This window comes from Aliiglaciecola sp. CAU 1673, assembly GCF_029223185.1.
GTDB lineage: Bacteria > Pseudomonadota > Gammaproteobacteria > Enterobacterales > Alteromonadaceae > Bowmanella.
In genome coordinates, this window is sequence record NZ_JARHUG010000007.1 from 57170 (window position 1) to 114840 (window position 57671).

The following is a 57671-nucleotide window of genomic DNA, read 5'->3' on the forward strand; positions in this document are numbered from 1 at the left end:
ACAGCGAGGGCGCATTCTACACGTCATTTAGGTAAATGCAATACTATTTTACTCGTCTGCATGGGTCAATTTCTTCAAACCTGTTGCCCGGGGAACAAATAGTCAAGGATGAACAGGGAGTAACAACTGAGCGCATGCTAGTTTTGTTTCGCACAACAATGATCGTTTAAACACTGGTGACGTAGTAAATCTGTGAACTTCAATCTTGGCTTATGCAGTTCGGCCACTAAGCAGTATCAGGTAGCAGAATTGATGCAAAAACCGAAACTCCCCACCAATGAAACCATGCGCCTGTGTGCACTTTATCGCCTGGAAATATTAGATACCCCGGCAGATGAAAGGTTTGACAAAATAACCGCCAAAGCAAAGGACTACTTTGATGTGGACCTGGCCTTGGTCAGTTTGATAGATGCTGACCGACAGTGGTTTAAATCCAAGCAGGGATTGGATGCAGAGGAAACATCGAGAGACATCTCTTTTTGTGGCCACGCCATCAATCAAGATGACATCTTTTATGTTAAAGATGCCCGAAACGACGAGCGCTTTTCCGACAATCCTTTGGTAACCGGTGCCCCGCATATTCGCTTCTATGCGGGCGCGCCGATTATTAGTCCAGATGGATATAAAGTAGGAACGCTATGTATTATTGATTCTGCTCCTAAAGAGCTGCTTCCTGCGGATTTGGTGATGCTAAGGCAGATGGCGGATATGGTTGAGCAGTTGTTGGTTGAGGTGGCGCTAACAACTTAAAAATTTCTTGAGAACGACTGGTGCGTGAAGTGGAAGGATTACGCTGGACTGTCCTGTCCAGCGCCCTGCGGGCCGTCGTCAAAAAGCAACGATGTCCTAAAACGCTCCAAGCGTTTTAGTCGAACCTGGGAGTTCTTACCCATCCCGGGACGATATAAAGAAAAAGGCCCTGCTGCAAAGCAGGGCCTTTTTCTTTATATGGCGCGTGTGGAAGGATTCGAACCTCCGACCGCCTGGTTCGTAGCCAGGTACTCTATCCAACTGAGCTACACACGCGTGATCTGTTTCGCCAATCCTTCAAGTTAAGGAATGGCGGAGAGAGAGGGATTCGAACCCTCGATAGGGGTTAACCTATACACCCTTAGCAGGGGTGCGCCTTCAGCCACTCGGCCATCTCTCCTAAATGTGGGGCGCAAGTTTACTGATCCAATGAAGGAAGTCAAACCTTTTCTCCCTTTCAAAAAACCATGTGTTGGCATTTTGCACTATTAGTTCAAAATGCCTGCAATAAGGTCTGTTTTGTAAGCTGTTCTGAGAGGAAATTAGCCCTGATGGCCAATAGAAACTACATAAAAACAAAAAGCGGGATGGGAAATTTGGGCCATTAAAAAAGGCTGGTTACCCAGCCTTTTTGCGATTATGCATCGTCATCTTTTCGTGAGTTGCCTGGCTCATGAGAACCATATTGGGCATTTTTCTCAGCCTGTATACGCATATAGATTTCTTCGCGATGTACAGACACTTCTTTAGGCGCATTCACGCCAATACGTACCTGGTTTCCTTTTACACCCAACACAGTGACGGTCACTTCGTCACCAATCATCAGGGTTTCACCTACACGACGGGTCAAAATCAGCATTCTATTGCTCCTGTTCCGTTATTCCAAAAAATGTCCATCACTAAAAAACTAGCGTAAATTTCTGATCTCACCAGCAATTTTACGCATCAGGCCATTCCTTGTTTTTGTGTCACGGCAAAAACAAACCTGAGAAACGGCGCGGATTATAGCTTATCTTGTAACCATGTCGACACGCTGGCCAGCGCTTTGTCGAGATTTTCCGGCTGTGTACCGCCTGCCTGCGCCATGTCCGGACGGCCACCGCCTTTTCCCCCAACTTGCTGAGCAACAAAGTTTACCAACTCACCTGCCTTCACTTTATCGGTCAGATCTTTGGTCACCCCAGCAATCAGGCTGACTTTTTCACCTTCGGCCACGGCCAACATCAAGATACCGGAGCCCAGCTTATTCTTGAGGGTATCCATCAAGTCGCGTAATGACTTACTCTCTACTCCTTCCAACTTAGCAGACAGGCACTTAACCCCATTAATTTCACTGGCCTGAGACAACAGATCGCTACCCGCCTGGCTGGCCATCTTCTGCTTAAGCTGTTGCAATTCTTTTTCGAGTCCTTTTGACTGCTCCAGCAACTGTGCAATGCGGTCCGGCAAACTGTTGGTATCGGATTTCACCAATGCGGCAAGTGAAGATAGCTGCAAAGCTTGCTGTTGACTAAAGGCCAAGGCTGCCTCACCGGTCACTGCTTCGATACGGCGCACACCAGAAGCGATGCCGCCTTCACTGGTAATACGAAATAAACCGATATCACCGGTGCGCTTAACGTGGGTACCACCGCAGAGTTCCATGGAGAATCTGCCCATGGATACCACTCGCACTTCGTCATCGTATTTTTCGCCAAACAGTGCTTGAGCGCCTGCAGCTTTAGCTGCTTCCAGGCCCATCAGACGTGTGGCCAGGTCATGGTTGGCGCGAACTTGTTCGTTAACCAGGTTTTCAATTTGCAGCAGTTGATCTTTGCTTACCGCTTCGAAATGAGCGAAGTCAAAACGCAGGCGTTCCGGATCAACCAAAGAGCCTTTCTGGTTAACATGCTCACCCAACACCTGTTTGAGTGCAGCATGTAGCAGGTGAGTTGCGCTGTGATTCAGTTTGATGGCCTGACGACGTTTGGCGTCAATCTCGGCATCAACCAAATCGCCTACTTTAATATCAGCCTGGGCAATGCCTTTATGGGCGATGGCGCTGCCCAGTTTGACGGTGTCTTGCACCAGGAAGCCGCCGTTAGCCACTCTAAGTAAACCGGTATCACCTACCTGACCACCTGACTCGGCATAAAACGGAGTGCTGTCCAGCACCACAATACCTTGTTCACCGGCTTTAAGTTCATTAACAGCCGCTGACTGGCTGAACAATTCAACCACTTTGGCTTTACCTTGCTCATGCTCATAGCCGGTAAAGTCAGAACGCTGTTCGCTGGTCAGCATATCGTTGTAATCGGTGCCGAACTGACTCGCCTGCTGTGCACGCTTGCGCTGCTCGGCCATAGCTGCTTCAAATCCGGCCTGGTCAATCTTAAAACCGCGCTCACGAGCCACGTCGTTGGTCAAATCAGCCGGGAAACCATAGGTGTCATAGAGCTTGAACACCACTTCCCCGGGAACAGTATCGCCTTCCAGACTTTCCAGCGCGTCGCCGAGAATTTGCATACCGCGCTCGAGAGTACGGGAGAACTGCTCTTCTTCGGCTTTGAGCACGCGTTCGATGGTGGCTTGTTGCGCTTTTAGCTCTGGATAGGCCTCTCCCATTTGCTTGACGAGCTCAGCAACCAGTCTAAAGAAGAAAATATCATTGGCGCCAAGTTTGTAGCCATGACGTACGGCACGACGAATAATACGGCGCAGCACATAGCCACGCCCTTCGTTTGATGGCAGTACGCCATCAGCAATCAGGAAACTGCATGAACGAATATGATCGGCAATAACGCGCAAAGACTTATCGGCCAAATCCTTCGCGCCAGTGATGTCGGCAGCACTGCGGATCAACGCCTGGAACAAATCGATTTCGTAGTTGCTGTGCACATGCTGAAGGATGGCGGAAATACGCTCCAAGCCCATACCGGTATCGATGGATGGCTTGGGCAGCGGCTGCATACTGCCGTCGGCCTGGCGGTTAAACTGCATAAACACCAGGTTCCAGATTTCGATAAAACGATCGCCATCTTCCTCAGGGGATCCAGGAGGGCCACCCCAGATATGTTCACCGTGATCGTAGAAAATCTCTGAGCACGGACCACAAGGACCGGTATCGCCCATTGACCAGAAGTTATCGCTGGTGCCGATACGGATAATTTTTTCCGCTGGCACGCCGATTTCCTTCTCCCAAATATCGAAGGCTTCATCATCTTCGGCGTATACCGTGACCAGCAGCTTCTCTTTTGGCAATTTGAGCTCTTCGGTCAGGAAATTCCAAGCCAAACGAATAGCTTCTTGCTTAAAATAGTCGCCAAAGCTGAAGTTACCCAGCATTTCAAAAAAGGTGTGATGACGCGCGGTGTAGCCCACATTTTCTAAATCGTTATGCTTGCCGCCGGCACGTACACAGCGCTGCGAAGATACCGCTCGGGTATAGGCGCGTTTCTCAGCACCCAGGAATACATCCTTAAACTGATTCATCCCCGCATTGGTAAACAGCAAGGTCGGATCATCTGCAGGCACCAGCGAGCTACTTGCCACTACTTGGTGGCCATGCTTGGCAAAATAGTCCAAAAATGCGCGTCTAATGTCGGCGGTGCTGATAGTCATGGTGTTCTCGAAATCCGCTAATTACTGGTTATCAGGTGGTCAGACAGAAGACTTATAAGCCACAAGGTCTGACCAATATCAATTGGCAAGCACAATAGCATGAAATATGCGCCGCTGTCAGTGGGGCTAACCGCTCCCATACAGGCGATGGCGAAGGAATGTTGAGTTTTCTGAAGGGTTGCTACAAAAATCTTGTAAACAGACTGTTAAATACCCTTTCTTGTGGGCAGATCTGGGCCTTAAAGGCCGATGAAAATGTATATTTGTATCGAGTGAAGAGATGGCCACCATCTATATTATTTGTCGTCCAGACTCTCCAGGGCATAGCGGATTTGCTCGTGGCTAAAACCTTTGTACTGTAAATATCGGGCCCGGCGTTGTTTTTCTTTGAAATCCAGTGCTCGTCCAAGATATTTTCGGTCGTGTGCACGCTTAGCTGCAGCAAACCAATCCACGTCCAGCTCGGCTAACGCCTGTTCTATCAGCGCTGAAGCGACCTGTCGTTGTTGAAGTTCGCCCCGGATACGCAGCTCGCCCTGCCCTTTCTGACTGCGCTGCCTGGCAAACAAGCAGGCAAACCTTTCATCGGACTGCCATCCTCTTTGCGTAAAATCCGCTAACACCTGTTCACATAAAGCGCTATCCAGTTCCCTTGCAGCAAGCTTGGCCCGCAGCTCTGCCAGGCTATGCTCGCGCCTCGCCAACAGACCCGCAACCAGTTGTTCGATGATCTTACGATCCGCCTCTGACATACTGCATTCCATCACTAGCATTGATTACACTTTGCAGCATGATACAGGAACTGCGATTCCAATTCTTAGACAGCCTGGACAATATCCCCGCCAGCGAATGGAACGCCCTCTCAACAGCGGGCTGTCCGTTTTTACGCCATGAATTTCTCAATGCGCTTGAGCAAACGGGCTGCGTGAGCGGGCAAACGGGCTGGCTTCCTCATCATTTATTGGTCTTCAGCAAAGAGCAGTTAGTTGCTGCGCTGCCACTGTACGTGAAACACCACAGCTATGGTGAATATGTGTTTGATTTTGCCTGGGCAGAAGCCTATCAGCGTTATGGTTTTCAATACTATCCGAAGTTGCTTAGCGCCATTCCTTTCACGCCGGTGCCGGGGCCGCGCTTATTGTTGGCCGAAGGTATATCAGCAGATGATCTTTGGCCCGCCCTTAGCCAGACTCTCGCGCAGCATTGTCAAGAACATGGGTTCTCAAGTGCGCATATCCTCTTCCCTAACGCAGAGCAGAGTCGGCAATTACAAGAACAAAACTTCATTAAAAGGCACTCCGTTCAATTTCATTGGCTAAATCGTGGATATGGCGACTTTGACGCATTTCTTAACTGCTTTGCCTCACGCAAACGGAAGAACCTGAAGAAGGAGCGTGCGAAGCTGACAGATTACGGTATTTGTTGTCGGCGTTTAACCGGCACGCAAATAGATGAGACGGCCATGGATTTTTTTGTAAAGTGCTACCAGCAAACCTATTTGAAACGCTCCGGCCATCGCGGCTATCTTTCCCCGGCATTTTTTGATCAGCTTAGGAAAGTATTGGTCCATCAAATGATGCTGGTGCTGGCATATAAAGCAGAGAAGCCCATTGCAGCATCTTTATTCTTCTATGATGACCATAGCCTGTGCGGCCGCTATTGGGGGTGTGTGCAGGAAGTCGATGGGCTGCATTTTGAAGCATGCTACTATCAGGGAATAGAGTTTTGTATTGAGCGGGGGTTAACGCTGTTCAACCCTGGCACTCAGGGAGAACACAAAATCTTGAGAGGGTTTGAGCCCACATTGTGTTATTCGAATCACTATATTGCCGATCCCGCCTTTCGACACGCCATTGCCACCTACCTTCAACAAGAAGCCGAACAAGTACTTGAGTATCAAAAAGATGCTTCCCGGTTATTGCCGTTTCGCGCAGATTTAGGGTAACTGCTATAGTCTGGAAAAGCGCTGGGGGGCAGACCATGATCACTAATAAACATCACAAACTTATTATCGGCATTGCCTTGGTGGTGGGCCTCATCTTCTTATTTGTCAGCGGTTCCCTGTCAGGATTGGTGTCTTAGGGACTGACAAGCACGGGTTGACTCACTGTGGCGGGATGTGGATTAAACCATTGTCAGACCTTACGCCACACTAGGGTAAAATTATTGGCCGGCATGGCCAGACGTTCTACCAATTGTAACTTCGAAACAGCCCAATCTTGCAGCTCGCCGATATCGCGGATACCACCATAGCCCTGATTACGCAGGCTCTCATCAAAGGAGCGGTTGCTGTCGCTGGTGTAGCGTCCATCTATATTAAACGGCCCGTATTGGCAGAAAATACCACCTTTTGGCAGGTTGTGAGCCACCAGTTCCATCATCAGGCGCGCTTCTTGTGGCTGCATGATATGGGCGGTATTAGCGCTAAAAACGCCGTCGAAGTCGCCCTTTGGCCAGGGATGTTGTCCAATAGTAAAGGCTACGGGGCGTTTGAGATTGTGTGCCGGCGCTTCATCTATCCAGGCATTGATACCGGCATGGTTGCCAGGCATATCACTGCATTGCCAGATAAGATGGGGCAACGCCGGGGCAAAATGCACCCCATGCTGACCGGTGCCCGAGCCAATCTCCAGAATATGGGAGCAGGGCCTGAAGTGCTTTTTGAGCACCTCAAGAATGGGCCCTTTGTTGTTCTCACAAGCCTGGCTAAAAGGTTTTTCCATTGGCATCCTTTTATTATCCTAAGTTAGGCGCCAGCCACTTTTCTGCCTCTTGCAAACTCCAACCTTTGCGTGTGGCGTAGTCTTCCAACTGATCAGTCTGGATCTGTGCCACGGCAAAATACTTAGCCTCTGGATGGGCAAAATACCAGCCGGATACCGAGGCCCCCGGCCACATGGCAAAACTTTCGGTCAGTTTCATGCCGGTATGCTTTTCCACCTCAAGTAAATCCCAAATTGCCTGCTTTTCGGTATGTTCGGGACAGGCTGCATACCCGGGCGCAGGACGAATACCCTGATATTGTTCGCGGATCAGCGCCTCGTTGTTTAAGGCTTCCTGTGGCGCATAGCCCCAATAGTGCTTACGTACCTGTTCGTGCAGATATTCGGCAAAGGCTTCAGCCAAACGGTCGGCCACAGCTTTGACCATAATGGCGTTATAGTCATCTCCCGCCTGTTCATAGGCGCGGGCCAGAGTGTCTTCGCCGATGCCGGCCGTTACCGCAAAAGCGCCAAGATAATCCTTAATACCCGTATCTTTGCCAGCCACATAATCGCTTAAACAATAATTGGCAAAGTCAGTCTTTTCGGTCTGCTGGCGAAGGTGATGGGCGATGTATATCCTCTTGGTCCGGCTGTCGTCGGCGTAGATCTCTATATCATCACCGATGCTTGCCGCCGCAAAGAGTCCGATCACGCCTTTGGCTTTCAGCGATTGCTTGGTAGTCAACTCATCGAGCATGGCATTGGCATCGGTAAACAGCTTTTGCGCTTCTTCACCCACCACTTCGTCCTGCAAGATCCGCGGATATTTGCCTGCTAAAGACCAGGTCAGGAAAAACGGCGTCCAATCGATGTAATGCCGTAAAGTCGTCAGATCCGCCTCAATGGCTTTTACGCCAAGGTGCTTAGGTGTGGTGGGTTGATAGTGGCTAAAATCCGGTTTAAAGGCATTGGCTCGCGCCGCTTCCAAGGTCACCGGTTTGGAACGGGGACGTTTACGGGCATGTTGGTCACGCACCACATCATATTCTGCCGAGAGCTTGTCTATAAACTCGGCCCTATGCTCCACCGAAATCAGTTTCTGACAAACGCCCACCGCCCTTGACGCATTGGGCACATAGACCACCGGGCCATGGTAGTTTTGTTCAATTTTTACTGCCGTATGGGCTTTGGACGTAGTGGCACCACCTATCAATAAGGGCAAATCGAAGCCCTGGCGCTCCATTTCCTTGGCCACATGCACCATTTCATCCAATGAAGGGGTAATCAGGCCGGAAAGACCAATCATATCCGCTCCCCTTTCGCGGGCGGTCTGCAGGATCTTCTCACAAGGCACCATCACGCCGAGGTCGATCACCTCGAAGTTATTACATTGCAGTACCACGCCGACAATATTCTTACCGATATCATGCACATCGCCTTTGACGGTGGCGAGCAGGATTTTGCCATTACTGCTGCCGGCGTTTTTCTCCCTCTCAATGTAAGGCTGTAAGTAGGCTACGGCCTTTTTCATTACCCGCGCCGATTTCACCACCTGCGGCAAAAACATCTTACCTTCGCCGAACAGGTCGCCCACCACGTTCATGCCATCCATCAACGGCCCTTCGATAACGTGCAATGGTTTGTCTGCTTGCTGGCGGGCCGCTTCGGTATCTTCCTCAATATAGTCCTGGATGCCCTTTACAAGCGCATGCTCGAGGCGCTTATTCACCGGCCAGCTGCGCCACTCCAGGGTTTCTTTGGCAACCGCTTTGCCATCGCCCTGATATTTGGGTGCAATCTCCAGCAAGCGATCGGTGGCATCCTCACGTCGGTTAAGGATCACATCTTCTACCGCTTCACGAAGCTCCAGGGGAATATCGTCATACACCGCCAGTTGACCAGCATTGACGATAGCCATGTCCATGCCTGCCTTGATGGCGTGATAAAGAAATACCGAATGCATAGCCTCGCGCACAGGGTTATTGCCGCGAAAAGAGAAGGAAATATTGGATAGCCCGCCAGACACCGACGCATGGGGCAGCTTTTGCTTAATCAGGCGGGTAGCCTCGATAAAGTCCACCGCATAGTTATTGTGCTCTTCGATACCGGTGGCTACGGCAAAGATGTTGGGGTCGAAAATAATATCTTCCGGGGCAAAACCGATTTTCCCGGTCAACAGCTGATAGCTGCGCTCACAGATCTCAAACTTACGGGCCTTGGTATCGGCCTGGCCTTTCTCGTCAAAGGCCATCACCACCGTCGCCGCACCATAACGCTTAATCAGTTTGGCCTGCTGTAAAAAAGGCCCCTCGCCCTCTTTTAAACTGATCGAGTTAACGATGGCTTTGCCCTGCACGCATTTAAGACCCGCCTCGATTACTGACCATTTGGAGGAGTCGATCATCACCGGTACTCTGGAGATATCCGGCTCCGAGGCAATCAGATTAAGGAATCGAACCATGGCCGCTTCGGAGTCGAGCATGGCCTCGTCCATATTGATATCAATAATCTGCGCGCCGTTTTCTACCTGCTGACGGGCCACATCCAATGCCGTCTCGAAATCACCTTCCAGGATCAGGCGTTTAAACACAGCCGAACCGGTGACATTAGTGCGCTCGCCGATATTGATAAAATTGCTGCTGGCTTGATTCACACCACTCTCCTAATGCACAAAGGGCTCAAGGCCGGACAACCGTAAGCGCACCGGCGCCGCCACTGGCTGACGCGGGGGAACGCCCTTTACTGCCTCGGCAATGGCTTTGATATGGACCGGCGTGGTGCCACAGCAGCCGCCGACGATATTGAGCAGACCCGATCCGGCCCACTCCTTAATGTGTTTGGCCATCTGCGTTGCATCCAAATCATATTCGCCAAATTCGTTGGGCAGACCCGCGTTAGGGTGGGCCGACACGTAACATTCACTAATCAAACTGATGGCGTCCACATACTGACGCAGCAAGTCCGGCCCCAGGGCACAGTTAAGGCCAAAAGCCAGTGGCTTAACATGGCGTAGCGAGTAATAAAAAGCCTCGGCGGTTTGCCCGGACAGGGTGCGTCCCGAGGCGTCGGTAATGGTACCGGAGATCATGACCGGCAGGCGTTTATCCAGCCGTTCAAACACATTTTCCACCGCAAAGGCTGCCGCCTTGGCATTGAGCGTATCGAAGATGGTCTCGATCAGAATGATATCGGCGCCGCCTTCCATCAGGCCTTCGGTCGCCTCCTCATAAGCCGTCACCAGCTCATCGAAAGTGACATTACGCTTACCGGGATCGTTTACATCGGGGGAAATGGAGGCGGTGCGGTTGGTGGGACCCAGCACCCCGGCAACAAAGCGGGGTTTGTCCGGCGTGGAATATTCATCGGCCGCCTGACGGGCCAGTTTGGCCGCTTCGCGGTTAATCTCAAATACCAGCGCCTGCATATCATAATCAGCCATGGCGATGGAGGTGGCGTTAAAGCTGTTAGTTTCGAGGATATCCGCACCGGCTTGCAGATACTGTCGATGAATATCCAGGATGATGTGCGGCTGAGTTAACACCAGCAGGTCATTATTGCCTTTAACATCGGTATGCCAGGTAGCAAAACGCTGCCCACGATAGTCCGCTTCCTCAAGCTTGTGGCGCTGGATCATGGTGCCCATGGCGCCATCCAAGACCAAAATGCGCGCTTGCAACGCTTGTTTTAACTTTTCACTTCGCACGCTTCTCTCCCGAGCCTAGGCAATCTGAGTCAGATCATATGGAGTAGTCTGGTAAACATAGTAATTCAGCCAGTTGCTGAACAACAGGCTACCGTGTGAGCGCCAGGTCACCAAAGGGGCCTGGTTGGGATCGTCATCAGGAAAATAGCGCAGTGGCACCTTAGGCGACAAGCCTGCACTGACGTCACGCTGATATTCCTGGGACAGGGTTTCCGGATCATACTCAGGATGGCCGGTCACAAAGACCAGACGTTTGTCTCTGGAGGCCACCAGATAGGCGCCGGTTTGCTCGCCACTGGCCAGCACATGCAATTCCGGACGGGACTGATAATCGGCCAGTGGCACCTCACCATAACGCGAGTGCGGCGCATTGAACACCGGGTCGAAGCCTCGCAGCAGCTCATCATGCTCAACATTTACCTGATGGGGATACACCCCCGACAATTTCTCATCACGCAGCTCCCGGTTGATGCCAAAATAGTGATACACCGCCGCATGCGCCGCCCAACATAAAAACAAAGTGGATTGCACATGGCGACGGGCCCAGTCCATGACCTCCTGCATTTTGTCCCAGTATTTCACCTGCTCATAGTCAAGCATGGCCAGCGGCGCACCGGTCACAATCAGGCCGTCGTATTTCTTATCAGAAATGTCATCAAACTGATGGTAAAAAGCGTCCATATGCGCCTGCGGCGTATGCTTGGGCGCTTCGTTGTCGATACGAATCAGATCCACGTTAATCTGCAGTGGGGTATTGGAGAGCAGACGCAGCAATTGGACCTCGGTTTCGATTTTATTGGGCATCAGATTGAGGATCCCGACTTCCAATGGACGGATATCCTGATGCGCGGCGCGCTCCAGATCCATCACAAAGATATTTTCCTCACCAAGCACATTTTGCGCCGGTAAGTCGCTGGGAATACGAATAGGCATGGGTCTCTCCTCAGGCTGACATAAGCGCATCTTGCCAAGACGGCTGGAAATGTCAACTTCTTTACGTCTAGACGTCTATTTATAGATAATTAGGACGAGGTGTTTTACCCTGATTTGACCTTATCCGCTGTAGTGTAGGCGCCAGAACCCAACAGAAGCGGTATTTAATCATGGCAATCAACTGGATCAGGATCATCTCCACGGGAATTTTTCTTTTAGGATTAAGCGCTTGTGGAACCGTAAATACTTTACGGTTGATGCAGGCCAACAATGATCTCCGTCCCCACTGGCAATCATCCTATGCGGGAGGTTTGGCCGCACTGGAAAGCCGGTTTATTGGCGAAAAGCCGTATATCAAGATAAGAGTGGACGATAACACCGAACTTTTAATGCTGATCGATACCGGCGCGGCTTTTACACTTTTGATGGACACACCCAAGGTCAAAGCACTGAATCTTCACAGAGGATATGAGCTGGAAATTGGCGGCTGGGGAGATGGCGAAAACTCCAAGGCTTATCAAACCGTCGTTGATTCCCTGACACTGGGGCCTGCGACATTTAGGGACGTTAAACTTGCTCAAATTCCGCTGTTAAGCAGCCCTTATTTCCTGCGTGCAGATGAAGCCATTTTCGATGGTGTGCTGGGCTATGATCTGCTTCGCCATTTCAGTTGGCATTTTGATAAATCTGCCAGTTTTGTCGCCATTTCCAACCAGCCCTATGCACCTGAGCATGATGATACCGCCATAGCCTTTGAACGCTTTATGGGCAAAATAAGAGTTCCCGTTGAAGTGCAATTCAGTGTTCAGCATAGCCGTATGGAAGAAGTGTTGATTGATACCGGCAGCAGACATTACTTCAAGCTCAGTAGTGCCTATCCAAAGAGTGAAGATATTCCCCTGCCGGCAATACAAGTTAGAGGCAGTGATTTTGGCCTGAGTGGAGAAACCCAGCACAGACGCTTCCGCTTACCGGCATTAACAGTGGCCAGCCGGCATTACCAAAACATCAGTACTCACCTTATTCCCGGCGACGATCCGGATGACTGGTGGGTGATTGGCAGTGCTTTGCTGAATCAGAGCCGATATGTGATCGACTACCACAGCGACAAACTTTACCTTGGCCCAGCCAAAAACAAAGCAATACGCTACAACCTGACAGGAGTGGAGCTACGCAAAATTCTCTCTGGTGAGTTTGTGGTGCGCGCTATCTCTCCGGACTCTCCTGCCCATGACAGAGACATTCGGGTTGGCGATCTGGTGATATCCATTGACGGTAGACATACTGCACGGATATCAGAAGATACCTGGCTGGACTTGGCCTCGGTTGCCGCCACCCGTCAACTTTGCTTCAAACGAGATGAGCATTGTATAGATGTGGAAATCAAGCATATTCAAGGCTACTCCACCGATGAACCCGACTAGGGGTTGTTATCCGGTTTTTGGATGCAAGCTGATGGGCTCTGCTTATACATTTCATTGCCAGTGCCCCTATCGCTTACCCCAGGATTTCAGTAGGTTATACCGATTCAGCGAAGGACGATGAGACGTTTATGAAACCCATAGTGAATATTAATGCAGATGACCTACCTATCCGTGAAATCAATCAGGACAACAAGTTTGTTGCCACAGTAAATCGCCTTGGCCCTTTAATCGGCGCGCAAAAATTGGGTTGTTCGGTCGTCACTGTACCAGCCGGAAAACGCGCCTGGCCTTTCCATGCTCATCAAAATAATGAAGAAATGTTTATTGTCCTGGAGGGCAACGGACTGCTGCGCTTTGGTGATGAGCAACATGCCATCAGCGCCGGTGATGTGATTGCCTGTCCCCCCGATCTTGGCAAAGCTCATCAAATAATCAACGATTCGAATAATCCCCTTAAATACCTGGCGATCAGCACCATGCTGGAGCCAGATGTTGGATATTATCCTGACTCAGACAAATATCTTGCCTACACCTTGGGTGACAAGGAGGGTAACAATCGGTTTTGGCTAATGAACCGGGTGCAGGAAAACCTGAACTATTATGAAGGTGAAGAATAAGCCTACGGAGACGGAATGTGTATTTACGGGTACTAGAGCGCTATCTCGGCCAGCTGGATATCTTGCTGCAAAAGGCCGTGCAACATATTGAACAAAGTGACTCACAAGAGCAGGCTATACTGCAAAGCCGCCTGGCAGAGGATATGTTTGCCTTTCATCAGCAAGTAAGCACCTGCGTAGGTTTTGCATTGCGGGCAGCTTACCCGTTGTACGATCTTCCAATTCCACCGCTTAAGGCCGATACCGTCAGCTTCAATGGTCTAAGGGCATTAGTGAGGCAGGGCAAAGATTTCCTGCATGCCCTGCCCGATGAGGCACAAGGGCAGCCCATGGAAGAAGATATCTGGAGTACGGCCGGCTTCGCCGAACGACATTTCTCTACCGAGGAATATATCCATCTCTATGCGCTGCCGAATTTTTTCTTCCATTTGGGCATCGTTTACGCGCTGCTGCGCCAGGCCGGTGTCGATCTAAGCAAAGGTGATTTTGACGGGTTTCATGTGTATCCCCCCGGCTTTCGCTTTGAACAACAGCAGGCAAGCCCTAGCCAATAATCTCAAAGCCTGAGAAATGATTGGCCAGGTGCATGGCATGGGCCTGCTCATATTCCTCAAAAGACAAAGCGCCAAAGGCAAAATGCGGCTGCAATTCTCCTCGATAAGATGAAAACTGCTCAATGGCGCTACGTAACCTGTCCTGCGCTTGCTTAATATCGGGCATCGTTTCGATATCAGGTGCACCGGGGATAGCTTCTGCCAGATCATGCTGCATTCGGCCTCGCCAGCTAAACAGGTTAAACGCTGCCTGGCCAAGGGTCTGTTGAAACAAAGCCGATTTTTGCTGAGGATAGCCAATCATCGAGAACTCGATGCTTTGCGCACAGTGGACAAGGGTCTTTGGCCAACTCCAGAGCGCCTGCTCGCTTAGCCTGTCAGCGCCATTTAAACGCGCAAACTCGACCAAAGCCTCCTGCAAATTCGCAAAATGCAATTGTCTGTCTAGCCCGGATTCCCTGCTACATGCCAATAGTCCCGCACTGGACAGCGCACTAAGCGCGCCTAGCTTAAGTATCTGACGACGAGAAAAGATTGCTGACATAGTGAGTTTGGGTTGCTGACCACTCCCTGAAGCATATCTTATTAGCCGACGCTCAACCTGAATTTTGCCCAAATCGCCTGAGACAATTTGCGTTCTTTCCCCCTGCCAGCCAGGCTAATTCTCATGAACACCTTTACCCGCAGACACTTTTTAAAAGCCGCTGGCGCGGCAGCGGTATTGACCTGCTGTCCTCTGATAGCAAGTACAGCAATGCCACTGATGCGAAGGATCCCCGCATCCGGCGCATTAATCCCCGCCCTTGGGATGGGCACCTGGATCACCTTTAATGTGGGCAATCACAGCGGCTTTCGTGCCATACGCGCGGGCATTCTGGAGACGTTCCTGAGCATGGGAGGACGTCTGGTAGATTCATCTCCTATGTATGGTTCATCGGAGGAGGTCGTGGGCTGGGCTTGGCAGAAATTGGGCAAGCCCGATGCGCTGATGGCGGCCACTAAAACCTGGACTCATTCGATAAATGAAGGCAAAGCGCAATTTCAGGACTCGCAACGACTTTGGCAGCGGCAACAGATCGAGTTATTGCAGGTACATAATCTGTTAAATTGGCAAGGTCATCTGCCAATACTCAGAGAGCTGAAAGAGCAAGGGCTAATTCGCTATTTGGGCGTCACTACATCTCATGGACGCCGCCACCAAGAGCTGGAACACATTATTAATACGCAGCCTTTGGATTTTATCCAGTTGACATACAACGTACTGGACAGAGAAGCTGAAGCACGTCTGTTGCCCTTAGTCATGGATAGAGGCGTGGCGGTGATTGCCAACCGCCCGTTACAAGGTGGGCGTCTATTTGACCGGGTAACGCATACTGCAATACCGCCATGGGCGAAAGAGCTGGGTATCAACTATTGGGCGCAATTTTTTCTTAAATTTATCCTCTCACACTCAGCCGTCACCTGCGCTATTCCAGCCACCAGTCAAGTAGCGCATATGCGTGAAAATATGGGCGCCTTATCCGGTCCATTTCCAGATAACACCATCAGACAGAAGATGGTGGCTTTTATGGAGGGCCTTTAAGATGGCCGATTGGCTTAGCTACTCGTTGCAAGACCTGTTGCTGTTTTCCAAAGAAATCTATCTGCAACTATTCAGCACCTTTAATGCGTCCCTATGGCCAATACAAGTCCCCCTGATATTGCTATGGCTGGCGACGCTCTGCTGCTGGTATTTCAAAGAAAAACGCTTGTTGCTGATAATCATGCTATGTTTCGCCTGGCTATTCAGCGGTCTTGGATTTGTGCAAGGTCAATATGCCCAGATTAATTGGGCGGCTGACTATTTGATGTGGGGATTTTTGCTTCAGGCATTGCTGCTACTTAGCCTGGCACCGATGTCCTCGTCACATGCAGCCAAAGGCCCACTCGCTTATCTGGGGATTGGCCTGATTTGCTATGGCCTGCTGTTACGACCCACCTTGCAGTGGCTAATTTATCAAAATATCAATGCGGCAGAGTTAGCAGGGCTTTTCCCAACCCCGACCATTATCCTGACACTCGGCGTATTAATGTTAATGTCGGCGCCTTTTTACTTGTGGCTGTTGCCATCAATACTGTTGATTATCGACAGCCTTACCTGGCATACCCTGCAAAGCCCGTGGTGGTGGGAAGGGGTAGTTATATTGGCGACGCTGGTGCCTTTGATGCTTTTTACGCAGCAAGGTCAAACGCCAGAGCAGGCCAAATCTTGCCCATAAAAAAAAGCGTCTCTGGCTAATGCCAAGAGACGCTTCTTGAAGATCAGTATGCCTTAAAGCACGTCTTCTGACACACCCTCTTCTGCTTTTACGGTTTTTTGCAACAGCAGCTTTTCACGCAACTGCTTTTCGATGGCATTGGCCATTTCAGGTTTGTCTTTCAGGTACTTCACTGCATTAGCTTTGCCCTGACCGATACGCTCACCGTTGTAGCTGTACCAGGCGCCGGCCTTTTCCACAAACTTATGCAATACGCCCAGATCTACCAGTTCTGCCTCTTTGCTGATCCCTTCGCCGTACATAATATTGAATTCGGCCTGCTTAAAGGGGGGCGCAACCTTGTTCTTGACCACCTTTACGCGGGTTTCGCTGCCCACGACTTCGTCGCCTTCCTTAACTGCCCCAATACGACGAATATCCAAGCGTACTGAGGCATAGAATTTCAGTGCGTTACCACCGGTAGTGGTTTCGGGGTTACCGAACATCACGCCAATCTTCATACGAATCTGGTTAATGAAAATGCACAGAGTGTTGGAACGCTTGATATTACCGGTCAGCTTACGCAGGGCCTGAGACATCAAACGGGCTTGCAGACCTACGTGGGAATCACCCATCTCGCCTTCGATTTCAGCTTTTGGGGTCAGTGCAGCAACCGAGTCCACCACTACTACATCTACGGCACCGGAGCGCACCAGCATATCGCAGATTTCCAAAGCCTGTTCACCGGTATCCGGCTGAGACACCAACAACTCTTCCACATTAACGCCTAGCTTACCCGCATAAACCGGATCAAGGGCATGTTCTGCATCCACGAAGGCGCAGGTTTTACCTTTCTTCTGGGCTTCGGCAATCACCTGCAGGGTCAGGGTGGTTTTACCGGAAGATTCCGGACCGTATATCTCCACCACTCGACCACAAGGCAGACCGCCAATCCCCAAGGCGATATCCACACTTAATGAGCCGGTGGAAATGGCTTCGATGTCCATGGCCTGGTTATCGCCCAGGCGCATAATGGCGCCTTTACCAAATTGCTTCTCGATTTGTCCCAATGCGGCCGACAGGGCCCTGGATTTGTTATCGTCCATTGTTCGCTCCTTCTCTGAGCTGGTTGACAGTCGTCATTCGATGGAGGCAAGTATACTGTATAGCCATACAGTTACAAGTCCTGCTCAGATTTTTTTGTGTTACCGGTTGGAAACCCAGATATTCAGGGGAAAAGTTGTACTATACCGCTTTGCCCTTGCATATCGCCCACCATCCAGATTTGCTCAAAGGGATGCTGTTTGGGTACGTCAATACAATGTTGCAGGGACTGAATTTCCTCAGCACTCCATGCCGGATGGGCGTTACGGATCACCAGCCATACTCGCTTAGTGGCATATTGCTTTACAGATTTATTGGCCAGGATCCGATTGAGCGCATTCAGCAAGCGCTCGTGCGGCTCGGTATACTTTTCCAACGCCTTTAATTCTTTTCGGGTTTTTTCGTCCAGTTCCCGCCCGAGGATTTTCATGGCTTCTTTCTCGGAACCGTACAAATGGGCAATTTCCAGATCCAGACGTTCATCCATCAGATAGCAGGACACATCAGGTTTGCGCGGTTCGTTATGCCAGATATGGCGGATTTTCTCGCCCGTGTTGCGTTCATACCAGCGCATAAACTGCTTGGCCGCGCCATGTTCCAGCTCGACTTTTTCTGATTGGCTGTTGTGGTTATTGGTCATATTTTATTAGGCTAAGATGCAGGTCTGCGAGGCTGCATCTTCAGTAAACTCGGTTGGTGACAGCAACATTCCTATCACCTCAAACGTCAGCAACCGCCTCAATCAGCAATTGCAAAGCAAATTCAATTACCTGCTCGCGAATCTGGTGCCGGTCTCCTTCAAAGCGCCGATGCACGCTTTTCACCTTGCCTTCCTGTGCCAGGCCAAACCAGACGGTACCAACAGGTTTTTCGGGGCTGCCGCCGTCGGGACCGGCGATACCACTCACAGCTATGGCCAGATTGGCAGCCGCAGCGTTCAGTGCACCTTGAGCCATTTGCTCCACGGTTTGCGCTGACACCGCGCCATTGACCAGCAGAATATCTTCGCGAACGCCTAAAAGCGCCGATTTAGCCTCATTGGAGTAGGTGATAAAGCCCCGCTCAAACCAGGCTGAACTTCCGGATATGCTGGTAATGGCGTATCCTATGCCCCCGCCGGTGCAGGACTCGGCACAGGTGATGGTCCAGCCTTTTTGTTGCAATGCCTGGCCCAGTTTTTCGGCCAACGCCAATATGTTTTTTGACTGAGTCATCCGTTTCTCCATAACAAGTAGAATAGCGTCATTATGCCTTCTGAAAATTTCGCCATGCAAGCTAAGCCCCTGGATCATCAGGATTTATCCCAGCATACACCGATGATGCAGCAATATCTGCGGATTAAGGCCGAACACCCGGAGATCCTGTTGTTTTATCGCATGGGCGATTTTTATGAGCTTTTCTATGATGATGCCAAACGGGCTGCACAGCTGTTGGATATTTCCTTAACCGCCCGCGGTAAATCCGGTGGCGATCCCATTCCCATGGCCGGTGTGCCTTACCATGCGGTGGAGGGCTATCTGGCCAAGCTGGTCAAGCTCGGCCAATCGGTGGCCATTTGTGAACAGATTGGCGATCCGGCCACCAGCAAAGGCCCGGTAGAGCGCCAGGTCACCCGTATTGTGACCCCCGGCACTATTACCGATGAAGCACTTTTAGATGACAGGCGCGACAATGTGCTGGCCGCCGTCTTTGAAGGTAAGGACGTTTCGGGTTTTGGCTATGCCACTTTGGATATCAGCAGTGGCCGCTTTATGTTGTGTGAACTGCCGACCCAGGAGGCCTTGCTCGCCGAATTGCAACGCAGCCAACCGGCGGAACTGCTTTACCCGGAAGCCATGGCCTGTGCCCATATCATCGAAAGCCGCAAGGGCATTCGCCGCCGCCCAGTCTGGGAATTTGATTTAGAGACCGCCGTTCGCGCCTTAAACCAGCAATTTGGTACCCAGCATCTGGAAGGTTTTGGCGTACAAAGTGCCAAACTTGGTCTTCGTGCGGCTGGCTGCATTATGCAGTATGTCAAAGATACCCAGCGTAGCGCCCTGCCCCATATTCGCGCCATTGGCCTTGAAACCCAATCGGATACCGTGCAACTAGATGCCGCCACCCGGCGCAATCTGGAGCTGACCCAAAACCTGGCCGGCGGCCTGGACAACACCCTGGCTTCAGTACTGGATAAAACCAGTACTGCCATGGGCAGTCGCCTGTTAAAGCGCTGGATCCACCGGCCACTGACCGATATTAATCGTTTAACCCGTCGCCAGGATGCCATTGAAGCGCTGTTGGACGCCGACCTTGAAGAGCTTAGCCATTACCTTAAAAACGTTGGCGATATGGAGCGAGTGCTCGGCCGCTTGGCCCTTCGTAGCGCCAGGCCCAGGGATTTTGCCCGTCTGCGTCAGGCCTTTGGCCAGCTACCGGCGATTAACGGCTTTTTGCGGAGTCTTGACTGCACGGCTGTGAACAGTCTGTCTGGGGATATCAGCGAATTCCCCGAATATCTGACGCTACTGGAACAGGCCGTCGTAGACAACCCACCGGTATTGATCCGCGATGGCGGCGTGATTGCCCCAGGATTTAATGCCGAATTGGATGAGCTAAGGGCCCTCTCCAAAGGCGCCACCGACTATCTGGAAAAGCTGGAAATCCGCGAGCGCGAATTAACCGGTATTCCTACCCTTAAGGTGGGCTTTAACAAAGTGCATGGCTATTTTATCGAAGTCAGCCGTGGCTATGCCGATCAGGTGCCGGTGGAATATGTGCGCCGCCAAACCCTGAAAAATAACGAGCGCTATATTATTCCTGAGCTTAAGGAATATGAAGATAAGGTGCTGACCAGTCAGGGCCGTGCCCTGGCCCTGGAAAAACAGCTTTATGAAGCCTTGTTTGACGAGATGCTGCCGCGCTTAGGCGAATTGCAGCTTTGCGCAGCCGCCCTGGCTGAGTTGGACGTGCTGGCCAATCTGGCCGAGCGCGCCAACACTCTGGATTATTATCGTCCCAGCTTTGAGAGCAGCGCAGGCATTCGCTATGACCATGGCCGCCATCCGGTAGTGGAGCAGGTGCTGGACGAGCCCTTTATCGCCAACCCGCTGGCCATGAACGCTAAGCGCCGTATGCTGATCATCACCGGCCCCAATATGGGCGGTAAATCCACCTATATGCGCCAAACCGCATTGATTGTGCTGATGGCTTATATGGGCAGTTTTGTGCCGGCGCAACATGCCCAGATTGGCCCTATCGACAGAATTTTTACCCGTATCGGCGCCTCCGACGACTTAGCCTCCGGGCGCTCCACCTTTATGGTGGAGATGACCGAAACCGCCATTATTCTCAATAACGCCACCGCCAACAGCCTGGTGTTGATGGATGAAATCGGTCGCGGCACCAGCACCTATGACGGCCTGTCGCTGGCCTGGGCCTGTGCCGGTTATCTGGCACAGAAGATCTCGGCCTTTACCTTGTTCGCCACCCATTATTTTGAGCTGACCCAGCTCGCTGAGAGCCTGCCGCAGCTTGGCAATGTGCATTTGGATGCGGTGGAATTTGAAGAAGGGATCAGCTTTATGCATGCAGTACAGGAAGGCGCAGCGGACAAAAGCTATGGCCTTCAGGTTGCCCAATTGGCCGGTGTCCCCAAACCCGTGATCCAAGCTGCCAGAGACAAACTACAGCAACTGGAAAGCGGCGAAAAGCAGATCAGGACAGTCACCAAAACCGCACCTGTTCAGATGGATTTTATTGAGCAGGACGATCCGCTTACCAAAGCCCTGTCGGCGATTAATCCCGATGAGCTTAGCCCACGTGAGGCATTGGATAAGCTGTATGAGCTAAAGCGCTTAAGTGGTCAAAAAGGTGCTTAGTGATTTCCGCATATTTTGATCAAACAGGGGTTAAAAAGAAAACAATGACGAACGGGCATGAAATAGGCAATTAGACCTCTAAGGCCATTTTTAGTAACATATTGAAACAATAATAAGAACAGTAATTTATCCAATCATGCCTGCACTAGTTAAAAACGCCATTTTTTTACTTTCGCTTTTCACTCTTCCGGTTAATGCCTCATTAATTCAATGGGATGCATTCAATCAGGGTGACAATTTTGCCGTTAAAGACGAGTCCACGGGCATTGTCTGGCTGGATACCTTTTTAACTCTAGACATGTCTTACAACCATGCTATCAAAGCCTTTGCAGGATGGCGTGCGGCAACACAGGGTGAAGTGCATTCGTTACTAAACACAGCCTTTGGCAAAGTTAACCATGTGGGCAAATATGGCTCCGAGTATAATTTTGAGCAAGGGTGTTTAAGCCATACATCTTGCTACAAGAACGCAAAATCTTGGCAAAGGCTTTTTGGAGCCGCCGCTGGAAATAGATATTACCAAACCTTCTCGAGAGGATTTTACCAAGATAAAGCAGGTCAACTTCGAGCCGGTGGTAGTTACATAAACGGTAGTTATAGTGCCAACGTATACAGCACAGAATACAGTTCAGACTACAGCCGTTTTTTCAATAACGGCAATCAACTCATAGGCACTTTCTTGGTCAAAGCAGAGGAGCCCAAGCAGCTTAATCTTTCCTTTGCACCTAAATCCCTGCAAAGCCAAAGTGTCAATGAACCCTTCAGCCTGGCCCTATTATTACTGCCGCTACTTTGGATATTAAGAGCGCACCGATAAATCGGCTGTGCTCACTAAATAGCTGATCCTATTAGTGCAATAGTAGCCGGGAACGCATGCAGAAACACCGTGAATCCGTCCCTGGAGGCTCTGCCTCGTCATCCTTGACAAGGAAGTTCTGCATCGCGCTTCCCGCCCACTGCTCAGAATGATCTACTATTCGGAACGTTTATTTAGGGTTGTAGACGACTTTTAGGCAAGTGATAACAAATATCCAGCTTGCCATTGCCTTTGTAATGAAAAAAGGGACTTTCCATGGTGCGGGCCTGCGCCAGCTTTTTCTTAAAGGCGTCGCTTTCCTGCTCCTGCACTTCAATGGCCAAGTGCTTTTCTTTAGGCAAGTCGCCGGCTACTACGGCCTTTAGGATCTTGCCCCGCTCTTTGGGATCGTCAATTACTCCGGAGTTAATTTCGGGGTTGCCTCTTGGCAGCGCCTGAATCAAAGGCATGCCATAAATCACCCGGCCAAACACACTCATATTACGATCCAGATGTCGGGGTGCCTGACCCAAGGTGATGTAAAAGTCGGTGGTGCCGCTATCGGCTTCATTGTCGCGGGCCATGGCCACGGTGCCAGGACAGTGCAGTAACCACTCTACTTTGGCTTCGGGGTCCCGTCCTGCGGCAAAACCGCGAAGATAACCTGCTTGCGGGGCGAATAAGTCGGGGGATTCAAGCACACTAAATGGCGCGCCCTCAAACAACGGCCGAACAAACTCTGCTTTGAGTTTGCCCTTATGCGCTGAGGCCTTTTTCTCGGACACATCGCCGCCCTGGGCCACAAACCCCTCAATCACCCGATAGAAATCCAGGCCGTTATAGAAGCCTTCACGCACTAATGCCTTGAATTGCTCCGTATGGCGTGGGGCCATAAAAGGAGCAAGTTCAATCACCACAATGCCGGATTCCAGGTGCAGATAGACCAGATTATCCGGATCTGGTGTTCGCCATTCCTTTGAAAAAACAGTAGTGCTTACCAACAAAGCCAACAATACAAAAATCCGCATACAATGCTCTATCATAAATCTCTTTTCTATCAATCTGTTACATTCTGCTTAATGTAATTCTCCCCGACAAGAAATAAAGTAGGGTAAGGCGTCGCAGTAAATAAAACCGCATCAAATCAATAAGAGACAAGCACTGTGTCACCAAAAATGCGGCAACTTCAGGTGGCAGGCCAGTAGGACTAGCTTCCTTGAGGTTGAGAGTGAGACAGTTCCACCAACAACCCCATAGCCCCTTCGGATGACATAGTAAAAGGGTTTAACACATCATCTGCAGAGTACTTTAATGTCACCTCACGAGTGAGAAGGTTGTCAGGAATATAATGCATGCTCCAATTGGAAAATTCTCTTCTACGCACAGACTCAAAGCCCATCAGACAAACTTTACAGTGACGCTGATCGGATAGAATCTTCTGAAAAATGCTATTTAATGCCTCGCGAGGGCCTTCCAAACATTGCAGGAAATACTTTCGGTTAAAGAGTAAAGACCCAGTGACATGCAGCTTTTCATTGTTGCGCTTTGCCGATTGCAATATTGATTCAATGTCGCCCGCTTGAAAGCGTTCAGAGATGGCACTGGCATAAACCAACCGGGTCAAATACATGCTGGATATCCTATTAGTTATTGTCTGGATACAGCGTAGACAGGAAGCCTTCAACTGGCGAGGCCTCCAATGTTATTTACATGAGAATCTATCCATCTCAAGAGCAAATTCATTGAGCGATAAGCCCTTATTGCGTATACTACTTTCCCGTCCTGATAGTAAATAGCGCTTTGCCTAAGCGGTGCCCATGCACCCTGGCAGTCTGTCGTTGCTCCCCTTGGGCGGAACCCTCCCCCTAAGCATGCTGCGCAGGAATAGCCGACTGGCTGGACAACCGATTCCGTTCAACTCCTACGCCTTGGGTTTAGCATGACAAACTATATTTTCGTGACGGGTGGTGTTGTCTCATCACTGGGTAAAGGTATTGCAGCCGCTTCACTGGCCGCTATTCTCGAGGCCAGAGGCCTGAAAGTAACCATGCTTAAGCTGGACCCCTACATCAACGTGGATCCAGGCACCATGAGCCCCATTCAGCACGGCGAGGTGTTTGTCACCGATGATGGCGCCGAAACTGATCTGGATTTGGGCCATTACGAGCGCTTTATTCGCACGCGCATGACCAAACGTAACAACTTCACCACCGGTCGTGTGTATGAAGAAGTGATCAAGCGCGAGCGCCGCGGTGATTACCTTGGCGCCACTATTCAGGTCATTCCGCATATCACCAATGAGATTAAGCGCCGCGTAATTGAAGGCGCCGAAGGCGTGGATGTGGCCATTGTCGAAATTGGCGGCACCGTCGGTGATATCGAATCCCAGCCTTTTATTGAGGCGATTCGTCAGCTCGGCACCGAAATTGGTCGCGAGCGCGCCATGTATATGCACCTTACTTTGGTGCCTTATATGGCCGCATCAGGTGAAGTGAAGACCAAGCCTACCCAGCACTCGGTAAAAGAGCTTCGTTCTGTAGGTATTCAGCCGGATATTCTGGTGTGCCGCTCCGAAGTGCCTTTGCCTTCCAATGAGCGCGCCAAGATTGCTCTGTTTACCAACGTGGCCGACAAAGCGGTTATTTCCTTACGCGACGTAGACAGCATCTACCGTATTCCGGCCATGCTCAAATCCCAGGGACTGGATGAGTTGGTCGTCAAGCGCTTTGGCTTGGAGTGCCCGGAAGCTGATCTGTCCGAATGGGAACAGGTGCTGTACGCCGAGTCCAACCCTAACGGCGAAGTGACCATCGGTATGGTGGGCAAATATGTGGCCCTGCCCGACGCCTATAAATCCGTCAACGAAGCCCTTAAACATGCGGGTCTGAAAAATCGTTTGTCGGTCAATATCCAATATGTGGATTCACAGGATATTGAAAGCAAAGGCACCGATGTGTTGGCGGGTCTCGACGCCATTCTGGTACCCGGCGGCTTTGGCGAGCGTGGCATTGAAGGCAAGATTATGGCCGCCCAATATGCCCGCGAAAACAAGGTCCCCTATCTTGGCATTTGTTTGGGTATGCAAGTAGCGGTAATTGAATATGCCCGTAATGTGGCCGGCATGGCCGCGGCCAACAGCACCGAATTTGATCCTAACAGCCCTTATCCTGTGGTGGGCCTTATCACTGAATGGCTGGATTCTGACGGCAGCGTCGAAACCCGTACCGAAAAATCTGACTTAGGCGGCACCATGCGCCTGGGCAGCCAGTTGTGCCATTTGATCAAAGGCAGTAAAGTCCATGCCATGTACGGTAGCGAAACCATCTATGAGCGTCACCGTCACCGCTATGAAGTGAACAACAACCTGCGTCCACAAATCGAAAATGCAGGGCTGAAGGTGACCGGCTTGTCTGCGGACAAGCGCCTGGTGGAAATCGTCGAGTTGGATGACCATCCCTGGTTTGTGGCTGGTCAGTTCCACCCGGAATTTAACTCTACGCCCCGTGACGGCCATCCCTTGTTTGAGGGCTTTGTGCACGCCGCGGGTGAATATCATAAAAGCAATAATTGATACCGGGGCCGCCAGGCCCCTCGCTGAACAGGTGGCGCAGCATCCGAAGCGCCCTATTGGAATCATCAGAACATAAGGCAAGTGAACATGTCAGTGATCAGCAAGATTGTCGGCCGTGAGGTTATGGACTCCCGTGGTAACCCCACCGTAGAAGCAGACGTTTATTTAGAAAGCGGCGCCTGGGGCCGAGCCTGTGCACCCAGCGGCGCCAGTACCGGCTCTCGTGAAGCATTGGAACTGCGTGACGGCGATAAAAGCCGTTATCTGGGTAAAGGCGTATTGAAAGCCGTTAGCGCCGTGAATGGCGATATTCAAAAGGCGCTCTTGGGTAAAAACGCCCATGATCAGAAAGCCATCGACGCCATTATGATTGCACTCGACGGCACCGAGAATAAAGAGAAGCTTGGCGCCAACGCTATCCTGGCCGTGTCTTTGGCAGTTGCCAAGGCTGCCGCCATGGACAAGGGTATTCCTTTGTACCAGCATATTGCCGATCTAAACGGCACGCCGGGACAGTACAGCATGCCGGTACCGATGATGAATATCATCAACGGTGGTGAGCACGCAGACAATAACGTTGATATTCAAGAATTTATGGTACAACCCGTGGGCGCCAAGAGCTTCCGTGAAGCTCTGCGTATGGGCGCCGAAATATTCCATAGCCTGAAAAAAGTATTATCGGCCAAAGGCCTGAATACCGCCGTGGGCGATGAAGGTGGCTTTGCCCCTAACCTGAAATCCAACGAAGAAGCCCTGGCGGTGATTGCCGAGGCCGTGGCCAATGCCGGTTATGTGCTGGACAAAGACGTGACACTGGCCCTGGACTGTGCCGCCTCTGAGTTCTATCACGACGGCAAGTACGACCTCAAAGGTGAAGGCAAGGTATTCGACTCCGAAGGCTTCGGTGACTACCTGGCCGAGTTGACCCGTAAATACCCTATCGTCTCTATCGAAGATGGCCTGGATGAAAGCGACTGGGCCGGTTGGGCCAGCCTGACCAAGAAGATTGGCAACAAGGTGCAACTGGTAGGCGACGATCTGTTTGTGACCAACACCAAGATCCTTAAGCGTGGTATCGATCAGGGCATCGGTAACAGCATTCTGATTAAGTTTAACCAGATTGGCTCCCTGACCGAGACCCTGGAAGCCATCCGCATGGCCAAAGCCGCTGGTTTTACCGCAGTCATTTCTCACCGCAGTGGCGAAACTGAAGATGCCACCATTGCCGATCTGGCCGTGGGTACCGCTGCCGGTCAAATCAAAACCGGCTCGCTGTGCCGCTCTGATCGCGTGGCCAAGTACAACCAATTGCTGCGTATCGAAGAGCAATTGGGCAGCGCCGCCGTGTACGGCGGACGCAAGGAAATCAAAGGCCAAGGCTGAAAGGCCTAAGCCTAAGAGCAAAAGGGGGCTTTGGCCCCCTCTTCCATGCACCCCAATCAAACCGATATTTTTCGCGATGACAAAGCGCAGCTGCAATACGCAGAACTGTGCAACGCCCTCTATGAAAGGGAGCTTTCCCTATTGGCCCAATCGGGCAATCTGAGCCTGCTGCAAAGACGTTTAAAAGGCTTAAGCCATCATATTAAACGTGCCGCTGCAGCTATGCTGACCCATCAGGGACCTCTGGAAGTGGATGTCCACAATGCCAGTTGGCAAGCCAAACAAGCTGCCCAATGCCCCGCCAACGGCGACCAACAAAAAACAAGCCTTTGGCTTAGCCAATATGCTTACATGGGAATGCCGGTTGCGGTGCACATTTGTCATTTGGGACAAGAGCATCTTGAACTGGACAGTATCGACAGGATTGAAATAGAGAAACACCGACTACATCTGAATAAACACGGGTGGTTTAATCTAAGCGGTAAGTTGCAAGATGAAGATGCCAGTCAACTAAAACAGCTATTGGTGCCGGCCAAAAACAATCTACTTGCCGCTTGCTGCGGCCATAGCTGGAAACATCAGCGTAAATCTGTTCCCCGCACTTTGAGTCTCAGAGAGCTGCTACTGTCTACCCAAATTAACTGGAAGAACGTCAAAAAGCCGCTGTAACCAATGTCAGCAACCAAGATCTTATCCTTAGCTATAGCCCGGCAGCATAAGACACCAAGGATTGATAGGTACGTGAAGCAACGGTTTCACTGCTGCCCCCCGTGGTACTGACAAATTGCACCACCACTGTGTTGTTGGCCGCCTGATAAGCGGCATTGCTTTGATAGCCCGGCAGCCATCCGGAATGTTCAAACCAGTAGGGATAAAGGGATTTCTCTGTATTATTTAGCAGCGTGCCATTATTCAAAGCACGAATAAAAATACCAATATCTTCCACTGTGGAGATCATCGAACCACCGGGGATGCGATAATCTTGATTTTCCCTGTTTATACCAAGCCAGTATCCGCTTACCAACCTATCCGCCAGCTCGGATTCATGCACCAGATAAGTGTTATGCATTTGCAGGGGAGCAAGAATACGCTGCTGAATATAGTCCTGATGACTAAATCCCAGCACCCTGTCCATCAACTTTCCCAATAGCAGGTAATTTGTATTGGAGTATTCATAGCGGCTATTAGGGCTGAAGTCGGCCGGCTTGTGTAAGGCAAATGCCAGTGTGGCATCTAAATCCGTATGTGCGTTTTCCCAACTAAAACCCGGTTGGCTGTCAAAATCGGGGATCCCACTTCGATGCTGCAACATCTGCCGGATTGTGATGCTTTCCGAAAATTGAATGGCGTTAGTATACTCTGGCAGCCACAGGGCCAGGCTGTCATCCAGACTCAGGCTGTTTTCATGTGCCAGTTTGGTTACCGCAACGGCAATGAACAGCTTGCTGATACTGGCCACTTTAAACAAGGCATCGGCGGCGATAGACTGCTGACTGCCCCGCTCATGGTGACCGGCAGTGGCGATGATAGGCTCATGACCGGCTTTGTCCACATATACCAAAATACCATCCACACCATCGGCAATAGCAGAATTCAGAATACTGCTGAGGCTTTGGGTGGGGTCAACAACAGGGGATTCCGGGGCGGTAGATTGGTTAGCGGTGCCTGAACCACAACCTAGGGTTAGCATGCTCCACAATAAGAGACATAAGAGTAATCTCATTTTCTGTCCCGGTAATAGACTTATGGCAAGTCTAACACGAAGGGAGAGTCAAGGATTGCAAGACTGACTCCTGCAACCCTTAGCATTCACAGGATCTAGAATCCGCTGGAGAAGCGAACACCGAAGCTATTGTTGAGTCCGTCACCCGTAAGGAACTGCTGAACATAGGCACCAATGGCCCATCCGCCTACATCTTTCTCGACCGTAGCTTGAATAAACATACCACCATCGATATCAATGTCTTCGCTATAGCAGTTTGAGCAATTAGAAATACCACGTTCAGAGGCAAAAACATGTGCATAGCCCCCTTGCAGGGTAGCAGCTACGGAATTTTCTTCAGCAAACTTCCATTGATGGCCAAAGGCGATACTGGCCACAACGGCATTAGCATCTGAGTTTTCAGTGGAGCGGTCGCCGTTGTTCAGCCAACCTGTTCCCTCAACTTGCTGGCGAAAAGAGGCGTTGTCGTCATAAAAAAGGATATCGAGTCCCAGACTGGTGACCCATACATTTGAATAATAATCTGCAGTAAAACCGAGTGAATAAGCACTGCTATCGACGCCTTCCTGCTTAGCTGTGTCACTATCCAAATTTGTGATAGCCGCACGACCGGCAAATTCCCAATAGGCCTGAGTCAATGGTTGTTCCTGAGCAGCAACCTGACCCGCCATCATGCCTGCAAAGATGCAGACCGCAATCTTGTTTTTCATTCCATGTTCCTTGATATGCCCTAAATTGGCGGGCGCAGTATATCCGAGGTACTTGGGATGTCGAGACTAAGATATTGAAGTTGTCAGCTAGCGGCGAAGCTCTGGCGGAATTGGTAACTCTTTTGCCAACGGCTTAGGCCGCTTGCCCCGCCCTTTGCGCCAAGCTTTAAGCTGATACACATAAGCCAGCACCTGAGCCACTGCCATAAACAGCTTTTCCGGGATCTCATGATCCGGCTCGGTAGAATAGTAAATCGCCCTGGCCAACATTGGCGAGGCGATAATAGGAACTTCATGAGCACCGGCAATTTTACGGATATGCATGGCCAGTTCATCGGTGCCTTTAGCCACCATAATCGGCGCACGGGTACCGTTTTGATCATACTTCAGGGCCACCGAGAAGTGGGTCGGGTTAGTCACCACCACATCGGCTTTGGGCACTTCCTGCATCATACGCCTTGCGGCTGCCTGATACTGCAAGCGACGGATCCGTCCTTTGACCTGGGGATCACCTTCTGAGTTTTTATGCTCGTCTTTGACCTCCTGCTTGGTCATTTTCATTTCTTTATTGTGCTTATAGTGTTGGTAAGGCACATCAAAAATAGCGATCGGGATCATGGCGCAGCAGATAATCAAAAACAGCCATCCCAGTAACTCCAGCGCGTGGATCACATTGCGCGGATACATTTCTAAATCCAGATGCAGCGCTTCTTCACGAAAGGCACTCAAGGCCAAAAAGGCACTGGCAGCCACCACGACCACCTTGGCAATGGCTTTTAGCAGCTCCACAATGCCGTTTGGTCCAAACATGCGCTTCAAGCCGCTTAATGGGTTAAGTTTACTGGCCTTAGGAGCGGCTGCTTTCCAGGAAAAGTTAAAGCCACCGAGGGCGATACTGCCGTATATCCCTGCCACCATCACCACGATCATATACAGCAGAACCGGCCCGCTTACCTCGCCGATACCATGGGCCCAGGCCTGAAAAATATGCTTGTCGTCATAAGTTTCATCGCGGGAAAGGGTAAACATACGTCGCATGACATTTAGCATGGCGCTACCGATACCCTGCCCCACCATAATTAAGGTGCCTGCGCTTAAAATCAGCACCAAGGTTGTGGCAAGCTCCTTGGAGCGGGCTATCTGTCCTTTTTCTTTGGCCTCGTCGAGCTTTTTCGACGTGGGTTCTTCTGTTTTTTCATGCGTATCAGCCATAGTGACAGCCTCCTACGGCGGACAAATGCGAAGGAGCTCACACATAAACTGAGTCGCTCTTTCCCATTCCATTTCAAAATGCAGGGCAAAGTTATCCATAGTCATCCAGATAATGATAAGACCGGTGATCTGGGCAATGGAGAAACCGATAGTAAAGACGTTTAACTGAGGCGCAGCCTTGGTCATGACACCAAAAGCCAGGTTGATGGTAAGCAGGGAGACAATAGGCGCTAACGAGATGGTCACTGCCGCCACAAACATCCACCCGGCAAAGTGCGCAATGGAACGAAATTGCTCCGCAGTAAACCAGCCCTCACCGATAGGAAAAGCTTCAAAGCTCATTACAATCATGCGGATCATGGTCAGATGTCCATCCATGGCCCAGAACAGCAAGGTTGCCAGTATCAGATAAAACTGCCCCACCGCAGGCACATCAATACCGTTGACCGGGTCAACTACTGAAGCAAAACCCAAGCCCGTTTGCATCGCTACAATTTGACCGGCAAGGATAAAGGTATTTAGCACTATGGTGGAAACAAAGCCGATAGCGATACCGATGACTAACTGCTGGATCACAATCAGCATACTGCCGACATCCATCAGTTCCTTTACCGGAGCGGGTGGAACTAAAGGCATAATCACCAAGCTAAGGAACAGCGCTAACAGCACTCGCACTTGGGTCGGCATTGTTCTCGCGCTAAGTCCTACCATAGCTGAGAACATGCCGATAATCCGCATAAAGGGTAACAGCAGATCTGCCATGGCTTGATTCATGGTGCTGGCTAGGAATTCCATCAGGCTACTCTCCCGGATGAGCGGCCTTGCAATTCGCAATTGCTATTAGGAAGACGAATGACTGCCAAAATATTGTCTTTCTCTCTCTAAAAATTGAACCGATTAGGCGACTTTTCACCTGTTTACGGGGTATTGCAGTTCTTGTACCAGAAGTTTGGATTTGGGGGATTGTTGATTGGTGTTGTTTTTTGAGGTGAGAATCCAGCGACAAAAATGGCCTGTGTCGGCTGCCGAGCTGTCACCCTTCCTTGGGACTGCGCCCAGGTCGGGCGTCAATATCACCAATTCAGCAGCGTCAATTGCACATCCTTGATGTTGCTCCCCCAGGTCGGGCATCCTCTGTCCTCCCGTTCGCACTTGAAGTTGCTGCGTGCCCTCGCAACTTCCGGGCTGTGCTCACCCTGTGGGCCATCGGCGAAAAGCGCCGACGTTCAAATTTTTTCCAGAAAAACTAGTATTCGCACCATCCCTGGCGCTCACCCTCCGGGCCGTCGGCCAAAGGCGCCGACGTTCAAATTTTTTCCAGAAAAACTAGTATTCGCACCATCCCTGGCGCTCACCCTCCGGGCCGTCGGCCAAAGGCGCCGACGTTCAAATTTTTTCCAGAAAAATTAGTATTCGCACCATCCCTGGCGCTCACCCTCCGGGCCGTCGGCCAAAGGCGCCGACGTTCAAATTTTTTCCAGAAAAATTTGTCCCGAAAATCGGGCTGCGTTATGGCACCGGCATAACGGTCCTGTTCAGGTGCCCGAGCTGTCACCCTTCCGTGGGACATCGCCCAGGTCGGCCGTCCGGGCCTCCCGTAAATCGGGCTGCGTTATGCCACCGGCATAACGGTCCCGATTTACCCCACAACTTCGGGGATTTGGGCCATGATGTCGAAGAAAAATTCCATTAGTTGGCTGGTCATCCAGTGCCCGCCCCAAGACAGGGCAAGCAGCGTCACTATTAATCTGGGTAGAAAGTTGATGGTCTGTTCGTTAATCGAGGTGGCAGCCTGGAAAACGGACACTATCAGACCGACAAAGAGGCTCGGTAAAATGATTGCCGACACCAGCAGAATCACCATCCTTAGGGCATCTTGTAAAACTTCGACAAAGACCTCTGGAGACATGGGATAACCTCGCTACATGCCGAAACTGTTGGCCAAGGTGCCAAAAATCAGATTCCAGCCATCCACCAACACAAACAGCATTAATTTAAAGGGCAGTGCCACAATCATAGGCGACAACATCATCATACCCATGGCCATCAATACCGACGCAACCACCAAATCCAGAATCAAAAAGGGCAGGAACAGCATAAAACCGATTTGAAAGGCCGTTTTCAATTCACTGGTAATAAACGCCGGGATCAATACATTCATCGGTACATCTTGCGGATCTTTGACCTGATCCTGATACCCGCCTATCTCCACAAAGGTTTCCAGATCTTTTATCCGTGTTTGCGACAACATGAAGGCACGCATGGGGATTTTTGCCGCTTCATAGGCCTCAATAGAGGTGATTTCCTCATTGAGGTAAGGCTGCAGCGCCGTTTCGTTAATCTTTTCAAACACCGGCGCCATAATAAACATGCTCAGGAACAGACTGACACCGATGAGGATTTGGTTGGATGGTGCCTGCTGCAACCCCATAGCCTGACGCAGAATAGACAGCACCACGATAATGCGGGTAAAAGACGTCATCATCATGATAAAAGCAGGGATCAGACTCAGCGCCGTCATAATAAACAGCGCTTGCAGCGTCATACTGTAGTCCTGGCTGCCGTCTGGGTTGGTGGTCACTGTCACAGCTTTGACACCACCAGCCTGAGCCCAGGCAAAATCCGGCAACAAGACCAACAATAAAACAACAATCAGGGACAGAGCTCTAATCATGATGTTGCCCCTTCCCTTGCATATATTGGCTGAGTTTGTTCTTAAAGCTTTCACCTGGTGCAACTGCAGGTGAAATAGGCTCCTGCAATTTGGCCAGATGGGTAATCTGTTGGCTGGTCACTCCAAGCAAATGCTGTTCGTTCCCCACTTCGATAACCAGCACCCGCTCTCGCGTGCCCAATGCCATAGAGCCCATGATTTTCAATTGACCACTGCCAGCATGAGTGACATTAAACCGGCGCATCAGGTAGCCAAGCATAAAAACCAAGGCCACCACGATCACCAAAGACAGCAGTATCGACAAAAAGTCGCCGGGGCTGCTTAAGGGCACATTGTCAGCAAAGACGGGGGAAGAGAGGCTGGCTAAGCTGCTAAAAAACAGCTTAGCCTTTGTTTTACCTGAGCTTTTTAATACGTTCGATTTGGCTGATAACATCGGTGAGGCGTATCCCGAACTTGTCGTTAACTACTACTACCTCACCATGAGCAATCAACGTGCCATTTACTAACACGTCTAGCGGCTCACCGGCCACACGATCCAGTTCAACCACAGAACCCTGGTTGAGTTGGAGAAGATTGCGAATACTTATATGACTGCGTCCCACTTCCATTGAAATGGTCACGGGAATGTCCAAAATGGTATCCAGCTTGCGCTTTTCCTCGCCGGTCAGCTTGCTGTCATCTTCCAGCTCATCCAGTTCGGCCACTTGCACACCATCTTCGCCGCCCTGAGCTTCGGCTTCCGCCTGCTCGGCCATAGCCGCTGCCCAATCGTCTAAATCATCATCTTTTTCGGTGCCCATAATGCTACCTCTGTTACTCTGTCAAAAAACCGACTATATCGCAGACGGTTATAAATCTTCTTCCAGACTGGAAAGTTCAGCGTCGCTGTCTAAACGACGTCCCCCTTTGGTCAACAACTGCAGTTCCGATTTGACCGATGTGGGCCTTGGGATCTTCTCAGTGATCTTCAATGCCACATTATCTCTTGAGCGCCCCATCTTGGTACGGAAGGTGGGTAAGTCCTCTACAAAGAGTACGACATGCTCCGGCAAATCAACCGGGATAATGTCACCCTCTTTAAGATCCATCACTTCATGCAAACTGAGCTCAAAATCCATCAAGGTGGCAGAAATTTCCACCTGTACATCCATGATTTCGTCTCGCAATGCCTTACTCCAACGAAGATCGGTATCTTCCTTATCGCTTTGCACACCCGCATCGAGCAATTCTCGGATAGGCTCCAGCATGGAGTAGGGTAAGGCTACGTGGAAATCACCACCACCACCGTCCAGCTCAATATGGAAGGAGCTTATCACCACCACTTCGGTGGGACTGACGATATTGGCCATCGCCGGGTTAACTTCGGAATCCAGGTACTCAAAAGACACATCCATTACCGGCGCCCAGGCTTCTTTGTAATCTTCAAAGATGAGTTTCAGCAGCATCTGGATAATACGACGTTCGGTAGGAGTAAATTCCCGCCCTTCAATCTTGGCGTGATAGCGTCCGTCGCCGCCGAAGAAGTTATCCACCAAAATAAACACCAAACGTGCTTCCATGGTGATAAGGCCGGTACCCTTGAGCGGTCTGAAACGCACCATATTTAAACTGGTGGGCACAAACAGGGTATGGATATATTCACCAAATTTGATCATCTGAATGCCGTTGATGGATACCTCGGCACTACGTCGCATCATATTGAACAGGCTGACCCGCATATGTCGGGCAAAACGTTCGTTGACCATCTCCAGGGTGGGCATACGACCGCGCACAATTCGGTCTTGCGAGGAAAAGTCATACTCAAGCGCCGAGCCCGATGGCTCGCTGCCAACCTCTTCCTCTTCGACTTCATCGACGCCATGGAGTAGCGCGTCAATTTCGTCCTGGGATAGTAAATCACTCACTGCTCTGCCCTTATTGCATCACAAAACCAACAAACAAGACTTGCTCAACCACTTCGCGACCGGCGATCTCCTGCATGACTTTGCGGACTTCTTTAACTGACTGCTCACGCAGGGCAACTTTGCCCGCCTCGGTCACCAAGTCATCGGCATTGGCGCTACTGAAAACTCTTAACAAAGTCCCTTCAATCATCGGGATGTGCATTTTCGCCGTTTCTTCGTTCTCGGAGCCCCTGACCAAAAGCTGCACTTTAATTTGCACCAAGCGGTCGCGGCCCTGACCAGGAACATTAAAAACAAAGGGTCGTGGCATGGCCACATACAAGGCACTGCCTAACTGTGCACCTGATACCGCAGGAGCTGAGCTGGAGGCAGCGCCAGCAGCCCCCGCTTCAGTGTTGGCTACAGGCATCGGTTCATCGGAGCCACCAAGCAGGAAAAATGCCCCTACACCGCCGCCAATCAAGACCACGGCAGCAATGATGATCAACATCATCTTGCTCTTCTTGCCGCCGTCTTCCATTTCCAGTTCTTTTTCTTCAGCCATCGTCGTCTCTAAATCAGTTGAGTACCTTAATTATCCTTAACCATGGCATCCTTAAGCAATCCTTGCCATCAAGGTTTTATCAAACAAAATAATCAATTGCCCCTTTAGGATTGTTTCTTGGGAGGGAAGGGCCGGATAGAGTTCCTTCTAGCTGAGCAGTTTCATTAGCAGCTGAGTCGCCTCTGGAGCTCTGACGCTCACCGCGTTCCGAGCCAGATTGACTACTCTCCTGCTGAACGAAGGATTGCCCCAACTCGATACCTTTATCAGACAGTAGCTCTCTTAACCTGGGTACAGCCTGATCCAGTAATTCTTTAGCCTGAGGGGATTGCACCACAAAATTGACACTGGCCTGATCGCCCTGCATCTGAATACGAATCTGCATGGTACCCAAATCAGGTGGGTCTAACCGAATATCGGCGCGCATATTGCCCATGCTGTTCATCACCCGCACCTTCTCGGCTAACTGATGCGCAGCTTCAGGTTTGGCAATATTTATGGCCTGCTCCAGCTTTGTCTGTGCTGCCGTTCTCTCGGCAGTAGCGACATTGTTGGTTACCTCGGTGCTCGCGCTACGCTCGATACCACTGCTTTTTATATTGAGTGGATCAACGCTTTTATCCTGAGAACTGACCGATTCCAGATGGCTAGCAAGACTTTGCACTATGCTGGCGACCTGCTTGGTAGAGTTATCGGTACTTTCGCTCTTTGCCAAGGCGGATTCCACCATTGCCTGTAAATCCAGTCCAGGCTCCCGCCCTTGAGCAAGTTGTGCTTTAAATTCTTCAACACCGGCTTTGAGGGTACCGATGAATCCCTGTTCAGTTCCTTGCTCCTGTGACTTTGGTAACTGCGAGCCAAGTTGTCCCAGGACCTTGTCCAGATCTTTTTCAGATAATGCCGCCAACTGCTTAACCAGGTCATCACTGGCTGCGGCGGCCTTGTTTGTTGCGTCAGGAGCAACGGAAACCGCCACCTGCAAGCCAGGCGCCTGCTTTGTTGAAGCAGCCACTGACTTCTCGGTTTCCCCTTGGAGGAGCTTAGCAATGCCATCAATATCCTCACTCTGTCCTGTTTGTACCGGCTTTCCGATCAACAAATCAACTGAGTTTCGCAAGGGTTTATCTTCGTCTGAGCTGAGCTGTACTTTGATATCCTTCGCTAACTTGCTTAGGTCACTATCAAGATCAATGACTTCAGTGTCCAACCCAGTGACATTGGCAAGACTATTCGTATTCTTGAGTTCAGCAGAATCAGGCTGAGGCTTAACAGGAAGAGTGAAGAATAGATCTTCCCTGGTTTTCTCCCCCATTTTAGCTCTTAATTCAGCCTCTGTCGGAGTATCTTGCAAAACGCTTTGCTGTGCCTGTACAAGCACGTCAGCGGACTCTTGTTCGGCATTCATGCTAAGGGCTGCACGTAAGGCAGTAGGAATCGGCTCTGCTGCTGGTTTTGACGATTCAAAACTGCCGAGCTTGGCCACATTGACGCCCAAGACTTCTTTTAACAGGTCACGAAGCGCACCACTCTCACCAGCATTTAGACCACTGAGTAACTGTTGCAAATTTTCAAGCTTTCCGGCCTCATTGGCCATGGATTCAATGGCTTCGGCATCAAAACCGGCATCCGTCAGAAATTGTTTAGCTTGCTCAGACAGTTGTGTGCCTTGGACAAGGCCAGCCTCGCCTTCTTCAGTTAGAGGCTGATTTTCGTCTTGAACCTGTCCGCTTAACAACTGGTAAATCAGAGGCAACCAATCTTTTTCCTGCGCATCGGCGTTGTCATCATTTTCAAGACCTGCCACAGCAGGACCATCATTTTCATGACCGGACGGCTCAGAGGAGACTTTAGCTGGTTTTTCAGCCACCACCTCGGAACGCACCAACTCACCAGGCTCATGTGAGGCCCCTGTATCTGACGCTTTGTGCTCATCCTGTATGGCCAATTTATTGCGCTCGGCCTTTTCTGGCCGGGGCGGCTGGCTGTCTACCTGAGGCTTCTCTGACGGGGTTTTGTCTGCCTGAGCACGGGTGGGCTGCTCAGACGTTTTAGCGACGTGCTGTGTGGTTGCGGGTTCCTGCACTGCCGACTTAGCTTTATCTTTGAGGTTGTTTGATACTTGCTGACGACTGAATTGCTCAGCAAACAGGTCACCGTTGGCGCTGTCCTGTTTGGAACGCCCTTTTTGTTGAGAATTGCCAGAAGCGGCAATATCGGGTAGCAGGGTGGCAACTTGTTGCATCATAACTTGGATTCCGCGTTCATTTAGCCTTGGTTTTCGGGCTTTGCCCCGGAGATAAATTAATTACACAAAATGCTCTGCAAAGAGCGTTCCAAAGTTACTTTTCAGGAAGCCTTGGCTCGACGAACAAAGCGTTGGATGGCAATTTCGTCCATCATAGCTTGCTCGTGTTTTGCCTCTTTTTGGGCCTTTTCCTGATGCTTTTTATCAATCAGCATCTCCACTGCCTTGCGTTTTTGCTGTTGCTTAAGCCACAAGCCTTTGCGCTGTTCAGCTACGGCTTTAGCCCTTGCCAGCATTTGCGTTTGCTGAGCACAGGCCTTGTCGAGCTTCTCAACAAAAGCTTGATGCTGTCCAAAGGTGGTGGCACCCACTCCCTGCATGGCCCGTTGTTGCAATTCGCGCAAATAATCCAGGCGGTAACGCTGCAATCCACTGAGCTTTTGTTGGTTGTTATTGACGTTTTGCACGGCCAACTGATAGTCACGGGCTAATTTGTCTTCTTTCTCTTTTTCCCAATGCGCGACGATTTCCAACTGCTTGGTGGACATCAATTACCTCCAAGGTTGTGAGCAAGTCCCATTACGGCTTCGAGGCACTCATCATAAGGCAAGACCTCTTTCATCCCTTGCTGCAAAAACATATTAATAACCGGCTCCGCTTTAATGGCGCCATCGATACGAGGATCGGTGCCCTTGGTATAAGCGCCAATGCTGATAAGGTCACGGTTTTGCTGATAGGTGGAATAGACTTGCTTGATTCGCCTGGCGGCTTTCAGATGCTGGTCACTGACCACCATCGGCATAACCCGGCTGATCGATGCCTCCACATCAATAGCCGGATAATGGCCGCTATCAGCCAGGCGTCTGGCCAGCACCACGTGACCGTCCAGAATGGCCCTGGCCGAATCGGCGATCGGATCTTGCAAGTCGTCGCCCTCGGTCAACACCGTAAAGAAAGCGGTGATCGAGCCCTGTCCTTCACCGCCATTACCGGCCCGCTCCACCAGCGCCGGTAATCTGGCAAACACCGAGGGCGGATAACCTTTGGTAGCTGGAGGCTCGCCCACCGCCAAGGCAATTTCCCGCTGGGCCATGGCGTAGCGAGTCAACGAATCAATCAGTAGCAGCACATTCATACCCTGATCGCGAAAGTATTCGGCAATAGCGACAGCGGTTTCACAGCCTTTAAGGCGCATCAAGGGTGACGTATCCGCTGGAGCAGCGACCACCACAGATTTCTGTTTCTCTTCTTCACCGAGGATATCGTGAATAAATTCTTTAACCTCACGACCCCGTTCGCCAACCAGTCCCACTACTACCACATCGGCGCTGGTGCCACGGGTCATCATGCCAAGCAGCACGCTTTTACCCACACCTGAACCAGCGAAGAGTCCCATACGCTGGCCCACCCCCACGGTAATCATCGCATTGATGGCACGTACACCCACATCCAACGGCTGACTAATAGGGCGACGGATAAGGGGATTGATTGGCGGGCGAGTCAGGGGAATTCGCTGTTCGGCTTTAATCGGTCCCAAACCATCCAGTGGCATACCATTGCCATCAACCACCCGTCCAAGCAGCTCCATACCGACACCAATGCCCTGCTCACGAGAAAGTGGTTGTACACGAGAGCCAGGCACGATACCGCGCACCGCTTCGGTAGGCATCAGATAAGTAATATTCTCGGCAAAACCCACTACTTCGGCTTCGATTTCGCCATCCACGGTTTGCACCAGGCATTGGCTACCGACGGGCATTTGACAACCTACCGCTTCCAGTGTCAGGCCAATGCCACGGACCAGCTTACCGGCTGCGACCGTAGGTGCCGATGGCACCTTATGTTGGAAAGACTGGATACGCTCCAGTAAGCTTTTCAAGCTACTGCCCCTGCTTTTTGTGATTGGCCATTCCTTGTTCTAGCAAGAATTTGTCCAGCACCTGACGCACCCGTCTTTCTATGGTCACATCGACGGCGTTGGTATCGGTCACAATATCGCAGCCCCCACGCGCCATGTCAGGGGTTTCCACAAACTGCCAATGGTGGGATTCGATTTCATCGGCGCTGAAATGCTCGCGCACCAGGGCAATGTCCTCTGGGTGCATGCGGAACTGATAACGACGTTCCTGTATGGGTAGCACTTTCAGGCCTTCACTAATGGCTTGATAAATAATGTTTTCGTTGGTTTGAATTTCGGTGTAAATCACTGAACGGGCCAGAGTAACGGCCAATTGCACCAACTCTTTTTCCAGTTGCTTATCAACTTTGTTAACAGGCTGCGTGAGTTCAGTCGCCAGTTTTTGCCAAGTTTCGGTTTGTTCCTGCATCTGCAGGCGACCAGATTCCAGACCTTCAGCATGGCCGGCCTCAAAGCCCCGACTTTGCCCCTCTTCCAGTCCCTTGTGCAGACCTTCTTCATGGCCCTTGGCAAAACCTTCCTCTTTGCCCTGCTCGAACCCCTCCTGATAAGCCGACTGGCGAATAGCTTCTATCTCTTCGGCGGTAGGCGGCAGGATCTCTTCTTCGAGCTCGGGTGGTTCGTATTTCCAGTCACTGGCTTTGTTAATGGCGTTGGTGCTGTCTGCCGCCTTTGGACGAGCATCCTCCATAAAGGGTAGGTCCCAGGACTTCACCTTTACCTCACCCGATTGATATTTATGGATCTTGGAACTGCTCATAGGGTATCCAGATAATTACAGGAATTCTTCGCCGCCACCGCCGCCCAGCATAATTTCGCCGGCATCGGCCAAGCGCCGCGCGATAGACAGAATTTCTTTTTGTGCCGCTTCCACTTCACTGACACGCACCGGTCCCATGGCTTCCAAATCATCCAACAACATTTCGGCAGCACGCTTGGACATGTTCTTAGTGATCTTATCACGTAAGGTTTCATCGGCGCCCTTAATGGCCTTAAGCAGCGCATCTTGCTGCACTTCGCGCAAGATAGTCTGGATAGCACGGTCGTCGGCATCTGCCAGGTTGTCGAACACGAACATCAGGTCCTGAATCTGCTGACTCATCTCTTCGTCCTGCTCGCGGATGGCATCCATCAACTGGCCTTCGATATTGGTGTCCAGGAAGTTCATGATCTCGGCAGCAGACTTCAGGCCGCCCATCTTCGCCGCCTGTGCCCCCGCCTGACCAGCGAACTGCTTCTCCATGATTTCGTTCAGTTCCTGCAAAGCGGCCGGCTGGACTTCTTCGAGGTTGGCAATACGCATCATCAAGTCCAAGCGCACTTTTTCCGGGAACTGACTGATAATCTCTGCAGATTGCTCGGCATCCAGGTAAGACAGCACAATGGTCTGAATCTGTGGGTGTTCGTTACGGATAATGCTGGCCACTTGCTTGGAATCCATCCACTTCAATGAATCCAGGCCTTTAGCGCCACCGCCCATCAGGATCTGATCGATAAGGTTAGCGGCCTTATCTTCACCCAAGGCCGCGGTCAGCGCTTTACGCACAAACTCCTGGCTCTGGAAGCCGATGGTGCTGTAATTCTGGATCTCTTCGATGAAATGCTTATGCACCGCAGTAATCTTATTCTGGGTCATGTCCTCCATGGTGGCCATGGCTGAACCCAGCTTCTGAACCTGTTTGGGCTCAAGATGCTTTAGGATCTGTGCAGCGTCCTCTTCAGAAAGACTCAACAACAGGATCGCGGCTTTTTCCACCCCTTCCAGTTTGCCGACATCATAGCCCATCTCTTCTTTAGGGGCGTCACCGGCTGGCGGTTGGGTCTTGGCGAGTTGTCTTGCAGCCATAATTAGTCATCCTGCATCAGCCAGCCCTTCACAACCTGGGCTGACAATTCGGGTTCGTTAGCCACCAAGGCTCTGACGGCCTTGAGTACATCTTCATCTTTGTGCAGATCGGGCAGCATCAGTGAACCATCTGCAGCGAAGCCAACCTGACCTTCATCAAACTCTTGAGACAACATACTGATGGTTTCGTCACCCAGATCCAATCCGGAATCGGCATCAAAGGCTTCTGCCTCACGGGTGTCTTCAGGGTAAATCAGTTTCTTAAGCATGGGGCGTACGATGGAGAGGATCAAGGTAATGATCACCAGGCCACCGATAACCAGGCGCAAGGCCTTCATAAACCATTCCTGCTCCCAGATGGGGGTCTCAACCGGGCCAATATCATCCAGACGGGAGAAAGGAATGCTGACCACTTCCAGCGAATCACCACGGGTGACATCAAATCCGATCCCACCTTGCAGTAAACGGCGGATATTGAGCAGTTCTTCCTGGCTGCGCGGCACGGCGGTCATAGTACCGTCTGCGCTGGTTTGTTGGGTATGGTCCACTGCCACGGATACGCTAAGACGTCTGATCACGCCGGTTTGCTGCTTGGTGTGGCTGATGGTGGTGTCCAATTCAAAGTTGCGGGTCGCTTCTTTGTGCGAACGTCCGGGTGTAGTGCCCTGCGCGTTGCTGCTACTGGCTTGCTCCGGAATATTGGAGTCCAGCGGTGGCTGGTTTGTCAGGGCACCTGGAATACCGGCAACAATACCGCCGACAGAGTTCTCTTCCACCGTCATTTCGCTGCGAACAGCAGGCAGATCCGGATTGTAACGCTTCTGGGTTTGCTCGACCGAGGTGAAGTCCATGCTGACATCAACTTGGGCGGTATAATTACCCAACCCCAGTACAGGGATCAGAATGGAGTCAATTTTCTCCAGATATTCGGTTTCACGGCGTTTCTCGATTTCGTATTCTTTGCGTGAGCGGGCCGACAGTGCATCCTGAGAGCCGGAGTTAAGCAAACGGCCGTTATTGTCGGTGACAGTGACCCGGTTTGGCTCCATACCTTGTACCGCAGAGGCCACGATATCTACTACCGCATCCACTTCTTCGGAAGACAATAAAGAGCCGCGGCGAAGCGTCAGTACCACCGTGGCACTGGGTCTCTTCTCTTCGCGGGCAAAGACACTTTCTTTGGGAATAGCCAACAGCACATTAGCACGGTTGATGGCACTGATTTGTTCAATAGTGCGCGCCAGTTGTTGCTCGCGTGCGACTTTAAGACGCTCTTTCTCGACGCGCTGGCTTACTCCGAACCCCATGTCTTGCATGATGATATCGGTGCCAGCAGAAGGTTCCTGGCTAATTCCTTGACGCGTCATTCCCAATTTAATGTTTTGGTACTGGCTTTCTGTTACATAAATAACATTGCCATCCAAACGGTATTCAATTTGGTTTTGATCGAGGTAATCCAGAGTTTCAATCAGTTGCTGGGTTTCCATCTTGGCCAGGGGACGCATCTCCGGCTCCTGCACCCAAATAAAGATAAAAACAGAGATAGCAACACAGATAACCAGGGCCACGATTAGGGTGACTTGGCGAAGCATATCCACACCACCCAGACCTTCCATAAAGCCGGACCGTTGTTCCTGGCTGTTGTCCGCCGCGCCAGATGGAGCGCCTGCGACCGCCAGTTCTGTACTTGTTGCTTCTGCCATGCTCTACCCCTTATACCGGCATGTTGGAAATGGACTTATAAGCTTCCAGCAACTTATTGCGCACCTGCATGGTGGCTTCAAAGGCAATACCAGATTTTTCCTTGGCAACCATCACATCAGCCAGGCTGATATTCGGGTCTCCCATCTCAAAAGCCACCTGCATTTCCTTCGATGTTTTCTGCATACCATTGACCGTATCCAAGGCCTGCTTAAGCATCCCGGCGAAGTCCTGTCCGCTGCTGTTGGTCACCTGCGGCAGATTGTCACCAATCCCTTTGCTGGCCTGAGAGGCCAGAGATTGAAGTTCGCTATAGAGTGATTGGGCTTTGATATCCACGTTAATGCTCCACTGATATCTGGCGTCAAAAAGCGCCTTCGGTAGCAACCACCAAGCAAAGGGAGTGCCAAACTTAATTTTCTTTAATATTCAATAAGTTAAAAATTCATCTAGGCGTGTGACGGGAATTTGGCGGAGCGCTGGTGAGCCAGCAGGTGCGAGAAAGGTACAGGAATTGAATAGGGAGAGCTCAGGAGAGGCCTTCGTAGCCGCGGCATACAAGCAAAAATAGAAACGGGGCAGATTGACTACCCCTTTTTGTATCGGCACCTTTACTTATCTATCGCAGCTGCTGCAGTGTTGCTGCTATGCAGGTAGAGCTGCGCTGGAACCGCTAAGCGGGTACAGCTACGCTGGAACCTCAATTCCGACCTCTCGCATTTTTGCCAACTTATAGCGCAAGGTCCGTGGACTGATCCCCAGTTTATCAGCCACCTCTTTGCGACTCCCCTGGCACGCTTTCAGTGTATCCAGAATAATCTGGTGCTCTTGATGCTGTAGTTCTTGTCCTAGGCGACCCGCGTCTGCTTCAGCATAATCCAAGGAAGCCGCTGAGTTTGGCTGATGGGAGGAAAACTCGTTGGACAAATCCTGCTCAAGTAATAAATCGGCGCTATCAATTTTCCCGTCCATAGCCAGAATTAAAGCGCGCTGGATCACGTTTTCCAACTCACGCACGTTGCCAGGCCAGCTATATTGCATCATCTTGTTTTTCGCGGCAGCGGTCAGCGTAGGGATGCTGAATCCCTGACGCTGGCAATGACGTTCAATTAAGTGCTGCGCCAATGGAATGATGTCACCAGGACGTTGTGACAGCGGTGACCAGGTCAGCGGAAACACATTAAGACGATAATATAAGTCTTCCCTAAATGTGCCTTTTTGCACTGCCTGACGAAGATCTCTGTTACTGGTCGCTAACACCCGAACATCCAGGCTGACGGTTTTGCGGCTGCCCAGACGTTCCACTTCTTTTTCCTGCAGTACACGCAACAACTTTGCCTGGAGAGATAAATCCATTTCGGTGATTTCATCCAGCAGCAAGGTGCCACCCTGTGCTTGTTCAAACTTGCCTGGGCAGGCTTGCACAGCACCGGTGAAGGCTCCTTTTTCATAGCCAAATAGTGTCGCTTCCAGCATATTTTCGGGGATCGCAGCACAGTTAATGGCCACAAAAGGCCCGTCAATGCGACTGGATTGATCATGAATATAGCGGGCCAACACTTCCTTACCGGAACCACTGGGACCAAGTACCATCACTGTTGCGTCAGATCTGGCTACCCTTTTGGCAAGGTCGAGCAACTTTTGGCTACTGGGGTCACCCACCACCGGCGTGCAGGATTCTACCTTTTGCGCCGGCGCGTAACGTCCGACCAGGTTTAGTAACACCTGCGGTGCAAAGGGCTTGGCCAGATAATCAGTAGCGCCATCGCGCATAGCCTGTACAGCATCGTTAATGGTGGCATAGGCCGTCATTAACAGTACTGGCAGGTTAGGGAATTTGTTTTTAATGCTGCGCAGCAAAGACAGACCCGACATCTGCCCCATCTGAATATCGCTGACCACGAGATCAACGTTTTCGTTGCCGAGCATGGCCATGGCCGTCTCAGCACAGTCAGCCTGCAGGATTTCGTAACCGCCGAGTAACAAGGTATCAACCAATGCCTCGCGCAGACCGGCATCATCTTCAACTATTAGAATTCTACTGGTACTCATAACTTAACTCCTCGAGCCGCTGACTATGGCCCGACTGGGCTTTGCTTCGCTGTGAATCGGTAAATGGATCTCAAAACGTGCCCCACCTTGGTCAATATTCATGGCTTTGACACTGCCATGATGAGATTGAGCAACCGCCTTAACGACCGCCAAACCAAGTCCCGTTCCCTGACTCTTGGTAGTAAAGAAAGGATCCCAGATATGGGATAACTGTTTACTTGGGATCCCCGGACCGTTGTCACTGACCGAGAGCACCACCACGTTGCCGCTCGCCTTACCACGGGCTGCTTGTAATTGGATTACACAGCCCTGAGGGTTAGCTTGCAGGCTATTATGAATAAGATTTTGTAGGGCGCTGGCTAGCGCCGTTTTATTGCCAAGCACCAGAATATCAGGCTCGGGCAAATTCAACTCAAGTCTGGCAGAGCGAGCGGTTAGCATGGCTTCTGCCCCAGCCTCTACTTCGAGCATTAAACTTTGTAATGAAAGTTCACAGACAACCTGACTATCGCCACTTTTAGCGAACAGCAGCATATCGTTCACTTGCTGCTCCAAATCCTTCAATCTGGCCATCAACTTATCTGCAAACTGCTCGCGGGAAGCTTCACGTAAGGTTAAGTTCTGAAGATTGGCGCCATAGAGCATAGCGGCGGACAGCGGAGTGCGAATTTGGTGAGCCAGCGAAGCAACCATTTTGCCCAGTGAGGACAGTTTCTGCATATGGCTCAGCTGCTGCTGCAAACGGCGCGTTTCGGTCAGGTCAGTCAATACAATCAACTGCCCCGGTTCAAGCTCAAGCGGCGTGATGGACAACTTTACCTTGCGGCCATCATGCAGCGACACTTCATGGCCATCATCCGCTCGGGGTTTAAAGGAACGTTTAATGATGGTTCGCCAAAACTCGCCTTCGAGAGGCTCCCCCAGCATATCGATCGCAACCTGATTGGCCTGACGCACCGCACCGCTGCCATCCACTACCACTACACCGGCAGGCATTACCTCGAGCAAATGCTCAAGACGAGATGCCTGCTGTTGCAAATTTAATATATCGCTTCCCACGCTTTGATGGGAAAACTGGGATGGATTGTGATGTTCAGCAGGTGCCATAGGACCCTCATGTCAAAACTTGGACTAACTAGATCGACACAAGGACATAAGCAGGGACTATGCCAACGCATTTTCCCTATATTTTTCAATTAATTAGTTTAATTATTTAGGCGCCGGAAAAATGACGCCATAGGAGGGAGAGTTGAAAAAAGGCTATATCAGCCTTCTTCCCCTTCTTTGGAAAGCTCATATTTACGCATTTTTTCCACCAGCGTGGTGCGGCGCATTCCCAGCACTTCCGCAGCCCGAGCAACAACCCACTCCTGCTGCTCTAAGGCTTGCAGGATGAGATTCACTTCAAGTTCCGCCAGGTATTCTTTTAGGTTAAGTCCCTCTTCGGGCAAGGCTGCCTGTCCTTCTTGCGACGGGGTCATAGATAGCGGCGAGTCATTATCATCCTCTTCAGACTCGTCCTCACTGGAATCGCCAAACAGCGCATTAATCGCTTCACGCTCAAGCAACTCTTCTGGGTAATCCGGTTTGTAGGGGTCAACTTCCAGATGCTGATATTTAGCGGGCAAATCGCCCACATCCACTAACTTACCTGGATAGAGAATAATCAATCGCTCAACCAGGTTTGACAGTTCCCTGACATTCCCTGCCCAGCGATGATCCATCAATGACAATAGCGCCGATTCGGTAAACTTTACCGAGCGACCGGTTTCGTTCTGGGCCCGTGATACTAATTCTTGCAGTAGCAGTGGAATATCGTCGCGACGCTCCCGTAAGGGTGGGTTTTCAATCGGGAATACGTTGAGGCGATAGAAGAGATCTTCACGGAATTTGCCCTCCTCAATCATCAATTCCAGATCTCTGTGAGTAGCAGCCACGATCCGCACATCACACTTAATAGGCTTCACCCCACCGACTCGCTCGTAGGTGCGCTCCTGCAATACGCGCAATAATTTGACTTGCATTTGCAGCGGCATATCACCTATTTCGTCGAGAAACAGCGTGCCGCCTTCGGCCAACTCGAAACGCCCTTTGCGCGTACCAACGGCGCCGGTAAAGGCGCCTTTTTCATGGCCAAAAAGCTCGCTTTCCAGCAGTTCGCCAGGAATTGCACCACAGTTGACCGGTATAAAAGGACCGTCTTTGCGGTTGGATAAATAATGGATATTGCGCGCAACCACTTCTTTGCCGGTGCCGGACTCGCCCAATACCAATACGTTGGCATCTGTAGGGGCAACCTGTTCAATCAGCATGCGCACATGCTGTATGCCCTGGCTTTTGCCAATCAGGCTGCGGAATAATTTAGTCTGATTTTGCGCTTGATGTTCGCTGGTCGGCTTTTGCCGCAAGTATTCCTGACAGCGATGCAACATCTGGGTTAGGACAGGATAAGTGACAGGCTCACTGACATGCCCCACCAGATTACCAGGGTGTTTCTCCTCGCCATGAAGACTACCAACCAAAACAAAAGGCTGGGCTGCAAAGCCTTTGAGTATACTGCTAAGGGAATCGACGGATTCACCATCGAGTATGGCGCAGTCGTAAGGACCGTCCTTGCTGAGAAGAGGCGTTACTTCTTGTGGATCACAACAATGGGCATCCTCACCCATAAAGGTAAGGATGGTCTGTAGACTTATCCGGCGAGACTCTGTCCCGCTGATAATCAAAATTTTCCCCATTAACTCGCGACCTCTAAGTTGCCGAACAACCATGCGGATTGACTGTTGTCACTTCCCAACCTGGTGCCGGCACGCCTAACGACTTGTTACGCCTAATATTTTCCTCCTCGCGTTGGCACGGGAGGGGTTGCTTCTGGATTTTAACCTTTCAGCGCACATTAGCAACCAGCTATCACTGCTTGCGTGCCAAGCGACATCTGAAATGCACAAAATTCAGACATCCCGGAGGCAATTTTATCGACGAAAGTCGACAAAGTTCGCCGCCATCAGTCACAATAGCCACAGAATCTTTATTGCACTAACTAGCGAATTATCATCAGTGAATTACCAAGCGATCGCTCAAGAAGTCTTCGAGATCGAAGCCCAGGCGGTAAAGGCGCTGTCTGACAGGCTTAATCCGGACTTTTCCCGCGCTATCGACATTATCCTCAATGCCAAAGGGCGTGTGGTGGTCTGTGGCATGGGTAAATCCGGCATTATCGGCAAGAAGATTGCCGCGACCTTTGCCAGCACCGGTACCCCTAGCTTCTTTATGCATCCGGGAGAAGCCTACCATGGCGACCTTGGCATGATTGCCAAAGAAGATGTGTTTATCGCCATCTCCAATTCCGGAGAAACCGATGAGGTAGTCAAACTCCTGCCCTTTATTAAAGAGAATGGCAATGTGCTGATTGGCATGACTGGCGAGGCCGGCTCCAGCTTGGCCAATGCTGCTGATGTTGTCCTCGATGTTGGTGTAGATAAAGAGGCGTGCCCACTGCAGTTGGCCCCCACCGCATCTACCACGGCTACATTGGCGATGGGCGATGCCCTGGCAGTCACCTTAATGAAAGTCCGTGATTTTCAACCTGAAGAATTTGCACGCTTCCATCCGGGTGGCAGCCTGGGTCGCCGTCTGCTGGCCAGGGTCAAAGATGAAATGGTGCAGCACAATCTGCCCCTTATCGCTCAGGATGCCAGCTTTGCCGAAGTGGTAGATTCCATTACCCGTGGACAGTTGGGCATCGCGGTAGTCGATTCAGAAAGTGGCTATGGCATTGTTACCGATGGTGACATACGTCGGGCCTTTGCCAAGTTCCGTAAAGATGTTTTTGATTTCACGGCCAAGGAAATGATGACCCTGAATCCCAAGAGTATCGACGTTAACGCCAAGATGGCGGATGCCTTTGCCATTATGGAAACCCGGCATATCACTTCATTGCTGGTTCTGGAAGAGGGCCGGTTGGTAGGTATAGTGAAGAAGTAAATTCCAGCCCAAAAACAATAAAGCCGCGGATCGCGGCTTTACAGACCAAAATCAGTGCACCATTAATCCAGCAAGGATAGCACTTGTGCTCTCTGGATATTGGCTTGAGCCTGGACTGCGATACTACCCTGGCCGAGAATATCATTGGCGGCTCTTTGCGCCGTCGCCGCAGCAAAGTCAGTGTCTGCTATACGAGAACGCGCTGCGGCCTGACTTTCCCCCTGATTACCCAAATTACGAATCGCTGCATCTAAGCGATTCTGACCAGCGCCGAAATTGGCTCGGATATCATTAACAAAGGTTTGCAGGTTGTCGATTGTACCAAGCGCGCCTTGTGCGCCGGCCTGGTTGGAAATATCGATGCTCTGAAAATTTTGTGTGGTCAGTTCTGAGGCCACATCGCGAAGCTGAAAAGATTCGTCTTGATCGCCTAGCTGAATATTCACATCCAAATCCTGGTTAAGCAGAGGTACACCGGCGAAATTGGTATTTTGTACCGTCGTCGATACTTGTTCTTGCAACTGGCTGACTTCCGCTTGCAGCGCCTGCCTATCCCTGTCGGTCAGCGCCCCGTTACCGGCTTGAATAGACAACTCTCTGATCCGGGAAAACGCGTCGCTTACACCAGCCAAACCACTCTCGGCTGATTGCAGTAAAGAAATACCATCCTGCCCGTTTTGAATACCTCTTGAGAAGGATTCAATCTGAGATGTCAGACGGTTTGAAATTTGCAGGCCGGCGGCATCGTCTGCGGCACTATTGATGCGTCTGGCGCTGGCCAACTGCTTCAACAGATTGTTTGTCTTGTCCTGCTGCTGGACGAAGTTAGGAGCATTGCCGTCAATTCGCATAGGTCTCTCCCCGAACGTTTGAGAATGAATGCATGACCTAAGTTTAGCTTTATTCTTCCAGCTTTTCGCATACTTTACCGATATATAAGCTGGTAACAGCCATTGTATTTGCCAACATTTTGGCTCGAACTATGCTTGTTATGAGTTTACTCTAAGGAGATAACACTCTGATGTATAAACAGCTTTATGCGAGGGCAGTATGTTTAACGGTAAGAATATTCTGATCACTGGTGGCACCGGCTCATTCGGTAAGAAATATACCGAAACTCTGCTTAAGCGCTATAAACCGAACAAAATTATCATCTACAGCCGCGACGAACTGAAGCAATTCGAAATGGAGCAGGAATTCAATGCTTCCTGTATGCGCTATTTTATTGGCGATGTGCGTGACAAGGACCGCATGATCAGAGCCATGCGTGGCGTGCATTACGTCATCCATGCAGCGGCCCTAAAGCAGGTGCCTGCTGCCGAATACAACCCGATGGAGTGTATTAAGACCAATATCAATGGTGCAGAAAACGTGATCGATGCGGCCCTTGATAATGATGTGGAAAAAGTGATTGCCCTATCCACCGACAAAGCCGCGAACCCGATCAACCTCTATGGCGCCACCAAATTGGCGTCGGATAAACTGTTTGTGGCCGCTAATAATATTGCCGGTGGGCATAAGACCCAATTCTCCGTTGTCCGTTACGGTAATGTGGTGGGTTCACGAGGCTCGGTGGTGCCATTTTTCCAACGCTTGATTGATAAAAATGCCGAACATATTCCTGTCACTCATGCCGAGATGACCAGATTCTGGATCACTTTGCAGCAAGGGGTGGATTTCGTATTAAAAAACTTTGCCCGAATGATGGGTGGCGAGATTTTTGTGCCGAAGATCCCTTCCCTACGCATCGTCGACCTCGCCAAGGCCATGGCCCCCAATATCCCCACCAAAATCGTCGGAATTCGCCCGGGCGAAAAGCTGCATGAAGTCATGTGTCCCGGGGAGTTGTCGTATCATACCTACGAATACGACGATCATTTCGTTATTGCCCCGAGCATAAATTTCTCCAGCCGCACCAATGACTTCACTGTTAATGGTATTGGCGAGCAAGCCACGCTGGTCAAAGAGGGCTTTGAATACAGTTCTCACTCCAATCCGCATTTCCTGAGCATTGAAGAAATTCTCGCCTTCAATAAGGCTGCAGAAGCATGATCCCCTATGGCCGACAGGATATCAGTGAAGAAGACATTGCAGCCGTTGCCGAGGTCCTTCGCAGTGACTTTCTGACCCAAGGACCGACCGTTCCGGCCTTAGAAACCGCTATTTGTGATATGACCGGGGCTGGCCATGCCGTGGCCTGTGCCAATGGCACGGCGGCTTTGCATCTGGCTTGCCTGGCCGCGGGCGTTAGTCAGGGTGACATGGTGTGGACCAGCTCACTGTCTTTCGCCGCCTCGGCCAATTGCGCCCGCTACTGTGGTGCCAGCATCGATTTTGTTGATATCGATATCAATACCGGCAATCTGTGCCCCAAGGCCTTAGCCGACAAACTGCAAAATGCTGGAAAAAAACCCAAGGCATTGGTGGCTGTGCACTTTGCTGGACAGCCGGTTGATCTGAAGGAAATCAGCGAGTTGTGCCGCCAGCATGGGGTAATACTGATTGAAGACGCTTCCCATGCCTTGGGCGCCACTTATGAAGATAGCCGTATAGGCGATTGCCGCTACAGCGACTTCACCACCTTCAGCCTGCATCCGGTCAAGATTATCACCAGCGGCGAAGGTGGCCTGGTCACTACCAATAACCCTGAATGGGCCAAAAAGCTCCAGCTTTATCGCAGCCATGGGATCAGCAAGGACATTGACGACTTTGAAGTCGCCTCTCCCGGCCCCTGGTATTACGAAATGCAAACCCTGGGCTTTAACTACCGTCTCACCGATATCCAGGCAGCGCTGGCCCTAAGCCAGCTAAAGCGCTTGCCTGAGTTTATTGAAAAGCGTAACCAACTAGCAGACCATTATCGCCAGGCGTTAGCAGGACTCCCTGTGGTCCCGCTAACAGCATCCGAAAATCGACTCAGCGCCTATCATCTGTTTGTAATTCGGTTAGCGGAAACATCATCCATAAACCGCGATACGCTGTTTCACAGTCTGCGTGAGAAAGATATCGGTTGCCAGGTACATTACCTGCCCATTCATTTAATGCCCTACTATCGCAGCCTGGGCTTTAAAAAAGGTGACCTGCCAATAACGGAAGCTTTCTCAGAGCAGGTGCTTAGCTTGCCACTTTATCCGACCTTAACCGCATCTCAACAAGACAAGGTTATCCAGGCGCTACAAGAGTTGTTGGCATGAAATTAGGCCTGGGAACGGTTCAGTTCGGGCTCGACTATGGGATTAGCAACAAGGATGGCCAAAGCTCCCTGGAAGAGGCCAAACAAGTGGTCCAGGCTTTCTCAAAGGCGGGAGCCAAGGTTATCGATACCTCGGTGCTTTATGGCAATAGTGAAGAGGTGCTGGGTCAGGTTCTGCATGATGCACTCCCCCTAAAAATTTGCAGCAAGATTTCTGCTGATACCGATAGCCACGGCAGCGTCGCCGGTCAAATCAAGCAATCCCTGGCCCACTTAAAGCAAACCAGTATTCATGCCTATTTGGTGCACCAGAGTAAACCACTTTTTGGCCCGCAAGGGACGAGTCGTTACCGGGAATTACAGGCAGCAAAAGAAGCCGGCTTATGTAATAAAATTGGCTATTCGGTTTACGATCCCGATGAATTGGCATGGCTTGTTCAACGCTACCCACCGGATATCGTGCAATTGCCCCTGAACTGGTTCGACATGCGTTTTGCCCAGCAGGGTTGGCTTCAAAAATTGGCTGATAAGGGAGTAGAAATCCACAGCCGTTCCTTGTTCTTGCAAGGCTTGTTATTGATGCCAATTACTGAACTGCCGTCTTTTACCCGGCCTTTTCTACAGCATCTGCAAGCTTACCACCAGGCTGCAGAGCGGGCGGGCATGTCACTATTGGAAGCGGCCCTTTGCATGAGCACCAAGGTTGATGAAATCTCCGCGTTCGTGCTTGGCTGTCCCAATCTCCAGCAAGCCCAACAAATTCTTGAGGCTTACGCCCGTGTTTTACAACAGCCCATGGATTTTTCTGCCTTTGCCTGTGAGGCCGGTGAATTAATTGACCCAAGATTGTGGCCAAAGACTCAAGCTTAGTTTCTCCGCTGCCGATATAACGGCATAGTCTGAAGTGAGTAGTCTATGATCCTCGCCATTTTACAAGCACGCATGTCATCTTCCCGTTTGCCCGGCAAAGTCATGATGGACCTATTAGGCAAGCCTATGATTTTAAGGCAGATTGAACGTATTGAGCGCAGCCATCTGATAGACAAACTGATTGTTGCCACCAGCACAGAACCCAGCGATGATGGTTTAGCCAAGCTTTGCGAAGATCACAATGTCCCGTGCGCCAGGGGCAGCCTCAAAGATGTGTTAGATCGCTTCTATCAGGCCGCCAGCGGCTATCATCCAGAACATGTGGTGCGTTTGACCGCAGACTGTCCGCTGGCAGACGCCAATGTGATTGACGGGGTTATTCGAAAGCATCTGCAGGTTGGCAGCGATTACTGCAGCAATGTGTGCCCTCCTACTTTTCCTGACGGTTTAGATGTGGAAGTGATGACCTATGATGCATTGGTAAGATCGCATTCACAGGCCAACTCTGACCGATACAGAGAGCATGTCACTTTATATATGCGCGAGCATGCAGAGCTGTTCCATTTGGCCAACCTGAGTCACGATTCAGATCTTTCAAAATTGCGCTGGACAGTGGATTACCCGGAAGATTTGCAATTAGTCAGGCAAATATTCAGTGCACTCTATCCGCAGAATCCCGCATTTGATTTTCAGAATGTACTTGCTTTACTCAGAACCCATCCAGAGTGGCAACAACTTAACCAAGCATATGTGGTGGTATAAACATGAGCTTATCGTTCAATAATTCCAATCAGTTTTTGCAAAGGGCGCTTAAGAGTATTCCCATCGCCTCGCAGACATTTAGCAAAAGCATTTTGTCTTTGCCAAACGGCGCTGCACCACTGTTCGCAGAACGCGCCCATGGCGCCTATTTGTGGGATATTGATGACAACCGCTATATGGATTTTGTCAGCAGCTTGCTGTGCATAAGCCTTGGGTATGCCGACGAAGACGTTAACGCTGCCGTTGCCCAGCAACTTAACAACGGCACTATCTTCAGCTTACCCCACCGTTTGGAAACGGAGGTGGCAGAGCTGCTGATCGAACTTATCCCCTGTGCACAGATGGTACGTTTTGGTAAAAACGGCTCAGATGCCACATCAGCAGCCATTCGCCTGGCCCGCGCCCATACCGGCAAAGAAGCCATTGGTGTGTGCGGTTACCATGGCTGGCACGACTGGTATATCGGCTCTACCACCCGAGACCTCGGCGTGCCCAGCGCAGTCAAGGCCCTGACCCATAAGTTTGGCTACAACGATCTGGCCTCTTTTGAAAAGCTGATGGCCGAACAAGGCGATACGCTTGCCGCTATTATCATGGAGCCGATGAACCTGAGTTACCCGGCTCCGGGTTTTCTGGAGACCATCCGCGAAGAAACTCGCAAGCGCGGTATCGTCTTGGTGTTTGATGAAACCATCACCGGCTTTCGCTATTCCCTTGGCGGGGCCCAAGCATTGTTTGGCGTGACGCCAGATCTGGCCACCTTTGGCAAGGGCATGGCTAATGGCTTCCCTTTAAGCGCTGTAGTAGGCAGGGAAGATATTATGAGAAGGATGGAGGATATCTTCTTCTCCGGCACTTTTGGCGGTGAAACCCTCTCGCTGGCAGCAGCCAAAGCCTGTATCCAAAAACTAAAACGGGAAAATGTCGCCGAACACTTTGTGCAGATGGGTACCATGCTGCTCGACGGTTTGAATAAACTGATTGAAAAACACGGTGTCGGTGATTGGGTAAAAACCTGTGGTCATCCCAGTTGGAGTTTTTGTTTGTTTAACCGTCCCGGCGTGGATGCCATGTTGCTGAAATCGGTATTTTTACAGGAAATGATCGCCCGCGATGTGTTAATACTGGGCAGCCACAATATCAACTTCTCCCACAAGACTGAGCATATTCAGCAACTTCTGGATACTTACGATACCGTGTTGCCACTGTTGGCCTCCTGGGATAGCGATCAGGCACTTAAGCAGGCACTTCGAGGTGAGCCCTTAAAGCCGGTATTCCAGGTGCGTTAATGCAGGTATTGATCCGCACAGACTCCAGCAGCGCCATAGGCGGCGGTCATGTCAGTCGTTGTTTGAGTTTGGCGAACGCTATGCGCAGTGCCGGCGTCAATGTCAGCTTTATTTGTGCGGATCTGAGCGGTAATTTGATTGGCAAAATTGCCTCTGCAGGTTTTGTCGTGCATCCCCTGGCGGCTGGTCTATCGGAAGCTGAAGATTCCCGAATTTGTCAGCACATTTTCGAACAGCAGGCTACGCCTGAACAAGCCATTGATTTGCTGATAGTAGATCACTACCAGCTTGGGTTGAACTGGCAAAAATCAGTGTCTTCTTTAGTTCAGCGGCTGATGGTATTGGACGACGTCCCACAAAGACGGATTTGTGCCGATATTCTGCTAAATCAAAATGCCGGTATCGAGCGACATCAATACGCGGACTTCTTGGAAAAATCCCCTACCTTGCTGTTATTGGGCACCGAGTATGCGTTGTTGCGTTCAGATTTTTCAGATGTCCCAGCGCCAGAGCTGCAGAGTGTCTCTCATTGCCTGATCCAGATGAGCGCCACCGATCCTGACAATACCACGCTTAAAGTCGTTAAAACGCTGATGAACAGCGAGGTGAAGATTGAATTTACCATTGTGTTGTCTTCCTCCGCCCCAGGATTAGCCTCAGTCAGAGATGCAATCGCGAGTGACAAAAGATTCACTCTGAAAGTGGATGTGGAGAACATGGCGACTCTGATGCGACACCATCAGGTTGCTATTGGCGCAGGTGGCGTGGCAGCACTTGAGCGATGTGCTGCAGGACTGCCTTCTCTGGTAACGGTGATCGCGGACAATCAACGCCCGGGGGTTCAAGCCCTTAAGGAAGCGGGGGCGATTGATGAGTTTTCATTGAATGACGAGTCTGATGACGCTCTAATCCCTTCCCTGACAGCAATCCTGGGCGATAGACCAGCCCGGGAAGCGATGCAAAATGCGGGCAGACTGTTAGTGGATGGCAAAGGCGTCCAAAAAGTACTGAAGCAGGCCCTTCAAAGCTCTCCCAGGCGTTACTTGGTCAGGGCACAGGATAAGCCAATTCATCGGGATACCTTGCTGCAATGGCAACAAGCACCGGAGATACGGCAATTTGCCAGAAATGCTCAGCCACCAACCGCTGCAGAGCATCAAGCCTGGTATAGCAATGTACTTGCAGATCCCAACCGGTATCTGTACTTCATCTGTCAGCAAGGACTGCTGCTGGGAATGGTGCGCTTGGATTGCCAAGCCGGCGATGAAGGTGGCGAAATATCGATCCTGACGGCACCAGGCTATCAGGGACAGGGAGTGGCAAGCGATGGTTTAAGGATGATTCGACAAACCTTACCCGGATTTCGCTTCGATGCCTTTATCAAAAAAGAGAATCTGGCATCACTTCGACTTTTTTTATCAAATGGCTATATTGCCAAAGGGGACGGCTGGTACGTCTCGACTCCGGAGAAATAAATGACCTTTCGTATTGGTAAGCATTGTATCGGCGCAGACCATCCCCCTTTTGTGATTGCCGAAATGTCGGGTAATCACAATGGTGACCTGGGCAGGGCGCTGGAGCTGGTTGAACAGGCAAAGATGGCGGGCGCTTCTGCCATCAAATTACAAACCTATACCGCCGATACCATGACCATTGATTGCGACTTGCCGGACTTTCAAATCCAAGGGGGTCTGTGGGATGGCCGTAACCTTTACGAATTATATGAATGGGCACATACGCCCTGGGATTGGCATAAGGCCTTGTTCGAACGAGCCAGAGAGTTAGAGTTGGAATGTTTTTCCAG

Annotated in this window: 54 protein-coding genes and 2 tRNA genes (1 of these 56 cut by a window edge); 20 read left to right on the plus strand and 36 right to left on the minus strand. The window is 50.8% G+C overall.

Going from position 1 to position 57671, the window contains the following annotated elements:
• Nucleotides 1-192: 192 nt before the first annotated feature.
• The gene (locus tag P2G88_RS08315) at nucleotides 193-750 is read left to right on the plus strand and encodes a GAF domain-containing protein (RefSeq protein ID WP_275795397.1); all 558 of its coding nucleotides are present in this window, start codon (nucleotides 193-195) and stop codon (nucleotides 748-750) included.
• A gap of 199 nt (nucleotides 751-949) precedes the next feature.
• Here P2G88_RS08315 and P2G88_RS08320 read toward each other — a convergent pair.
• From P2G88_RS08320 to P2G88_RS08340, 5 genes are all read right to left on the minus strand, one after another.
• Nucleotides 950-1026 (minus strand) — tRNA-Arg (locus P2G88_RS08320).
• A 34-nt stretch (nucleotides 1027-1060) separates the two neighbouring features.
• Nucleotides 1061-1150 (minus strand) — tRNA-Ser (locus tag P2G88_RS08325).
• A gap of 237 nt (nucleotides 1151-1387) precedes the next feature.
• Complete coding sequence (gene csrA, locus P2G88_RS08330; RefSeq protein WP_275795398.1) at nucleotides 1388-1609, minus strand: carbon storage regulator CsrA; 222 nt, start codon at nucleotides 1607-1609, stop codon at nucleotides 1388-1390.
• A 143-nt stretch (nucleotides 1610-1752) separates the two neighbouring features.
• A complete protein-coding gene (gene alaS / locus P2G88_RS08335) occupies nucleotides 1753-4350 on the minus strand; it encodes an alanine--tRNA ligase (RefSeq protein WP_275795399.1) in 2598 nt (865 codons plus the stop codon).
• A 296-nt stretch (nucleotides 4351-4646) separates the two neighbouring features.
• Nucleotides 4647-5102 (minus strand): regulatory protein RecX, encoded by a 456-nt coding sequence (locus P2G88_RS08340; RefSeq protein ID WP_275795400.1) that lies wholly within the window; start codon nucleotides 5100-5102, stop codon nucleotides 4647-4649.
• A gap of 38 nt (nucleotides 5103-5140) precedes the next feature.
• On the opposite strand from P2G88_RS08340, the gene P2G88_RS08345 reads away from it, so the two are divergent.
• The gene (locus P2G88_RS08345) at nucleotides 5141-6295 is read left to right on the plus strand and encodes a GNAT family N-acetyltransferase (RefSeq protein ID WP_275795401.1); all 1155 of its coding nucleotides are present in this window, start codon (nucleotides 5141-5143) and stop codon (nucleotides 6293-6295) included.
• Nucleotides 6296-6485: 190 nt separating this feature from the next.
• Here the strand turns inward: P2G88_RS08345 and P2G88_RS08350 are convergent, their stop codons facing one another.
• The 4 genes from P2G88_RS08350 to metA are packed head-to-tail and all read right to left on the minus strand — an operon-like array spanning nucleotide 6486 to nucleotide 11691.
• Complete coding sequence (locus P2G88_RS08350; RefSeq protein WP_275795402.1) at nucleotides 6486-7079, minus strand: DUF938 domain-containing protein; 594 nt, start codon at nucleotides 7077-7079, stop codon at nucleotides 6486-6488.
• Between the two features lie 7 nt (nucleotides 7080-7086).
• Nucleotides 7087-9708, minus strand: coding sequence for a methionine synthase (metH, locus tag P2G88_RS08355; protein WP_275795403.1), 2622 nt, complete (start codon nucleotides 9706-9708; stop codon nucleotides 7087-7089).
• 9 nt (nucleotides 9709-9717) lie between these two features.
• On the minus strand, nucleotides 9718-10758 hold the full coding sequence (locus P2G88_RS08360) for a homocysteine S-methyltransferase family protein (protein ID WP_275795404.1): 1041 nt from the start codon (nucleotides 10756-10758) through the stop codon (nucleotides 9718-9720).
• Nucleotides 10759-10773: 15 nt separating this feature from the next.
• On the minus strand, nucleotides 10774-11691 hold the full coding sequence (gene metA / locus P2G88_RS08365; protein ID WP_275795405.1) for a homoserine O-succinyltransferase: 918 nt from the start codon (nucleotides 11689-11691) through the stop codon (nucleotides 10774-10776).
• Nucleotides 11692-12002: 311 nt separating this feature from the next.
• On the opposite strand from metA, the gene P2G88_RS08370 reads away from it, so the two are divergent.
• The 3 genes from P2G88_RS08370 to P2G88_RS08380 all read left to right on the plus strand — a co-directional run bounded on the left by P2G88_RS08370 (nucleotide 12003) and on the right by P2G88_RS08380 (nucleotide 14286).
• Nucleotides 12003-13115 (plus strand): aspartyl protease family protein, encoded by a 1113-nt coding sequence (locus P2G88_RS08370; protein ID WP_275795406.1) that lies wholly within the window; start codon nucleotides 12003-12005, stop codon nucleotides 13113-13115.
• Nucleotides 13116-13243: 128 nt separating this feature from the next.
• Complete coding sequence (locus P2G88_RS08375) at nucleotides 13244-13732, plus strand: cupin domain-containing protein (RefSeq protein ID WP_275795407.1); 489 nt, start codon at nucleotides 13244-13246, stop codon at nucleotides 13730-13732.
• Nucleotides 13733-13749: 17 nt separating this feature from the next.
• Nucleotides 13750-14286: a DUF1993 domain-containing protein gene (locus P2G88_RS08380; RefSeq protein ID WP_275795408.1), complete on the plus strand. Its 537-nt coding sequence runs from the start codon at nucleotides 13750-13752 to the stop codon at nucleotides 14284-14286.
• On the opposite strand, the gene P2G88_RS08385 is transcribed toward P2G88_RS08380, so the two are convergent.
• Nucleotides 14276-14830 (minus strand): DUF1569 domain-containing protein, encoded by a 555-nt coding sequence (locus tag P2G88_RS08385; protein ID WP_275795409.1) that lies wholly within the window; start codon nucleotides 14828-14830, stop codon nucleotides 14276-14278. The two genes, P2G88_RS08380 and P2G88_RS08385, sit on opposite strands and share 11 nt — an antisense overlap.
• Before the next feature lie 123 nt (nucleotides 14831-14953).
• Between P2G88_RS08385 and P2G88_RS08390 the strand changes: the two genes are divergently transcribed.
• Both P2G88_RS08390 and P2G88_RS08395 read left to right on the plus strand, forming a co-directional pair.
• On the plus strand, nucleotides 14954-15868 hold the full coding sequence (locus P2G88_RS08390) for an aldo/keto reductase (RefSeq protein WP_275795410.1): 915 nt from the start codon (nucleotides 14954-14956) through the stop codon (nucleotides 15866-15868).
• 1 nt (nucleotide 15869) lies between these two features.
• Entirely contained in the window at nucleotides 15870-16544 is a 675-nt protein-coding gene (locus P2G88_RS08395; protein ID WP_275795411.1) for a DUF6064 family protein, read from the plus strand.
• 53 nt (nucleotides 16545-16597) lie between these two features.
• Here P2G88_RS08395 and recA read toward each other — a convergent pair whose 3' ends face one another.
• From recA to pncC, 3 genes are all read right to left on the minus strand, one after another.
• On the minus strand, nucleotides 16598-17629 hold the full coding sequence (gene recA / locus P2G88_RS08400) for a recombinase RecA (protein ID WP_275795412.1): 1032 nt from the start codon (nucleotides 17627-17629) through the stop codon (nucleotides 16598-16600).
• A 122-nt stretch (nucleotides 17630-17751) separates the two neighbouring features.
• Nucleotides 17752-18267, minus strand: coding sequence for a hypothetical protein (locus P2G88_RS08405; RefSeq protein ID WP_275795413.1), 516 nt, complete (start codon nucleotides 18265-18267; stop codon nucleotides 17752-17754).
• Nucleotides 18268-18346: 79 nt separating this feature from the next.
• A complete protein-coding gene (gene pncC, locus P2G88_RS08410) occupies nucleotides 18347-18841 on the minus strand; it encodes a nicotinamide-nucleotide amidase (protein ID WP_275795414.1) in 495 nt (164 codons plus the stop codon).
• Between the two features lie 33 nt (nucleotides 18842-18874).
• Between pncC and mutS the strand changes: the two genes are divergently transcribed.
• Nucleotides 18875-21487, plus strand: coding sequence for a DNA mismatch repair protein MutS (gene mutS / locus P2G88_RS08415; protein ID WP_275795415.1), 2613 nt, complete (start codon nucleotides 18875-18877; stop codon nucleotides 21485-21487).
• Between the two features lie 136 nt (nucleotides 21488-21623).
• The gene (locus tag P2G88_RS08420; RefSeq protein WP_275795416.1) at nucleotides 21624-22304 is read left to right on the plus strand and encodes a hypothetical protein; all 681 of its coding nucleotides are present in this window, start codon (nucleotides 21624-21626) and stop codon (nucleotides 22302-22304) included.
• Nucleotides 22305-22477: 173 nt separating this feature from the next.
• Here the strand turns inward: P2G88_RS08420 and P2G88_RS08425 are convergent, their stop codons facing one another.
• Together P2G88_RS08425 and P2G88_RS08430 are read right to left on the minus strand one after the other, a co-directional pair.
• Nucleotides 22478-23311, minus strand: coding sequence for a peptidylprolyl isomerase (locus tag P2G88_RS08425; protein ID WP_275795417.1), 834 nt, complete (start codon nucleotides 23309-23311; stop codon nucleotides 22478-22480).
• 179 nt (nucleotides 23312-23490) lie between these two features.
• On the minus strand, nucleotides 23491-23913 hold the full coding sequence (locus tag P2G88_RS08430; RefSeq protein ID WP_275795418.1) for a BLUF domain-containing protein: 423 nt from the start codon (nucleotides 23911-23913) through the stop codon (nucleotides 23491-23493).
• A gap of 309 nt (nucleotides 23914-24222) precedes the next feature.
• On the opposite strand from P2G88_RS08430, the gene P2G88_RS08435 reads away from it, so the two are divergent.
• The 3 genes from P2G88_RS08435 (at nucleotide 24223) to P2G88_RS08445 (ending at nucleotide 27906) form a co-directional block, all read left to right on the plus strand.
• A complete protein-coding gene (locus P2G88_RS08435) occupies nucleotides 24223-25854 on the plus strand; it encodes a CTP synthase (RefSeq protein ID WP_275795419.1) in 1632 nt (543 codons plus the stop codon).
• 87 nt (nucleotides 25855-25941) lie between these two features.
• Nucleotides 25942-27237, plus strand: coding sequence for a phosphopyruvate hydratase (gene eno / locus P2G88_RS08440; RefSeq protein WP_275795420.1), 1296 nt, complete (start codon nucleotides 25942-25944; stop codon nucleotides 27235-27237).
• Between the two features lie 45 nt (nucleotides 27238-27282).
• Nucleotides 27283-27906, plus strand: coding sequence for a hypothetical protein (locus P2G88_RS08445; protein ID WP_275795421.1), 624 nt, complete (start codon nucleotides 27283-27285; stop codon nucleotides 27904-27906).
• A 31-nt stretch (nucleotides 27907-27937) separates the two neighbouring features.
• Here the strand turns inward: P2G88_RS08445 and P2G88_RS08450 are convergent, their stop codons facing one another.
• From P2G88_RS08450 to P2G88_RS08545, 20 genes are all read right to left on the minus strand, one after another.
• Nucleotides 27938-28927, minus strand: coding sequence for a serine hydrolase domain-containing protein (locus P2G88_RS08450; RefSeq protein WP_275795422.1), 990 nt, complete (start codon nucleotides 28925-28927; stop codon nucleotides 27938-27940).
• Nucleotides 28928-29055: 128 nt separating this feature from the next.
• A complete protein-coding gene (locus P2G88_RS08455; protein WP_275795423.1) occupies nucleotides 29056-29670 on the minus strand; it encodes a hypothetical protein in 615 nt (204 codons plus the stop codon).
• Nucleotides 29671-29757: 87 nt separating this feature from the next.
• The gene (gene flhB, locus P2G88_RS08460; RefSeq protein WP_275795424.1) at nucleotides 29758-30882 is read right to left on the minus strand and encodes a flagellar biosynthesis protein FlhB; all 1125 of its coding nucleotides are present in this window, start codon (nucleotides 30880-30882) and stop codon (nucleotides 29758-29760) included.
• Nucleotides 30883-30894: 12 nt separating this feature from the next.
• The gene (fliR, locus tag P2G88_RS08465; RefSeq protein WP_275795425.1) at nucleotides 30895-31677 is read right to left on the minus strand and encodes a flagellar biosynthetic protein FliR; all 783 of its coding nucleotides are present in this window, start codon (nucleotides 31675-31677) and stop codon (nucleotides 30895-30897) included.
• Between the two features lie 844 nt (nucleotides 31678-32521).
• Nucleotides 32522-32791 (minus strand): flagellar biosynthesis protein FliQ, encoded by a 270-nt coding sequence (fliQ, locus tag P2G88_RS08470; protein ID WP_275795426.1) that lies wholly within the window; start codon nucleotides 32789-32791, stop codon nucleotides 32522-32524.
• Between the two features lie 12 nt (nucleotides 32792-32803).
• Nucleotides 32804-33556: a flagellar type III secretion system pore protein FliP gene (fliP, locus tag P2G88_RS08475; protein ID WP_275795427.1), complete on the minus strand. Its 753-nt coding sequence runs from the start codon at nucleotides 33554-33556 to the stop codon at nucleotides 32804-32806.
• The gene (gene fliO / locus P2G88_RS08480; protein WP_275795428.1) at nucleotides 33549-33992 is read right to left on the minus strand and encodes a flagellar biosynthetic protein FliO; all 444 of its coding nucleotides are present in this window, start codon (nucleotides 33990-33992) and stop codon (nucleotides 33549-33551) included. The genes fliP and fliO overlap by 8 nt, the downstream gene beginning before the upstream one ends.
• A complete protein-coding gene (fliN, locus tag P2G88_RS08485) occupies nucleotides 33952-34359 on the minus strand; it encodes a flagellar motor switch protein FliN (RefSeq protein ID WP_275795429.1) in 408 nt (135 codons plus the stop codon). Before fliN ends, fliO begins: the two co-directional genes overlap by 41 nt.
• Nucleotides 34360-34407: 48 nt before the next feature.
• The gene (gene fliM, locus P2G88_RS08490; protein ID WP_275795430.1) at nucleotides 34408-35463 is read right to left on the minus strand and encodes a flagellar motor switch protein FliM; all 1056 of its coding nucleotides are present in this window, start codon (nucleotides 35461-35463) and stop codon (nucleotides 34408-34410) included.
• A gap of 10 nt (nucleotides 35464-35473) precedes the next feature.
• Nucleotides 35474-36007 carry a flagellar basal body-associated protein FliL gene (gene fliL / locus P2G88_RS08495; protein ID WP_275795431.1) on the minus strand — a complete coding sequence of 178 codons (534 nt, stop codon included), beginning with the start codon at nucleotides 36005-36007 and terminating at the stop codon, nucleotides 35474-35476.
• A gap of 79 nt (nucleotides 36008-36086) precedes the next feature.
• A complete protein-coding gene (locus P2G88_RS08500; protein ID WP_275795432.1) occupies nucleotides 36087-38252 on the minus strand; it encodes a flagellar hook-length control protein FliK in 2166 nt (721 codons plus the stop codon).
• 101 nt (nucleotides 38253-38353) lie between these two features.
• A complete protein-coding gene (gene fliJ, locus P2G88_RS08505; RefSeq protein WP_275795433.1) occupies nucleotides 38354-38800 on the minus strand; it encodes a flagellar export protein FliJ in 447 nt (148 codons plus the stop codon).
• Entirely contained in the window at nucleotides 38800-40131 is a 1332-nt protein-coding gene (gene fliI, locus P2G88_RS08510; RefSeq protein ID WP_275795434.1) for a flagellar protein export ATPase FliI, read from the minus strand. Before fliI ends, fliJ begins: the two co-directional genes overlap by 1 nt.
• Before the next feature lies 1 nt (nucleotide 40132).
• Entirely contained in the window at nucleotides 40133-40930 is a 798-nt protein-coding gene (fliH, locus tag P2G88_RS08515) for a flagellar assembly protein FliH (RefSeq protein ID WP_275795435.1), read from the minus strand.
• A gap of 15 nt (nucleotides 40931-40945) precedes the next feature.
• Nucleotides 40946-41956 carry a flagellar motor switch protein FliG gene (gene fliG / locus P2G88_RS08520; protein WP_275795550.1) on the minus strand — a complete coding sequence of 337 codons (1011 nt, stop codon included), beginning with the start codon at nucleotides 41954-41956 and terminating at the stop codon, nucleotides 40946-40948.
• 62 nt (nucleotides 41957-42018) lie between these two features.
• Nucleotides 42019-43719 (minus strand): flagellar basal-body MS-ring/collar protein FliF, encoded by a 1701-nt coding sequence (gene fliF / locus P2G88_RS08525; RefSeq protein WP_275795436.1) that lies wholly within the window; start codon nucleotides 43717-43719, stop codon nucleotides 42019-42021.
• Nucleotides 43720-43729: 10 nt separating this feature from the next.
• Complete coding sequence (gene fliE / locus P2G88_RS08530) at nucleotides 43730-44056, minus strand: flagellar hook-basal body complex protein FliE (RefSeq protein ID WP_275795437.1); 327 nt, start codon at nucleotides 44054-44056, stop codon at nucleotides 43730-43732.
• Between the two features lie 348 nt (nucleotides 44057-44404).
• Nucleotides 44405-45769 (minus strand): sigma-54 dependent transcriptional regulator, encoded by a 1365-nt coding sequence (locus P2G88_RS08535; RefSeq protein ID WP_275795438.1) that lies wholly within the window; start codon nucleotides 45767-45769, stop codon nucleotides 44405-44407.
• A 3-nt stretch (nucleotides 45770-45772) separates the two neighbouring features.
• Complete coding sequence (locus P2G88_RS08540; RefSeq protein ID WP_275795439.1) at nucleotides 45773-46876, minus strand: ATP-binding protein; 1104 nt, start codon at nucleotides 46874-46876, stop codon at nucleotides 45773-45775.
• 158 nt (nucleotides 46877-47034) lie between these two features.
• Nucleotides 47035-48507 carry a sigma-54 dependent transcriptional regulator gene (locus P2G88_RS08545; RefSeq protein WP_275795440.1) on the minus strand — a complete coding sequence of 491 codons (1473 nt, stop codon included), beginning with the start codon at nucleotides 48505-48507 and terminating at the stop codon, nucleotides 47035-47037.
• 319 nt (nucleotides 48508-48826) lie between these two features.
• Here P2G88_RS08545 and P2G88_RS08550 point away from each other — a divergent pair, with 319 nt between their 5' ends.
• Entirely contained in the window at nucleotides 48827-49753 is a 927-nt protein-coding gene (locus tag P2G88_RS08550) for a KpsF/GutQ family sugar-phosphate isomerase (protein WP_275795441.1), read from the plus strand.
• 62 nt (nucleotides 49754-49815) lie between these two features.
• Here P2G88_RS08550 and P2G88_RS08555 read toward each other — a convergent pair whose 3' ends face one another.
• Complete coding sequence (locus P2G88_RS08555) at nucleotides 49816-50604, minus strand: flagellin (protein WP_275795442.1); 789 nt, start codon at nucleotides 50602-50604, stop codon at nucleotides 49816-49818.
• A gap of 199 nt (nucleotides 50605-50803) precedes the next feature.
• Between P2G88_RS08555 and pseB the strand changes: the two genes are divergently transcribed.
• The 7 genes in view from pseB to pseI are tightly spaced (at most 45 nt apart) and all read left to right on the plus strand, a layout consistent with a single transcriptional unit that may run on beyond the window.
• On the plus strand, nucleotides 50804-51805 hold the full coding sequence (gene pseB / locus P2G88_RS08560; protein WP_275795443.1) for a UDP-N-acetylglucosamine 4,6-dehydratase (inverting): 1002 nt from the start codon (nucleotides 50804-50806) through the stop codon (nucleotides 51803-51805).
• Nucleotides 51802-52947 (plus strand): UDP-4-amino-4,6-dideoxy-N-acetyl-beta-L-altrosamine transaminase, encoded by a 1146-nt coding sequence (pseC, locus tag P2G88_RS08565; protein ID WP_275795444.1) that lies wholly within the window; start codon nucleotides 51802-51804, stop codon nucleotides 52945-52947. The genes pseB and pseC overlap by 4 nt, the downstream gene beginning before the upstream one ends.
• Nucleotides 52944-53816, plus strand: coding sequence for an aldo/keto reductase (locus P2G88_RS08570; protein WP_275795445.1), 873 nt, complete (start codon nucleotides 52944-52946; stop codon nucleotides 53814-53816). The genes pseC and P2G88_RS08570 overlap by 4 nt, the downstream gene beginning before the upstream one ends.
• Nucleotides 53817-53861: 45 nt before the next feature.
• Entirely contained in the window at nucleotides 53862-54578 is a 717-nt protein-coding gene (locus tag P2G88_RS08575; protein ID WP_275795446.1) for a glycosyltransferase family protein, read from the plus strand.
• A 2-nt stretch (nucleotides 54579-54580) separates the two neighbouring features.
• Nucleotides 54581-55867 (plus strand): aminotransferase class III-fold pyridoxal phosphate-dependent enzyme, encoded by a 1287-nt coding sequence (locus P2G88_RS08580; protein ID WP_275795447.1) that lies wholly within the window; start codon nucleotides 54581-54583, stop codon nucleotides 55865-55867.
• Nucleotides 55867-57342: a UDP-2,4-diacetamido-2,4,6-trideoxy-beta-L-altropyranose hydrolase gene (gene pseG / locus P2G88_RS08585; protein ID WP_275795448.1), complete on the plus strand. Its 1476-nt coding sequence runs from the start codon at nucleotides 55867-55869 to the stop codon at nucleotides 57340-57342. The genes P2G88_RS08580 and pseG overlap by 1 nt, the downstream gene beginning before the upstream one ends.
• Nucleotides 57343-57671: the 5' portion of a pseudaminic acid synthase gene (pseI, locus tag P2G88_RS08590; protein ID WP_275795449.1), read on the plus strand. 721 nt of this gene lie beyond the right edge of the window; 329 of the gene's 1050 nt are visible here — the first part of the coding sequence; its start codon is at nucleotides 57343-57345; the stop codon falls past the right edge of the window. It begins immediately after the preceding gene.

Coding starts and splice junctions, on each gene's coding strand:
- flhB (WP_275795424.1), bottom strand. CDS start 30,882: ATGGCTGATACGCATGAAAAAACAGAAGAACCCACGTCGAAAAAGCTC.
- mutS (WP_275795415.1), top strand. CDS start 18,875: ATGCCTTCTGAAAATTTCGCCATGCAAGCTAAGCCCCTGGATCATCAG.
- fliL (WP_275795431.1), bottom strand. CDS start 36,007: ATGGCTGAAGAAAAAGAACTGGAAATGGAAGACGGCGGCAAGAAGAGC.
- P2G88_RS08375 (WP_275795407.1), top strand. CDS start 13,244: ATGAAACCCATAGTGAATATTAATGCAGATGACCTACCTATCCGTGAA.
- pseB (WP_275795443.1), top strand. CDS start 50,804: ATGTTTAACGGTAAGAATATTCTGATCACTGGTGGCACCGGCTCATTC.
- alaS (WP_275795399.1), bottom strand. CDS start 4,350: ATGACTATCAGCACCGCCGACATTAGACGCGCATTTTTGGACTATTTT.
- fliH (WP_275795435.1), bottom strand. CDS start 40,930: ATGAGCAGTTCCAAGATCCATAAATATCAATCGGGTGAGGTAAAGGTG.
- fliF (WP_275795436.1), bottom strand. CDS start 43,719: ATGGCAGAAGCAACAAGTACAGAACTGGCGGTCGCAGGCGCTCCATCT.
- P2G88_RS08420 (WP_275795416.1), top strand. CDS start 21,624: ATGCCTGCACTAGTTAAAAACGCCATTTTTTTACTTTCGCTTTTCACT.
- P2G88_RS08580 (WP_275795447.1), top strand. CDS start 54,581: ATGAGCTTATCGTTCAATAATTCCAATCAGTTTTTGCAAAGGGCGCTT.
- metA (WP_275795405.1), bottom strand. CDS start 11,691: ATGCCTATTCGTATTCCCAGCGACTTACCGGCGCAAAATGTGCTTGGT.
- pseG (WP_275795448.1), top strand. CDS start 55,867: ATGCAGGTATTGATCCGCACAGACTCCAGCAGCGCCATAGGCGGCGGT.
- P2G88_RS08385 (WP_275795409.1), bottom strand. CDS start 14,830: ATGTCAGCAATCTTTTCTCGTCGTCAGATACTTAAGCTAGGCGCGCTT.
- P2G88_RS08540 (WP_275795439.1), bottom strand. CDS start 46,876: ATGGCACCTGCTGAACATCACAATCCATCCCAGTTTTCCCATCAAAGC.
- fliP (WP_275795427.1), bottom strand. CDS start 33,556: ATGATTAGAGCTCTGTCCCTGATTGTTGTTTTATTGTTGGTCTTGTTG.
- P2G88_RS08535 (WP_275795438.1), bottom strand. CDS start 45,769: ATGAGTACCAGTAGAATTCTAATAGTTGAAGATGATGCCGGTCTGCGC.
- recA (WP_275795412.1), bottom strand. CDS start 17,629: ATGGACGATAACAAATCCAGGGCCCTGTCGGCCGCATTGGGACAAATC.
- pseC (WP_275795444.1), top strand. CDS start 51,802: ATGATCCCCTATGGCCGACAGGATATCAGTGAAGAAGACATTGCAGCC.
- fliN (WP_275795429.1), bottom strand. CDS start 34,359: ATGGGCACCGAAAAAGATGATGATTTAGACGATTGGGCAGCGGCTATG.
- fliG (WP_275795550.1), bottom strand. CDS start 41,956: ATGGGCTATGATGTCGGCAAACTGGAAGGGGTGGAAAAAGCCGCGATC.
- fliR (WP_275795425.1), bottom strand. CDS start 31,677: ATGGAATTCCTAGCCAGCACCATGAATCAAGCCATGGCAGATCTGCTG.
- P2G88_RS08345 (WP_275795401.1), top strand. CDS start 5,141: ATGATACAGGAACTGCGATTCCAATTCTTAGACAGCCTGGACAATATC.
- fliQ (WP_275795426.1), bottom strand. CDS start 32,791: ATGTCTCCAGAGGTCTTTGTCGAAGTTTTACAAGATGCCCTAAGGATG.
- eno (WP_275795420.1), top strand. CDS start 25,942: ATGTCAGTGATCAGCAAGATTGTCGGCCGTGAGGTTATGGACTCCCGT.
- fliJ (WP_275795433.1), bottom strand. CDS start 38,800: ATGTCCACCAAGCAGTTGGAAATCGTCGCGCATTGGGAAAAAGAGAAA.
- P2G88_RS08445 (WP_275795421.1), top strand. CDS start 27,283: ATGCACCCCAATCAAACCGATATTTTTCGCGATGACAAAGCGCAGCTG.
- pncC (WP_275795414.1), bottom strand. CDS start 18,841: ATGACTCAGTCAAAAAACATATTGGCGTTGGCCGAAAAACTGGGCCAG.
- P2G88_RS08390 (WP_275795410.1), top strand. CDS start 14,954: ATGAACACCTTTACCCGCAGACACTTTTTAAAAGCCGCTGGCGCGGCA.
- P2G88_RS08570 (WP_275795445.1), top strand. CDS start 52,944: ATGAAATTAGGCCTGGGAACGGTTCAGTTCGGGCTCGACTATGGGATT.
- P2G88_RS08545 (WP_275795440.1), bottom strand. CDS start 48,507: ATGGGGAAAATTTTGATTATCAGCGGGACAGAGTCTCGCCGGATAAGT.
- csrA (WP_275795398.1), bottom strand. CDS start 1,609: ATGCTGATTTTGACCCGTCGTGTAGGTGAAACCCTGATGATTGGTGAC.
- P2G88_RS08430 (WP_275795418.1), bottom strand. CDS start 23,913: ATGTATTTGACCCGGTTGGTTTATGCCAGTGCCATCTCTGAACGCTTT.
- P2G88_RS08350 (WP_275795402.1), bottom strand. CDS start 7,079: ATGCCAATGGAAAAACCTTTTAGCCAGGCTTGTGAGAACAACAAAGGG.
- P2G88_RS08455 (WP_275795423.1), bottom strand. CDS start 29,670: ATGAAAAACAAGATTGCGGTCTGCATCTTTGCAGGCATGATGGCGGGT.
- P2G88_RS08340 (WP_275795400.1), bottom strand. CDS start 5,102: ATGTCAGAGGCGGATCGTAAGATCATCGAACAACTGGTTGCGGGTCTG.
- fliO (WP_275795428.1), bottom strand. CDS start 33,992: ATGTTATCAGCCAAATCGAACGTATTAAAAAGCTCAGGTAAAACAAAG.
- P2G88_RS08395 (WP_275795411.1), top strand. CDS start 15,870: ATGGCCGATTGGCTTAGCTACTCGTTGCAAGACCTGTTGCTGTTTTCC.
- P2G88_RS08435 (WP_275795419.1), top strand. CDS start 24,223: ATGACAAACTATATTTTCGTGACGGGTGGTGTTGTCTCATCACTGGGT.
- P2G88_RS08425 (WP_275795417.1), bottom strand. CDS start 23,311: ATGCGGATTTTTGTATTGTTGGCTTTGTTGGTAAGCACTACTGTTTTT.
- P2G88_RS08500 (WP_275795432.1), bottom strand. CDS start 38,252: ATGATGCAACAAGTTGCCACCCTGCTACCCGATATTGCCGCTTCTGGC.
- P2G88_RS08555 (WP_275795442.1), bottom strand. CDS start 50,604: ATGCGAATTGACGGCAATGCTCCTAACTTCGTCCAGCAGCAGGACAAG.
- P2G88_RS08405 (WP_275795413.1), bottom strand. CDS start 18,267: ATGACCAATAACCACAACAGCCAATCAGAAAAAGTCGAGCTGGAACAT.
- P2G88_RS08575 (WP_275795446.1), top strand. CDS start 53,862: ATGATCCTCGCCATTTTACAAGCACGCATGTCATCTTCCCGTTTGCCC.
- P2G88_RS08450 (WP_275795422.1), bottom strand. CDS start 28,927: ATGCTAACCCTAGGTTGTGGTTCAGGCACCGCTAACCAATCTACCGCC.